Source organism: Ruminococcus sp. (genome assembly GCF_016283395.1).
Map to the genome: position 1 here is coordinate 1 of NZ_JAEEMU010000033.1, position 57,671 is coordinate 57,671.

The 57,671-nt window shown below is 43.6% G+C and carries 50 protein-coding genes, 3 tRNA genes and 1 pseudogene (1 of these 54 running past the window's edge); 14 read left to right on the top strand and 40 right to left on the bottom strand.

Annotated features, from left to right (window positions below; all coding sequences use genetic code 11):
- The 21 genes and pseudogenes from QZZ41_RS01990 to QZZ41_RS02090 form a co-directional block, all read right to left on the bottom strand.
- A pseudogene (locus tag QZZ41_RS01990) lies at positions 1-99 on the bottom strand (30S ribosomal protein S17); the annotation flags it as partial.
- A 19-nt stretch (positions 100-118) separates the two neighbouring features.
- Positions 119-319, bottom strand: a complete 201-nt coding sequence (gene rpmC / locus QZZ41_RS01995) for a 50S ribosomal protein L29 (protein ID WP_028517930.1) — start codon at positions 317-319, stop codon at positions 119-121.
- The gene (gene rplP / locus QZZ41_RS02000) at positions 319-744 is read right to left on the bottom strand and encodes a 50S ribosomal protein L16 (protein ID WP_009984988.1); all 426 of its coding nucleotides are present in this window, start codon (positions 742-744) and stop codon (positions 319-321) included. The genes rpmC and rplP overlap by 1 nt, the downstream gene beginning before the upstream one ends.
- Positions 744-1,541, bottom strand: coding sequence for a 30S ribosomal protein S3 (gene rpsC, locus QZZ41_RS02005; RefSeq protein WP_295067398.1), 798 nt, complete (start codon positions 1,539-1,541; stop codon positions 744-746). The genes rplP and rpsC overlap by 1 nt, the downstream gene beginning before the upstream one ends.
- A 19-nt stretch (positions 1,542-1,560) precedes the next feature.
- The gene (rplV, locus tag QZZ41_RS02010) at positions 1,561-1,896 is read right to left on the bottom strand and encodes a 50S ribosomal protein L22 (protein ID WP_019680104.1); all 336 of its coding nucleotides are present in this window, start codon (positions 1,894-1,896) and stop codon (positions 1,561-1,563) included.
- Positions 1,897-1,916: 20 nt separating this feature from the next.
- Positions 1,917-2,201: a 30S ribosomal protein S19 gene (gene rpsS, locus QZZ41_RS02015; protein ID WP_009984992.1), complete on the bottom strand. Its 285-nt coding sequence runs from the start codon at positions 2,199-2,201 to the stop codon at positions 1,917-1,919.
- A gap of 21 nt (positions 2,202-2,222) precedes the next feature.
- Positions 2,223-3,056 (bottom strand): 50S ribosomal protein L2, encoded by an 834-nt coding sequence (gene rplB, locus QZZ41_RS02020; RefSeq protein WP_074715797.1) that lies wholly within the window; start codon positions 3,054-3,056, stop codon positions 2,223-2,225.
- 74 nt (positions 3,057-3,130) lie between these two features.
- Positions 3,131-3,424: a 50S ribosomal protein L23 gene (rplW, locus tag QZZ41_RS02025; RefSeq protein ID WP_295067405.1), complete on the bottom strand. Its 294-nt coding sequence runs from the start codon at positions 3,422-3,424 to the stop codon at positions 3,131-3,133.
- Positions 3,424-4,047 carry a 50S ribosomal protein L4 gene (gene rplD, locus QZZ41_RS02030; protein ID WP_028517925.1) on the bottom strand — a complete coding sequence of 208 codons (624 nt, stop codon included), beginning with the start codon at positions 4,045-4,047 and terminating at the stop codon, positions 3,424-3,426. Before rplD ends, rplW begins: the two co-directional genes overlap by 1 nt.
- Before the next feature lie 17 nt (positions 4,048-4,064).
- Positions 4,065-4,697: a 50S ribosomal protein L3 gene (gene rplC, locus QZZ41_RS02035; RefSeq protein WP_028517924.1), complete on the bottom strand. Its 633-nt coding sequence runs from the start codon at positions 4,695-4,697 to the stop codon at positions 4,065-4,067.
- Between the two features lie 110 nt (positions 4,698-4,807).
- The gene (gene rpsJ / locus QZZ41_RS02040; RefSeq protein WP_019680098.1) at positions 4,808-5,122 is read right to left on the bottom strand and encodes a 30S ribosomal protein S10; all 315 of its coding nucleotides are present in this window, start codon (positions 5,120-5,122) and stop codon (positions 4,808-4,810) included.
- 475 nt (positions 5,123-5,597) lie between these two features.
- A complete protein-coding gene (locus tag QZZ41_RS02045) occupies positions 5,598-6,884 on the bottom strand; it encodes an acyltransferase family protein (RefSeq protein ID WP_295067415.1) in 1,287 nt (428 codons plus the stop codon).
- Between the two features lie 132 nt (positions 6,885-7,016).
- A complete protein-coding gene (locus tag QZZ41_RS02050) occupies positions 7,017-8,828 on the bottom strand; it encodes a glycerophosphodiester phosphodiesterase family protein (RefSeq protein ID WP_295067418.1) in 1,812 nt (603 codons plus the stop codon).
- Between the two features lie 121 nt (positions 8,829-8,949).
- Positions 8,950-9,966, bottom strand: coding sequence for a carbohydrate ABC transporter permease (locus QZZ41_RS02055; RefSeq protein WP_295067422.1), 1,017 nt, complete (start codon positions 9,964-9,966; stop codon positions 8,950-8,952).
- Between the two features lie 12 nt (positions 9,967-9,978).
- Positions 9,979-10,911, bottom strand: a complete 933-nt coding sequence (locus QZZ41_RS02060; RefSeq protein ID WP_295067424.1) for a carbohydrate ABC transporter permease — start codon at positions 10,909-10,911, stop codon at positions 9,979-9,981.
- Positions 10,911-13,715, bottom strand: a complete 2,805-nt coding sequence (locus QZZ41_RS02065; RefSeq protein WP_295067427.1) for a DUF5696 domain-containing protein — start codon at positions 13,713-13,715, stop codon at positions 10,911-10,913. The genes QZZ41_RS02060 and QZZ41_RS02065 overlap by 1 nt, the downstream gene beginning before the upstream one ends.
- Positions 13,716-13,727: 12 nt before the next feature.
- A complete protein-coding gene (locus QZZ41_RS02070) occupies positions 13,728-14,357 on the bottom strand; it encodes a Yip1 family protein (RefSeq protein WP_295067430.1) in 630 nt (209 codons plus the stop codon).
- Positions 14,354-15,841, bottom strand: a complete 1,488-nt coding sequence (locus tag QZZ41_RS02075; RefSeq protein WP_295067434.1) for a hypothetical protein — start codon at positions 15,839-15,841, stop codon at positions 14,354-14,356. The genes QZZ41_RS02070 and QZZ41_RS02075 overlap by 4 nt, the downstream gene beginning before the upstream one ends.
- Before the next feature lie 341 nt (positions 15,842-16,182).
- Complete coding sequence (locus tag QZZ41_RS02080; protein ID WP_295067437.1) at positions 16,183-17,061, bottom strand: carbohydrate ABC transporter permease; 879 nt, start codon at positions 17,059-17,061, stop codon at positions 16,183-16,185.
- Positions 17,062-17,073: 12 nt separating this feature from the next.
- Positions 17,074-18,012: a carbohydrate ABC transporter permease gene (locus tag QZZ41_RS02085; RefSeq protein WP_081348161.1), complete on the bottom strand. Its 939-nt coding sequence runs from the start codon at positions 18,010-18,012 to the stop codon at positions 17,074-17,076.
- A gap of 254 nt (positions 18,013-18,266) precedes the next feature.
- Positions 18,267-21,203 (bottom strand): extracellular solute-binding protein, encoded by a 2,937-nt coding sequence (locus QZZ41_RS02090; protein WP_295067443.1) that lies wholly within the window; start codon positions 21,201-21,203, stop codon positions 18,267-18,269.
- Between the two features lie 449 nt (positions 21,204-21,652).
- Between QZZ41_RS02090 and QZZ41_RS02095 the strand changes: the two genes are divergently transcribed.
- Together QZZ41_RS02095 and QZZ41_RS02100 are read left to right on the top strand one after the other, a co-directional pair.
- A complete protein-coding gene (locus tag QZZ41_RS02095) occupies positions 21,653-22,393 on the top strand; it encodes an ABC transporter ATP-binding protein (protein ID WP_295066530.1) in 741 nt (246 codons plus the stop codon).
- The gene (locus QZZ41_RS02100) at positions 22,380-23,720 is read left to right on the top strand and encodes an ABC transporter permease (protein ID WP_295067446.1); all 1,341 of its coding nucleotides are present in this window, start codon (positions 22,380-22,382) and stop codon (positions 23,718-23,720) included. The genes QZZ41_RS02095 and QZZ41_RS02100 overlap by 14 nt, the downstream gene beginning before the upstream one ends.
- Before the next feature lie 229 nt (positions 23,721-23,949).
- Here the strand turns inward: QZZ41_RS02100 and deoD are convergent, their stop codons facing one another.
- From deoD to QZZ41_RS02140, 8 genes are all read right to left on the bottom strand, one after another.
- The gene (gene deoD, locus QZZ41_RS02105) at positions 23,950-24,660 is read right to left on the bottom strand and encodes a purine-nucleoside phosphorylase (RefSeq protein WP_074715824.1); all 711 of its coding nucleotides are present in this window, start codon (positions 24,658-24,660) and stop codon (positions 23,950-23,952) included.
- Positions 24,661-24,733: 73 nt separating this feature from the next.
- Positions 24,734-26,164 (bottom strand): polysaccharide biosynthesis C-terminal domain-containing protein, encoded by a 1,431-nt coding sequence (locus QZZ41_RS02110; RefSeq protein WP_295067451.1) that lies wholly within the window; start codon positions 26,162-26,164, stop codon positions 24,734-24,736.
- A gap of 111 nt (positions 26,165-26,275) precedes the next feature.
- Positions 26,276-26,593 carry a DUF2752 domain-containing protein gene (locus tag QZZ41_RS02115; protein WP_295067454.1) on the bottom strand — a complete coding sequence of 106 codons (318 nt, stop codon included), beginning with the start codon at positions 26,591-26,593 and terminating at the stop codon, positions 26,276-26,278.
- Between the two features lie 250 nt (positions 26,594-26,843).
- The gene (locus QZZ41_RS02120) at positions 26,844-29,231 is read right to left on the bottom strand and encodes an ABC transporter substrate-binding protein (protein ID WP_295067457.1); all 2,388 of its coding nucleotides are present in this window, start codon (positions 29,229-29,231) and stop codon (positions 26,844-26,846) included.
- A gap of 59 nt (positions 29,232-29,290) precedes the next feature.
- Entirely contained in the window at positions 29,291-30,430 is a 1,140-nt protein-coding gene (locus tag QZZ41_RS02125; protein WP_295067460.1) for an ABC transporter permease, read from the bottom strand.
- A gap of 13 nt (positions 30,431-30,443) precedes the next feature.
- On the bottom strand, positions 30,444-32,177 hold the full coding sequence (locus QZZ41_RS02130) for an HlyD family efflux transporter periplasmic adaptor subunit (RefSeq protein ID WP_295067462.1): 1,734 nt from the start codon (positions 32,175-32,177) through the stop codon (positions 30,444-30,446).
- Between the two features lie 78 nt (positions 32,178-32,255).
- The gene (locus QZZ41_RS02135; protein ID WP_295067465.1) at positions 32,256-33,167 is read right to left on the bottom strand and encodes a carbohydrate ABC transporter permease; all 912 of its coding nucleotides are present in this window, start codon (positions 33,165-33,167) and stop codon (positions 32,256-32,258) included.
- Positions 33,167-34,054: a carbohydrate ABC transporter permease gene (locus tag QZZ41_RS02140; protein WP_295067467.1), complete on the bottom strand. Its 888-nt coding sequence runs from the start codon at positions 34,052-34,054 to the stop codon at positions 33,167-33,169. The genes QZZ41_RS02135 and QZZ41_RS02140 overlap by 1 nt, the downstream gene beginning before the upstream one ends.
- Positions 34,055-34,836: 782 nt before the next feature.
- On the opposite strand from QZZ41_RS02140, the gene QZZ41_RS02145 reads away from it, so the two are divergent.
- From QZZ41_RS02145 to QZZ41_RS02155, 3 genes are all read left to right on the top strand, one after another.
- A tRNA-Gly gene (locus QZZ41_RS02145) sits at positions 34,837-34,910 on the top strand.
- 35 nt (positions 34,911-34,945) lie between these two features.
- A tRNA-Arg gene (locus QZZ41_RS02150) sits at positions 34,946-35,022 on the top strand.
- Positions 35,023-35,085: 63 nt separating this feature from the next.
- Positions 35,086-35,161 (top strand) — tRNA-His (locus QZZ41_RS02155).
- 96 nt (positions 35,162-35,257) lie between these two features.
- Here QZZ41_RS02155 and QZZ41_RS02160 read toward each other — a convergent pair.
- Both QZZ41_RS02160 and QZZ41_RS02165 read right to left on the bottom strand, forming a co-directional pair.
- Positions 35,258-36,637, bottom strand: a complete 1,380-nt coding sequence (locus QZZ41_RS02160) for a leucine-rich repeat protein (RefSeq protein WP_295067470.1) — start codon at positions 36,635-36,637, stop codon at positions 35,258-35,260.
- Positions 36,638-36,897: 260 nt separating this feature from the next.
- Complete coding sequence (locus QZZ41_RS02165; RefSeq protein WP_295067473.1) at positions 36,898-37,629, bottom strand: glycosyltransferase; 732 nt, start codon at positions 37,627-37,629, stop codon at positions 36,898-36,900.
- Positions 37,630-37,978: 349 nt separating this feature from the next.
- Here QZZ41_RS02165 and QZZ41_RS02170 point away from each other — a divergent pair, with 349 nt between their 5' ends.
- Entirely contained in the window at positions 37,979-38,902 is a 924-nt protein-coding gene (locus QZZ41_RS02170; RefSeq protein WP_295067477.1) for a CPBP family intramembrane glutamic endopeptidase, read from the top strand.
- A 3-nt stretch (positions 38,903-38,905) separates the two neighbouring features.
- The gene (locus QZZ41_RS02175; RefSeq protein ID WP_295067480.1) at positions 38,906-39,301 is read left to right on the top strand and encodes a helix-turn-helix transcriptional regulator; all 396 of its coding nucleotides are present in this window, start codon (positions 38,906-38,908) and stop codon (positions 39,299-39,301) included.
- A 375-nt stretch (positions 39,302-39,676) separates the two neighbouring features.
- Here QZZ41_RS02175 and QZZ41_RS02180 read toward each other — a convergent pair whose 3' ends face one another.
- Positions 39,677-40,471: an NUDIX domain-containing protein gene (locus QZZ41_RS02180; protein WP_295067483.1), complete on the bottom strand. Its 795-nt coding sequence runs from the start codon at positions 40,469-40,471 to the stop codon at positions 39,677-39,679.
- A 266-nt stretch (positions 40,472-40,737) separates the two neighbouring features.
- Here QZZ41_RS02180 and QZZ41_RS02185 point away from each other — a divergent pair, with 266 nt between their 5' ends.
- Genes QZZ41_RS02185 through QZZ41_RS02195 form a run of 3 tightly spaced genes read left to right on the top strand, consistent with a single transcriptional unit; the run spans position 40,738 to position 43,858 of the window.
- Positions 40,738-41,709, top strand: a complete 972-nt coding sequence (locus tag QZZ41_RS02185) for a J domain-containing protein (protein ID WP_295067486.1) — start codon at positions 40,738-40,740, stop codon at positions 41,707-41,709.
- A gap of 27 nt (positions 41,710-41,736) precedes the next feature.
- The gene (locus QZZ41_RS02190; protein WP_295067489.1) at positions 41,737-42,645 is read left to right on the top strand and encodes a hypothetical protein; all 909 of its coding nucleotides are present in this window, start codon (positions 41,737-41,739) and stop codon (positions 42,643-42,645) included.
- 10 nt (positions 42,646-42,655) lie between these two features.
- Complete coding sequence (locus QZZ41_RS02195) at positions 42,656-43,858, top strand: adenylosuccinate synthetase (RefSeq protein WP_295067492.1); 1,203 nt, start codon at positions 42,656-42,658, stop codon at positions 43,856-43,858.
- Between the two features lie 62 nt (positions 43,859-43,920).
- On the opposite strand, the gene QZZ41_RS02200 is transcribed toward QZZ41_RS02195, so the two are convergent.
- On the bottom strand, positions 43,921-44,589 hold the full coding sequence (locus QZZ41_RS02200) for a zinc ribbon domain-containing protein (RefSeq protein ID WP_295067495.1): 669 nt from the start codon (positions 44,587-44,589) through the stop codon (positions 43,921-43,923).
- A gap of 364 nt (positions 44,590-44,953) precedes the next feature.
- Here QZZ41_RS02200 and QZZ41_RS02205 point away from each other — a divergent pair, with 364 nt between their 5' ends.
- The 4 genes from QZZ41_RS02205 to QZZ41_RS02220 are packed head-to-tail and all read left to right on the top strand — an operon-like array spanning position 44,954 to position 49,999.
- On the top strand, positions 44,954-47,323 hold the full coding sequence (locus QZZ41_RS02205; protein WP_295067499.1) for an ABC transporter permease: 2,370 nt from the start codon (positions 44,954-44,956) through the stop codon (positions 47,321-47,323).
- A 16-nt stretch (positions 47,324-47,339) separates the two neighbouring features.
- Positions 47,340-48,101, top strand: a complete 762-nt coding sequence (locus QZZ41_RS02210) for an ABC transporter ATP-binding protein (protein WP_295067502.1) — start codon at positions 47,340-47,342, stop codon at positions 48,099-48,101.
- Between the two features lies 1 nt (position 48,102).
- Positions 48,103-48,768: a response regulator transcription factor gene (locus tag QZZ41_RS02215; RefSeq protein WP_295067505.1), complete on the top strand. Its 666-nt coding sequence runs from the start codon at positions 48,103-48,105 to the stop codon at positions 48,766-48,768.
- A 1-nt stretch (position 48,769) separates the two neighbouring features.
- Positions 48,770-49,999 carry a sensor histidine kinase KdpD gene (locus tag QZZ41_RS02220; protein WP_295067507.1) on the top strand — a complete coding sequence of 410 codons (1,230 nt, stop codon included), beginning with the start codon at positions 48,770-48,772 and terminating at the stop codon, positions 49,997-49,999.
- Between the two features lie 47 nt (positions 50,000-50,046).
- Here the strand turns inward: QZZ41_RS02220 and QZZ41_RS02225 are convergent, their stop codons facing one another.
- The 7 genes from QZZ41_RS02225 to QZZ41_RS02255 form a co-directional block, all read right to left on the bottom strand.
- Entirely contained in the window at positions 50,047-51,528 is a 1,482-nt protein-coding gene (locus QZZ41_RS02225; protein WP_295067510.1) for a hypothetical protein, read from the bottom strand.
- 13 nt (positions 51,529-51,541) lie between these two features.
- The gene (locus tag QZZ41_RS02230; protein ID WP_074715871.1) at positions 51,542-52,108 is read right to left on the bottom strand and encodes a sigma-70 family RNA polymerase sigma factor; all 567 of its coding nucleotides are present in this window, start codon (positions 52,106-52,108) and stop codon (positions 51,542-51,544) included.
- A 216-nt stretch (positions 52,109-52,324) separates the two neighbouring features.
- The gene (locus QZZ41_RS02235) at positions 52,325-53,458 is read right to left on the bottom strand and encodes a CAP domain-containing protein (RefSeq protein WP_295067514.1); all 1,134 of its coding nucleotides are present in this window, start codon (positions 53,456-53,458) and stop codon (positions 52,325-52,327) included.
- Positions 53,459-53,673: 215 nt separating this feature from the next.
- On the bottom strand, positions 53,674-54,123 hold the full coding sequence (locus QZZ41_RS02240; protein ID WP_295067517.1) for a YbjN domain-containing protein: 450 nt from the start codon (positions 54,121-54,123) through the stop codon (positions 53,674-53,676).
- A 336-nt stretch (positions 54,124-54,459) separates the two neighbouring features.
- A complete protein-coding gene (locus QZZ41_RS02245) occupies positions 54,460-55,191 on the bottom strand; it encodes a hypothetical protein (protein WP_295067519.1) in 732 nt (243 codons plus the stop codon).
- Positions 55,192-55,330: 139 nt separating this feature from the next.
- Positions 55,331-57,223, bottom strand: coding sequence for an ABC transporter ATP-binding protein (locus QZZ41_RS02250; protein WP_295067522.1), 1,893 nt, complete (start codon positions 57,221-57,223; stop codon positions 55,331-55,333).
- Positions 57,223-57,671: the 3' portion of an ABC transporter ATP-binding protein gene (locus tag QZZ41_RS02255; RefSeq protein WP_295067525.1), read on the bottom strand. It continues 1,279 nt past the right edge of the window; 449 of the gene's 1,728 nt are visible here — the last part of the coding sequence; its start codon lies off the right edge, out of view — the gene reads right to left on this strand; its stop codon occupies positions 57,223-57,225. Before QZZ41_RS02255 ends, QZZ41_RS02250 begins: the two co-directional genes overlap by 1 nt.

The window sequence follows — 57,671 nt, forward strand, 5'->3', positions numbered from 1 at the left end:
TTTAACGTTATCAACGATAGCAACTACGACGGTTTTATCCATCTTATCGCTTACAACCTTACCTACTCTTGTTTTTCTAAGGTTTCTCTCAGTAGACATTAGCTAAATCCTCCCTTTCTTACTGCTGCGCAGCAAGCTCTGCCTCACGCAGAGATGTCTTGATGCGTGCAATATCCTTTTTTACAGCCTTGAGTCTTGCTGTATTATCCAGCTGATTGATAGCGTGCTGGAAACGAAGAGCAAAAAGCTCTTCCTTAAGGCTTGTGAGCTTTTCGTTGAGCTCATCAACTGACATTTCTCTGATTTCTGATGCCTTCATTACTGCTCAACCTCCTGCTCTGCTTTAGTTACGAACTTACACTTGATAGGAAGCTTGTGCATAGCAAGACGCATAGCTTCTCTTGCAGTTTCCTCAGCAACGCCCTTGATCTCAAAAAGAACACGGCCTGGCTTAACTACTGCTACCCAGTACTCCGGTGAACCCTTACCTGAACCCATTCGTGTTTCAGCTGGCTTTTCTGTGATTGGCTTGTCAGGGAATATCTTGATCCAAACCTGACCGCCTCTCTTGATGTAACGAGTCATAGCGATACGGGCAGACTCGATCTGGTTGGATGTGATCCAAGCAGGCTCAAGTGCCTGAAGACCGAAATCACCGTAAGTTACCTTATTTCCTCTGTATGCCTTACCCTTAAGACGTCCTCTGTGGACTCTGCGGTACTTAACTCTCTTTGGAAGAAGCATTACTGATTACCTCCTTCTCTTTTAGCGTCACGATTGAAATTTCTGTTTCCGCCGCGTCTGTTGTTGTTGTTTCCGTCACGCTTATCGTCACGGCGACGGCGGTCATTATTTCTTGTATCGTTCTTTCTCTCAAGCTTTTCTCTCTGAGCAGCAGCCTTAGCAGCATCGCCCTTGAGAACTTCGCCCTTATAGATCCAAACCTTAACGCCAAGCTTACCGTATGTTGTATCAGCCTCAGCGAAACCGTAGTCGATATCAGCACGGATAGTCTGGAGCGGGATTGTACCCTCGTGGTAGCTCTCGCTTCTTGCGATTTCAGCACCGGCAAGTCTGCCTGATACCTTAACCTTGATACCCTTTGCGCCAAGACGCATTGTTCTGCCGATTGACTGCTTCATAGCTCTTCTGAAAGATACTCTATTCTCAAGGTCAAGAGCGATCTTTTCAGCAACGAGCTGGCTGTCCATATCTGGCTGCTTAACTTCAATGATGTTGATGAAAACCTGCTTGTTCATCATCTTCTCGAGCTGTGCTCTGAGCTTCTCGATCTCTGCGCCGCCTCTGCCGATTACGATACCTGGCTTAGCGCAGTGGATGTGGATTCTGACCTTATCAGCAAAACGCTCGATCTCGATTCTTGGAACACCTGCTGCATACAGGCTCTTCTTGATGTAGTTACGAACGTTGTAATCCTCTACGAGGGCATTGCCGAAATCAGACTTGTTTGCATACCAACGAGAATCCCAATCCTTTATAACGCCGACACGAAGACCGTGTGGATTAACTTTCTGGCCCATTATTCAAACCTCCTTGGGATTATTCTTTTTCCTTAAGAACTACTGTGATGTGTGAAGTTCTCTTTAAAATTCTATATGCTCTGCCCTGTGCTCTCGGCATGATTCTCTTCATGATAGGTCCTGGAGTAACGAAGCACTCTGAAACCACGAGATTATCCTTGTCCATGCTGAAGTTGTTTTCAGCGTTTGCCTGAGCGGACTTAACAAGCTTTGCAACGATAGGACTTGCAGCCTTAGGAGTAAGATCTAAAGTAGCTAAAGCGAGATCAACAGGCTTGTTTCTGATAAGATCCAGTACGATCTGCACCTTTCTGGGTGATATACGAGCATTTCTTAAATAAGCTCTTGCTTCCATCTCTGAGCTCCTCCTTCCGCTTATTTCTTACCGTTGTTAGATGTCTTTGAGCCTGCGTGGCCCTTGTAAGTTCTTGTAGGAGCAAACTCACCGAGCTTGTGACCTACCATATCCTCTGTAACGTATACCGGAACGTGCTTACGACCATCGTGTACAGCGAATGTGTGACCTACGAAATCAGGGAATATTGTTGAAGAACGGCTCCATGTCTTGAGAACCTTCTTTTCACCTGCTTCGTTCATTGCAACGACCCTCTTCAGGAGAACTTCCTGGACATAAGGACCCTTCTTGATACTTCTGCTCATTTAATAGTTCCTCCTTTCAGATTATTTGCCGTTGCGGCGTTTTACGATGAACTTATCAGTTCTGTGATGCTTCTTACGTGTCTTATAGCCGAGTGCTGGCTTACCCCATGGGGTTACAGGGCCCGGACGTCCGACAGGTGATTTACCTTCACCACCACCGTGTGGGTGATCGCATGGGTTCATGACAGAACCACGTACAGTAGGTCTCCAGCCCATGTTGCGGACTCTACCAGCCTTACCGTAGTTAACGTTCTCGTGATCAATGTTTGAAACCTGACCGATAGCAGCCTTGCAGTCGATCGGAACTTTTCTCATTTCGCCTGAAGGAAGTCTAACAAGTGCATACTTGTCTTCTTTACCCATGAGCTGTGCCTGGTTACCAGCACTTCTTACGAGCTGTGCGCCTTTACCTGGGTAAAGCTCGATAGCGTGGATAAATGTACCAACAGGGATATCAGCAAGCTTGAGTGCGTTGCCTGGCTTGATATCAGCCTCAGCACCTGACTCGATCTTATCGCCTACCTTGAGTCCGTTAGGAGCAAGAATGTATCTCTTCTCGCCGTCCTCATACTCAACGAGTGCGATGAATGCGCTTCTGTTTGGATCATACTCAAGAGTCTTAACAACTGCGATTACATCGTCCTTGTCTCTCTTGAAATCTATTACACGGTACTTTCTTCTGTTACCGCCGCCTCTGTGGCGAACTGTTATACGGCCGTAGCTGTTTCTTCCCGACTTCTTCTTCATTGGTTCGAGAAGGCTCTTCTCCGGCTCAACCTTTGACAGAACCGAGTAGTCAGTTACAGTCATCTGACGTCTCGAAGGTGTCGTAGGCTTATAAGTCTTTATAGCCATTTTAACTTTTCTCCTTTAATGCATTTTTTGCGGGAGCATTACTCCCATAACTCTCTTACTTATTTATAATAAGATCAAACCATGCCCTCGAAGAACTCGATTGCCTTTGATTCTGCTGTAAGAGTGATGATAGCCTTCTTCCAATCAGGAGTCTTGCCAAAGAATCTTCCGACTCTCTTAGCGCGACCGTTGCAGTTCATTGTGTTTACCTTAGCAACCTTAACGTCGAAGAGCTCTTCAACAGCCTTCTTGATCTCGGACTTGTTAGCGTCCTTAGCTACCTTAAAGGTGTACTTTCCTGTCTGAAGATCGTCCATTGACTTCTCAGTGATTACAGGCTTAAGAATGATATCCTGAGCTGTTTTCATTATGCGTACACCTCCTCGATCTTTCCTACTGCATTCTTAACAACGATGAACTTGTCATAGTTGAGAATGTCATAAACATTAAGTGTATTTACAGCAGCAGTCTTAACACCTGGGATGTTAGCTGCGCTCTTGATAACCTTTGCATCAGCCTCTGCTGTTACGATAAGAGCCTTGCCCTCAACGCCGAGAGCCTTGAGCATTTCAACAACTGTCTTTGTCTTGTAGCTGTCAAGTGTGAGAGCATCAAGAACGATCATGTTGTTATCGATAACCTTAGTAGAAAGCGCAGACTTCATAGCGAGTCTCTTTACCTTCTTGTTAAGCTCGTATCTGTAATCTCTTGGCTTAGGTCCAAGTGCGATTCCACCGTGTACCCACTGAGGAGCACGAGTTGAACCCTGTCTTGCGTGACCTGTACCCTTCTGTCTCCAAGGCTTTCTGCCGCCACCGCTTACTTCTGTTCTTGTAAGTGTTGACTGTGTGCCCTGTCTCTGGTTTGCGAGGTAATTAACAACTGCAGCGTGCATAACACCTTCGTTGGGAGTGATTCCGAATACTGAATCATTAAGCTCTGTCTCGGAAACCTGCTTACCTGTCATATCAAAAACTGAAATTGTAGACATTTACGCTTCCTCCTTCCTTAAGCCTTTACGCTGTCAACGATATAAACGATACCGCCCTTAGGTCCTGGAACAGCACCCTTGATAGCGATAAGATTGTTTTCAACGTCTATTTTAACGATTTCGAGATTCTGAACAGTTACCTGCTCTGCACCCATGTGACCTGCCATGCCCTTGCCCTTATAAATTCTTGAAGGAGATGAACAAGCACCCATTGATCCAGCCTGTCTGTGTACAGGACCTGTACCGTGAGTTTCCTTGAGTCTGTGCTGGTTGTGTCTCTTGATTGCACCAGCGAATCCCTTACCTTTGCTTGTACCAACAACGTCGATTGCGTCGCCTACAGCAAATGTATCAGCCTTGATGATGTCGCCTACGTTAAGTGAATCACAGTCTGCAAGTCTGAACTCCTTGAGTGTCTTCTTGCAAGCAACGTCTGCCTTATCGAAGTGACCCTTCATTGGCTTGTTTACTCTCTGTACCTTTACGTCGCCATAGCCCAGCTGAAGAGCTGCATAACCGTCGTTCTCTACAGTTTTCTTCTGTACAACGACACATGGGCCGGCTTCAATTACTGTTACAGGAACAACTTTTCCTGCTTCGTCGAAGATCTGAGTCATACCGATCTTCTTGCCGATAATGCCTTTCTGCATTTTCTTTTCCTCCTGTTAGGTTATTGGTTGATGATTTACGCATCAACTTGACCGACGGATCACCGTCATTCCGCTTCCCGAGCGGTAGTTTCAAGCGAGATATCGGTTAATTACTTAACCTCCATTACTACGTCTACGCCTGCGGGGATCTCAAGCTTGTCAAGAGCAGCTGTTGTCTTCTCTGTAGGACGGATAACGTCTACGAGTCTCTTGTGAGTTCTCATCTCGAACTGCTCACGGCTGTCCTTGTACTTGTGTACAGCACGAAGGATAGTAACAACTTCCTTATCTGTAGGGAGCGGGATTGGTCCTGAAACTCTTGCACCGCTTCTCTTAGCTGCCTCTACGATCTTAGCTGCTGCAATATCAACTGTAGCGTGATCGTAACCCTTGATCTTGAATCTGATCTTTTCGTTGACTGCCATTATTTTCGCCTCCTTGAAATTGATTACGGGGACGCAGATATGAGATATTCACACGTTTCCGTGTGTTTCATGCTTTATCTGACAAAAAAACTCGAAAAACTGGTGTTTTCCGAGCGGTCTTAGCAATATTTGAGCACAAAAAGAGCATAGTTCACGCATACGCAAGCTGCGTGAAGAATAACCACAAACTGTGTTCGATATCCCAATCGCCCGGTTTAAAATCGGACATACTCCACGGAAATTACCTGCCATACCGGCAGCAACCTTCCGCTTCAACGCATATCTTCTGCAGTCAGTGCGCATACCAGCGCACTCAACGTAATCAATTATATCACATATATAGGGAGAAATCAAGGTTTTACAGAAATTGTATTTGTAAATTTTTAATGAACGATAATTTTGTTTTAACTATTATTATCTCCCTGAAAAATTGCAAAAGTTCCCGAAGGTTTTATAGCCCACGGGAACTGATAAATTATTCTTCTCTTGCAGCCTTTTCTGCCTTTATAGCTTCAATTCCCTGCTTTACGAGGTATGCTGCACCGTCATAAAGCTTATGGATAATGATAGCGCATATGAGCGAGCAGAAGAATACTTTAGGTATTATCTCATACCAGTGAGCAAGTCTGTCGCCGACCTCTAAATACTTCTCACAGAAGCCCTGATGACGGACGCTTGTTTCGTTCATCTGCCAGCCGCCGTAGAACATATTATCAAAGATATAGGAGATCATGTAAAGCGAAAGAGTTACGCCTGAGAGCTGTCTCAGAACGAACTTGACACCCTTGTTTGTGGTGGTTATGTCAAAGAGGAGCATAAACACGCAAGTTGCCATTATGTATACGGGATATGTGCCGTAGTCGTTGAAGTGCCATGAAAGGAAGTGCTGATCGTTTATTTCATCAGCGACTGACTGCTTATAGGTGCTGTATGTGATGAACCATGTAGCAAGGCAAAGTACAGCGAAGATTATAAGCTTGTTGCGTACACATCTCTTTGGAGGGCAGTCACGTAAGAATGCACCTGTGAAGTAATATGCAAGCGGCCATGCACCGCTGAGGTAATCAGGAAGTGCTCTTATCTGGTCATCTCTCTCAAATCCGAGGAAGAAGCTTCTTGCAACTATGGTCAGCATAGTTACCGTTAAAACGAGTGCGAATTTCTGCTTATTGTTCTTACAGCCGTTGAAAGCAAGATTAAGGAAAGGAACAGCAAGGAAGATAGCAATATAATAATTTATGTACCATCCGTACTGTGCATTGTTATAAAGGTCGATATATCCTTTGAGAGTCTTCCATGCAGTGAATTCCTCATGGAAGTGGTGTTCCTTGAACTTGATACATATTATGCTTATAAAAATATAAATAACGATTATTTTTATGAGTCCCGTATAGAACTTTGCGCTGAAGGTCTTGTTCTTCATCAGGTACCCCGTTGCTATCATAAACAGCGGAACGCATATATAAGCCAGCCAGCGGAAGGCTATCGGTCCTAAAGCCGAGGAATTGGTAAGAGGTTCATAATAGAAACCGTTATAAAGGAAGAAGTGTACACTTACTACAAGAAATACAGCAAGTATCTTTACAATGTCTATTCCTGCAAAATACGGTTTCACAGGTGCCGCAGCAGCTACTGCTGTATCCGCTGCCTTATCAGGCTTTTTAGCCTTTTCTTTACTGCTGCTCTTTTCATCAGCAGACTTGGTTGCCTTTACCGCCGTTTTTTCTTTTTCGGTGGTTTCGGGACTCTTTTTACTGCCCATTTCGTCGGACCTCCTTGTTTTTTCTGAATAATGCAATAATACATTCACTGTTACATTATATCCTATATTGCTTATTATGTCAATGAAAAATCGACATTTCTATTTATTAGACGAACCAGCTTTCCAAAACTCTCAGCTTCCGAAAATGTATTTCAGCACTGTGAGCACAGTGTCGCCGACTTTCTTTGAATCAACCACTTCAAGAACCTTATCTGGACGGTTGGTAATTATATTGTCTACGCCGAGAGCCATCATACGCTGCACTTCGCTCTGTCTGTCAACTGTCCAGACGAATATACGCTTTCCGTTGTGGTGAGCGGAATTGACCACGCTCTGATTTACAAAGAGGTAATTCATGCTTACTGCGTCTATATACGGCAGACGCGAGTAAGATGTAGCCGTAGACAGGTTTGCTATATACCCTGTCTTTATTTTGGGATCGAGCTGTTTTACCTTTTTGAGTGCGTCATAGGAAAAAGAAGTGATATAGCAGGAATTGGCTATGCCGTACTCCTTTACGAGCTCAACGACACGTTCAGCGGTCTTTTTGGGCTCTCCCGAACGCTTTATCTCTATATTCAGCATGATATCATTGCCTACAAGATCAAGCACCTCTGTGAACAGCGGTATCTTCACATCATCAAACTCTCCGTCCTTGCCGAACCATGAACCGGCAGAGAGCTGCTGAATCTGCTCATAGGTAAAGTTTTTCAGCATTCCGTGTCCGTTTGTAGTACGGTCTAAAAGTTCATCATGGAATACCACAAGCTGATCGTCTGCTGTGAGCTGCACATCAAGCTCGATATAGTCGGCACCGCTGTCAATAGCCGCCTGAAAAGCAGGCAGTGTATTTTCGGGTGCAACGTGAGAAAATCCTCTGTGTGCAGTTACCTGTGTACGTGTAAGAACGCCCACATTAATGTCCACGTTGCCCTGATAAAGTGCTTTGAGGTAAGAAAGGTTCATAACAAGTGCAGAAGCAATAAGTATAACAACTATAACAGCACTGTGTCTGAGACGCATTTTATGTTCTCTCTTGTTTGGTAGTTCAAATGTCTCGCCCTCGTTATCCTTCATGAATTTATGGGTGAGCCAGCTCATTACCACAGGTGCGGAAACAAATGCTGATATTGCTGTAAATACGTTCCAAGCATAGCGCAGTATCCTAAGCGACATACCAAAAGCTGCATTTGCTTTCAAACCTTTGATAACATAAACGATAATGAAGCTTATACCAAATGTAGCGATAGCAATAAATACCATTACCATAAGGCTGAAGCCAAGGAGCTTGAATATCATGCTGAAACGCTGACCTTCCATCTTCTCCTTGCTCTTTTTCAAGCACTCACTGAACGAAGAACGTGTAAGTATAAGGTAATGGATACTGTAACAGCCGCTTATGATAAGCATTATAAAAAGAAGCTGTATCAATATGTATGCAACTACACCCAGAGCACCGTTCATGGAAGAGAATATCCTTTTCAGAACAGGCATGAGCGGTGCCATGAACATACCTGACGACAATGAGAACTGTGCCAGCGGCATGACAGCCATATATCCGAGGAAAGCAAATATCCCCGAGCCCTTGAACGCTTTTACAAATGAACGTATGCCCGTGCGGAACATTCCGCCTGTAAAGATACGCTGTTTTTTCTCGAAACATGAGAAGCAGGCCGCAAGAGCAGACAGCTCCACAAAAGAGAAAAAGGCATAGAAGAAAAGCATGACGATTATAACGATAATCGTCGCAGGATGCTTTAAATAGATAAGTAGATTTTCATCATTAAGGTAGTGTATTCCCGAAAGCTTCATCGTAAGCTTGAGAAGAAGAGCAAGCACAGGCGTTCCTATGGCAAGGAGCATGAGCTTGAATATCAGTTCAAATACAAGAAAATGAGGAACAGCTCTCAGAAAAACACCCGCAGGTCTGATTATTTTTTTCATAGGTTTGCTCCGAACAAATAATATATTTCAATTATACGCTGTTTTTCGCCCGATGTCAATAAAAAAATCCGTCTTTCATGACCTTATTTTCACATTAAAGGCCACGAAAGACGGAGCTTGTTCAGCCAACTATGCCCGAACGCTCTATGCCCTCGGTAAAATGCTTTTGCAGGAACACATACATAAGCAGAACAGGTGCTATTGAAAGCAGGCAGCCTGCTTCCTTCCATACTATCTGCTCACGCAGACTTATCTGCACCGACGGATCGTTGAACAGCTTGATCTTTAGCTGGCTGTCAAGATTTGTAAGCATAAGCGCAACGGTCTTTGGAGCTGTAAAGAATGTGTTGCTGACATAATAATCGTTCCAGTACCATACAACGGAGAACAGGAACACTGTCAGGAAAGCTGGTGCCGCATTGGGAGCCATGACTCTCACGAAAGTCATAAAAGGTCCGCAGCCGTCTATATAAGCCGCGTCCTCAAGCTCACGGGGAAGCCCCTTGAAGAACTGTCTGAAAATAAGTATCATAAGTCCTGCACGTATGCCGTTTGCAGTCATGGCAGGCAGATACATGGTAAGTCTGCTGTCAATGAGATTTACCGAAAACAGTCCTTTGATACCGAAGTATCTGAACTGAGTATACAGCGGCAGAGCTATTACCTGCGTCGGCACAAGTATCATAAGGATAACTATGCCGAAAAGCAGCTTCTTGCCCTTGAACTTAAACCTTGCAAAGCCGTATCCCGTGATGGCGCAGGAAATCACCTGCACCAGCGAACAGCCAACATTCAGCAGCACTGTATTTTTCAGCGTTTCCCAAAAGTCCATTGCATCTATGGTCTCTCTGATGATATCGAGAGTATAATGCCGAGGAATCCACATTACAGTAGGATCGCTCATGTCTCCCCTTTCTCTGAAAGCACAGCTTATCATATAAATAAGGGGATACAGTATAACAAAGCTGAGTCCAACCAGTATCACGAACCTGAAAAACGGCCATACCTTATCCTTTACGGACTTTCGGCGAAGATAGGCTCTTTCCTCCGCTGACATATTCTCAATGTGCTTTTTGCGCATTTCCTTTCGGCTCATTCCTTTGGAGCCTGCTGCCTTTGGAGCAGTTACATCGTCCATTTATCCCCCTCCTCAGTCGTTCTCATAATAGATAAACCGTCCGACTACAGCTGCGATAACAGATATCACCGCAAGAACTATGACGAAATATATCCACGCCATTGCCGAAGCCGCACCGAATTCCCACTGATTTTTCATTGATACGATACGGTTCATAACGCTGTTCATAGGATTAGTGAACGAATCTATTACGGTAAAGATAAGATTTGCGAGTATGAACGGGCTCACATAAGGAAAGGTTATCTTCCAGAAATACTCCCATGCAGTAGCTCCCTCAAGCTGCGCTGCTTCTCTTGCAGATGAAGGTATATTCTGCAAAGCCGCAAGGAACAGCAGTATCTGTATTCCCGCGCTCCAGACGATACCGAAGATATTATCAGCTACAGCCGAAATGATATTGCTCATTCTGTCGCTGATGCCGTATATGCCGAGAAACTGCATAAGCTCTCCCACAAGATCGGTGGAAAACATAGTCGAGAACTGCTGTGCGCCCGAATTGCCCGTAGAGCTCATATCACCGCTGATTATTTTGTAAACAGGACCTGTAGCGATTATTACGGGCAGGAAGAAAACAGCTCTTGCAAGAGTCCTGCCCCTGAACTTCTGATTGAGTATCACCGCGATAAACAGCGAGAAAATAAGTATCAGCGGCGTTTTCCATAATGCCTCAAGGAGAGTATCACCGAGGTATTCTGTATAATATGGATCTTCCGAAATTACGGAAAAGTAGTTCCCGAGACCTGTGAATTTTGTTTTCAGTGAACCCGGATCTACCGTAACATCGCAGAATGAGTACCATAGGGACTTGCCCAGAGGGATAAGGAAGAAAATAACAGTTCCTACCAGCCACAGACCGATAAATCCATAGCCGTACAGCGACTTTTTACGCTCATATGACATTCTGCGGCGTTTTTTCTCCGCAGAAGCTTCTGTTTTTCCGCTCATCAGTTACCGTCTCCCCCTTCCTCCGAAAGCTCTATATGCACGGTTCCGCAGTCGATAGTGCGATTTTTCATATCCACCTTTATGACCGTACCGTTTTCGTATTCGCTTGTTATTATATCTCCGTCAACGCTGTAATCCTCGATGAAGCTGTCCGACACCTTTCTCAGCACAGGCTCGATAAGGGTATGATACTTTGCGGCAGTATCCGTCCAGTATCTGTGATCGGCATAATAAAGCCAGTCAAACTCAGTATCTTTAAGGCTGCTGGTCTCCTCGTATATCATATCAAAGCTGAGACTGCTTCCCGTAGCCGCAGCCATGAGCATGAGCTTTTCGGGATCAGGATCGCCGTTCACAGCTTTTGTAGAATATGGTATGAGTCCGTGGAGCACAAGCTGATAGAACGGTATATCCTCATCGAACATATCAAATCTGCTCGAACTGTCGGGAACATCGGTTATACAGCTCACATAGGGCAGTGCATAGGCATTTGCTCCCTCTGCAAGTATGCCGCCGCTGAGTTTATCATCTATCTTGCTGTAGCTGTCTGCCAGTATTTTCTCGGCTTTGGCGCGGGAGATGTTCTTCTTGCCGTAGTCTCCGTAAAGCGAAGTCGTAAGACTTGCAAGTGATACGCCGTCAAGTCCTGATTTTGAATAGCTGTCTGCCATATCTCCGAAAACCTTGCCGTAATAGCCGGGTGAAAGCAGGGACATATTCTTTCGGAAGCCGTCAGGTATGCCGTAAGCCTTGTCATAGCTGACTATCTGTGAATACGCTCCAGAAACTCTCACAGCCGTATCGGTAAATGAATAATAGCCGTTGCCCGAAAGGAAATCCCTGTTGTCCGAAACAGGATAAAGAGCATATCCGTTTTTGTCTATAAGGTCGGTTAGCTTCTTGAAATCGCTTTTGCCGCCCAGCTTTCCCGACGGGTCTGCATCGGTGTCCACCTTGTTCTTCATGCCGTCATTGGTCCAGTTGCTGTAGGATATGACCATATCATCAACGCCCTTGTTACTGAGCTCGCCGATGATATCAGCTGCCTGAGAATAATCGGTGACGGAAGTTTTCATATTCACGGGTATGCCGAGGATATTCTTCTTTTTCATAGTACCGCCGTAAAGTCCAAGATACAGGGTGGAGCTGTCAGCAGTACATTTTTTTGTGACTCCCTGCTCCTCCATAAGGTACTGTCTGTAACGGGCAGCTACATCTGTAAAATCCGCACCTTTTTTTGAGATAGGATAGTAAAGCATCTCTATATCGTCCGACTTTATATCGCCCTTTTCAAATACGGTATATCGCTCATTGCTGTTGCCCGACATATAGAAGCTGTCCATTGCACGGAGAATAAAGGTAAATCTGCATATGTTATAGCTGCTGTTGGACTGCTTTGACACATTCGCGGTGATATAAGCGTTGGAGTCGCCTTTAGCCGCAACCGCAAGCAGAGCGTTATCCTCCTTGACTACGCCGTAAACAGGCAGATATATCTGCTCCGTAACAGCTCCCTTAGTCTGAGGGACAGCCGTAACATCGTTTCCGTAGACTCTCTGCTGATAGGTGTTCGTCTGGAATGAGCGGTTGTTGTTGAACCTTACCAGCGCACCGCTTCCGTCAGGAATAACGAAATAGCCCTCCTCCTTATCGGAAGCTGCTCCGAAACAGCCGAGCACCGTCATTTCCGTAGCGATATTGGCGTTTTTGCTCTCCTCTATCTCAGACACCTTGACGCTTGCCTTTAAATGGTCGTCCTCAAGGGTATACTCCACAGGGTACTTAAAGCCTGCCTTTTCGTAGTTATAGACCACACGTATGCCGTCTTTGATATCGCTTACCTCAAATTTGCAGTCGCCCTCGCTGCCCGACCTGAGCATATTATTTCCCGAGCGGCTAAGCGGTACACCGTATCTCAGCATATTCGATGACCTGAGTTCGTCCGCAAGAAGCGATGTGGCAGTCTTGTCCTGCGCTGCTTCAAGAGGCGACGACCACCAAATATAGCCTGTTTCCTTATTTTCAATGCCGAATACGGCACTTCTATCGTCAACTATCATGCGGAACTTGTCATTTTCCGCACCGTATCTGAAAACGCCGAGGAAGTGGCTGCCGTCAGCATTGAGCCACGCAAATTCGCCGCTTTCAGCCTTATACACCTTTTTGCCGTCCTCTTTTCCGCTGTATGAAAGAGAGATATCGGGCTTTTTCAGGTCTTTTTGCAGAAGCTCCAGCGTTTTTCCGTCAGCAGAAAGAAATGCGTATTTGCTGTCAAGGGAAGATATTATCTGTCTCACTCTTATAACCTTTTCTGCCTCTTCATCGGTGATAACGAAAAATCTGCCTGCATCGCTTAACCAGAGCTTTCCGTCATCGCACTTGCTGCCGCTTTTGAATGAAGCTGCCGCTTTGCCCGTTTTTGTGTCAATGGCAACAAGCTCCCCGAGCTTTTTCAGCTCGTCTATCTTATCAGCGACCAGCTGCTGCTCATCGGTATAGTCCTTTTTGCTTTTGGGCTTTCCGCCGACTGACTCCCACAGCTTATCATCGAAGTCCTTATCCTTGCGGTAGATGTCATAGCCGTCGGAAGAACCTATCTTTTTCAGATACTTCTCAGCGTCCTCTGCGGAAAGCTCTGCTTTCTCCACTGTTTCCGAGCGTTTAGCCTTTTCGGCTTCTTCACCGTCAGCTTCGGAAGTCTCGGCAGATAACTCAATATCATCTTCCGCAGCTAAAGTCCTGCCTGAGATAGTCACAGAGGACACAGCAAGAAGGCACAGCAAAAGCTTTTTTATTTTCACCATTGCACCGCCTCCTCAGACTCTTGTCCTGTAGGACAGCTCTGTGTAGATAGTGGATATGAATATGTATACCTGCTGTATCAGCGACATAAAGAGAACCAGCAGGAATAACATTATGAGCATTGCGGCAATGGTAAGAACTACCGCAAATACGGTCTTGCCGAGAGAATACTGATGCACCGACTTCACAGCCGAAAACAGCAGCAGCACCGTCCAGCCCGTCCCTATTATCTCTATTACCTGCATGAAGATATATTCATCGCGTATGAGTATGTGCGAAAGTCCCACATTTATATAAAGCTGCACCACATAGGGTATAAGCGCGTAGGCACTGTATATACAGATGTTTTTCAGAGTGCCCTCACCGTCAAGGAGAGTACACACCGCCCAGTTCCCTATCACCCATGCGCCGAAAAGCACGAAGCTCCGCACAATATACGGGATAATATTGAAGGTCTTGTCATTGCTTATGAAAAACTGTGCGCCGTAAAGTCTGCCGTAGGCTATCTGTCCGAAAAAGAGCAGGACTATGATGCACATGGCTATTTTCAGCGAGCCTGACTTTTTCCAGCGCATATCCTCAAAGCCTTCAAAAGGGTGAGTTACTGCATACTTTACCCACTGCTTCTGAGTAAGGTCCATCATATCTGCTCCTCCTTCCGCTTTTTATTTCCGCGTTTTTTTCTGAGCTTACTGTAAGTTACAGCTCCTGCTATAAGTATAACAAGTCCTGCGGCTATAGCCGTGAAATGCTCTCTCAGGAACTCCCTGCGGTAGCCCTCGAAAGCCTTATTGTATATGTCTCCTGCATCGGAGAGCTTTGCGTACTTCATCGCGCCCTTGTAATCGCCCTTTCGGAGAAGTGCGGAGGCTATACCGACATAGGCTCTGTGATAATTACCGTCGCGTTTGAGAACGTCCTGCCACGGTTCAAGAGCTTCCTCGTAATATCCTGCATTATATAGTGCAGCCGCCTTGTGGACTGCCTTTCCGAAAGAAGTCTCTCTGAAAATAGTAACTGTATCCTTTGAGGAGTCAAGAACATAGAGGTCGTTGTCAAGTGACTCGATAGCTGATACATGGTCAAAGCCGCCTGTCTGCTTTGCGATAGCACCTGTAATAAAAAGCAGGTTGCAGTCCTCATCATACTGAAAAACTCTGCCCGTAGTGAGATCAAGGCAGTTTATACAGCCGTCCTCAGCCACATCTATATCCACAATAGCAGGCGAAAGCACCTTGTTCTGCGAAGTATCGTATACAGGCTTGTAGTCGCCGAATGAAAGCTCAAGATCCGCAAAAATGTTCTTTCCTGCGGCATTTAGCTTCTTGACCGTATCCGTAGTCTGTGTAGATGACGAAGTACAGGTAAAAATGAAGTCTCCGTCAATATCAAAGCTGGTAATACCAGTGGGAACAGTCCTTGTCCTGCGAGCTTTTTTCTCATCTGACATGAATATGCTTCTTATGTAGTTGCTGACTATTTCGGCAGTAGGCTCAACACGGTTAGCTCCGTAAAAGCCCATAAAGCTGCCGTCAGGAGCGAACATTGCCGCACCTGTGGTTATATTGCCGAGGACTACATAGACATTACCTGCCTTGTCCGCAATGACTCTCTGAGGCAGAAATGTCCTTTTCTGGTCGTACACCTCGGAAGTCGGCTTCGTTATGGTTCCCTGCACATTTCCGTCCTTATCGGAGATGAGTACACGGGCATTGTCGCTGTCAGCAATGTATATAAGGTCATTTTCAGCGGAAACATACACTCCCATAGGCTTATTGAGAGTAGTCTCCGAGCCGTCGGGCATAGTGAAGCTGTCGTACACCTTTACAGTGTCGGCAAAATCCGTATCAACAGCCACTATGCGGTTGTTTCCCGTATCTGCGATATAAAAGATGTGTTCATGGTCGCAGAATATATCGCTTGGACTGTCAAAAGCTCCAACGCCCAAGTCGTAGCCCGACACCGAGCGTTCAGCCGAAAAGCCTGCCTGCGAGGGCACAGCCTCGCCCCAGCGGTCATAGTTATAGGAGTCATAGGGCTCGCCTGCGGCTGCTGAGAAAGCTCCGAAAGAAGCAAGTGCAGCAAATGCAGCCATTGCTGTGATACATCTTTTCAGTTTTGACTTCATTTGCTTCACTTCCTTTCTCCACCCTATATAGGGTGAGTTTAGAGTTTAGAGTTGAGAATCGAGAGTTAATGTGTTCGCTGCGCTCGCTCTGTTTAAATAATGTTGCCATAGGCGACTCCATAACTCACAACTCTCCACTTTCAACTCTCAACTTTGTAGGCGCACACTGTGCGCCCCTACATACTGCTGTTTGTTATTTGCGGGCGAGCGGAACTCGCCCCTACAGCGCAGCATCTGCAAATCTTATAATCATTACGGACTGCCAAATAAACAGTGCCCCAAATCTGTGATTTGGCTGGCAATGCTATATGCAGAGCTGGCAGCCCCTACAAGCTAAGGGCTTACTCCTTAATGCCCGAATGAGCCATAGTTTCAATGACCTGTCTCTGTGCAAGCATAAATATGACGATAGGCGGTATCAGCAGGAACACGGCTGCTGCCATAGCAACTCCTGCCCTTGCAAGTCCCGAAGCCGCAGCCTGACTTACAACCGTAGGCAAGGTCTTGTACTCTTCCCTGAACACAACCGAGCCTGTCTGGATATTCCATGCGCCCTGAAATGCGAATATGATAAGGGTCATGAGCGCAGGCTTCTGGTTTGGCATTACCACCTGCCAGCATATGCGGAAAAGTCCTGCTCCATCCACCTTTGCCGCTTCTATCATGGAATCGGGCACCTGACTTATAGACTGGCGCATGAGGAACAGTCCCATAGGCGAGGCTATAGCAGGGAAAATAAGTGCCATATAGGTATCTATCATGTGCATTTTCGCCATAACTATATACTGCATGATGTAGATAACGTTGCTCTGATAGAGAAGTGCAACTACGATTATGCCGTTTATTATCTTTCCGCCGGGGAACTTGCACTTTGCCAGTACAAATGCAGCCATAGAAGAGAAAAAACATTGCAATACCGTAACTGTTGCCGTTACAAAAACGCTGTTGAACACATAACGTGAAAAAGGTACACGGTTCTGATGCAGTACTCTGAACATATCCCTGAAATTGTCAAGGGTAGGACGAGCCGCATAAAGCTTCGGAGGGAACACGAAAAGCTCCTCTACGGGCTTTATGGACATAACGATAGTAAGATATATAGGCAGAGCCATAAAAAGTCCGAGTATAGCCAGAAGCAGGAATATAGCCACACTTCCGCCTATCTTTCTGCCTGCCTGTCTGTTGGAAGCGTGAAGCTTCGCAGTATTTACCTGTGCCACAGCTTCGCCTCCTCAGTCCATATACTTGCCCAGCACTTTGTTTATGAGCTTGTTGCAGGCGAACATGGCAACAAAAAGCACCATGCATATTGCCGAGGCATAGCCCATTTCAAAACGCTGCCAGCCGTAATCAAATGCGTGTGTCATAATTGTATGAGCCTTATAGTCCGTACTCGGGAAGCCAACAAGGTTCTGTGCAACTGTACCTGCGGTAAACGAGCTTACTATCTGCATTACAGCCGCAAACATGAGCTGAGGTCCCATTGAGGGTATGACTATGTATATGAGCTCCTGCCAGCGTGTGCGTATACCCTCGATAGCACCTGCCTCGTACATAGAGCGGTCTATATTCTGAAAGCCTGCACGGAGCGCAAGGAAGCCTGCTCCGAGAGATATCCACAGCTGTACAACTATGGTAACTCCGAGAACGTATCTTCCGTCCGTGAGCCACTGCACAGGCGAATTGATAATGCCGAGATTTATGAGGAAAGAGTTCACATATCCGTTCATATCGCCGCTGAATATGAGCTGCCACACAGTATAGACATTAGCCATAGACGGAGCATAGAATATGAGCGTGAAAACTGTTTTCAGCTTCGGGTGCATCTCGTTTATGAGCCATGCCAGCAAAAAGCACAGTACATAGCTTATCGGACCTGTAAACAGTGCGAAAACCAGCGTAACTCTTATGGACTTCATGAAAATCTTGTCTGAAAGGAAGAGTGTGGTGAAATTTGAAAGTCCTACAAATTTTGGCGGCTGCACCATATTGAAATCGGTAAAGCCCATAGGCAGCGACATAACTACGGGGATTATAGTAAATATGATAAAGAATATCATAAACGGAGCTATCATGCCATAGCAGGCTTTGTTTTTCTTAACATCGCGCCAGAGCATACTGCGCTTTTCTTTTTTGGTACGTTTTCCGATATTTTCTGCTGAAACAGCCATTTTTCACACTCCTTTCTGTTTAGCCTTTAGCTTATTTTGTAGGGGCGGCGTTTCGTCGCCCATTAAGGGAACGCCTTCACTTGCAAGGCGTTCCCTCTTCAAAAACAGTCCACCGGACTGTTTTTGAATTCACCCTTTGCGAAGCGCCTGTCGTATTCAGGGCTCTGCCCCGAACCCTGCAAGGGCTGTCAGCCCTTGACCTGACCAAAGGAACAAAGTCCCTTTGGAATCCCATTCATGTATTCAGCAAACGTTTAATCCAAACCGAGATTTTTGCGTTTTCGGGTTATTTCCTCGTTGATATCCCTGTTGTACCATATAAGCGTATCACGGGGATTCGCCTTTTCATTGATAGTTTCTCTGAAAGCGTTCATTATATTTCTCGTAACAGCATAGGACGCAGGTATTATCGGTATCTCCTCAAGCTCCTGCTGCTGTGCGCGAAGCCTTGCAAGCTCGTCCTCAGACCATGAGAGCTGTCCTAATGCTTCAACGTTTGCAGTATCGAAACGTCCCATAGTACCGAGAAGTCCCTCTATCTGCGATGCATACTGCACCTGTGTATCCGTATCTGTGAACCACTTGATGAACTTCCATGCATTTTCCTTATTCTTTACCTTTTTAAATATAACAGCTCCTGCACCGTTGGAATTAGCCGCATGAGAGACCGTTCCGTCCGCTCTTACAGTTGCAGGTACGGGACAGAAGTCCCACAGACCGCTTATTTCGGGAGATGCTGCCGTAAGCTGATTGAAAAAGGTGTAATTGGCAATAACTAAGGGATACTCACCTGTTCTGAACCTGCTGAAAGCATCATAGGTCTGCTCGAAGCTGTATTTCGTATAGAAGTCTGTCCACTCCTCAAAGGACTGGACTGCTTCGGTGAAATTGAAGGTAGAAGCTGTCTGCTCCTCATTATAATAGTTAATGCCCTTTTGCAGCATCAGCATTGCAAAGGTATGTCCCGTTTCCGTTGCAGGGGAAATATTATTCGGCGGCAGGACAAGTCCCACCGACATATAATTCCTTTGCAGCGCAGGCAGCATATCTATTAACTTGTCCCATGTCTCAGGCGGAGAGGTATATCCAAGCTCCGTGAGCACATCTTTTCGGTAAAACATCATAGGGAAGCTCTGACTTATGGGCAGTCCGTAGCAGCCGCCGTTGAAGCTGTACTGCGTCATGGCATTTTTCTGGAAACGCTGCTTTACATCCTCATAGTCGTCAAACTGCGTTATATCCACCAGCATATCACGCGCGGCAAGGTTTACGGGGAACTCTCCCCCGAGGAAAAGTGCCACATCAGGACCTTTTCCTGCAAGCGAAGCCTCGACCACGCCGCCTGTCACAAGATTTACCGAGACAGGTATGCCTGTTTCCTGCGTGAACTGATTTTCTGTCATTTCCTTGACTACCTGAGCCTGATCTCGTCCAAGTGATACCCACACCTCTATTGTGTCCTCTCCCGTAACATCGGAAAGAGTGGTGTAGTCCTCAAAGAAAGAGCCGATAAAGGCATCAAAGCCGAATTTCAGTGACTTGCCAAGCTTTTCTTCACAGCTTGTAAAACTGCGGTCAGCGGTTGCGAATTCGATATAGTCCACTTCAAGGGGCTGGTCGCGGTTATCCCTCATCCACGCCGACAGTGAAGTTACGCTGTCCTTTATCTGTGAAAGATATGACGGTATCTTCAGCGGCTTATCAACGCATTTATCCAGTATTACCGCCATATTTTCCAGTGCAGCCGCCTCAGAGCCGCTTGACTCAGAAAGCTTTTCTATACCTTTCTGCACGTCTTTGAGTTCCGCGGAAATGCTCCTGAATTTATCCACTAATTCGGGTATCTTCTCGTGTACGTAATAGTCCGTGTACTTATCGGGAGTCGGACCTGTTATCATCAATACCTTTCTGTAATAGGTATTGAGCTCGTTCACATCGGCTTCAAGCCTGCGCAGATACTCGCTGATATCGCTGGGCACAGCTTCAAGGGTGATAGTATGGTCTTTACCGCCCTCAAGCCATACAAAGATATTGTCTCCCTCACTTTTTGGGCTTACCACCGACCAGTCCGTATCGTAGCGGAACTTCACGCTGTCAAGCTCGCTGCAAGGTACTTCGCCGTCAATGTAAATTCGTCTTGCCGAGCAGAAGCCGCGAATCTGATCCTGCCGAGCCTTTATGCCTATCTTATACCAGCCGCCGCTGCAGACCTTGTCGGCAGGTATATCCCATGCAGCCGACTGCAATGCCTTTCGCCAGCTGCCGCTGCCTATGGTATTGTATACTACCTTGCACGGGTCTGAAGGCGAAGCAAGATAGCTTGTATTGTCATATGTGGGATAGAGAGTCGGGTCTGACTTGTATACAGCCTTTTCTCCCTCTATCTTAAAGCTTGTGGACGGAGTACTCTCGGGAGTTACGTTCGCTCCCACAGAGGCTTTATACTCACTGTAGGACGGCAGCTTTTCGGGATTTCTGAAACAAAGGCTCTCGATAGCAAGCTTTGCGCGTTCCGAACTCAGTTTAAGAGTATGCTCACCTTTTTCAAGTGCGAAGAACAGCGGTTCGCTGAAAAGTCCGTTCCTGTCGCCGAAAAAGCACTTCTGCCACATCTCTGTCTGCACCTGTGTCGGTCTTACCTGATTTCCGCGGCTGTCGGTGTAAATATCCTTTTCGTTTACCCAGACCTGACTGAGATAAAGGCTTGAAGCCGTATCGTAGGGTATCTCGCCGTCTATCTCCACTTTCAGCTCTATCGAGGAGCTGCTTGATATCATGGGGCAGTAGCTTGCTTCAAGGCAGTACACTCCGCTTTCAGCCACCTCGAAATCATAGGTCACCTCGCCCGACAGGCTGTTCCATAATAATGTATCTTTACGGGTATCGCCACTGCTGTCGGTGAAGCTGCCTGCGGAGATATCTCCGTTCTCAGCGGAAACAAAGCTGCTTCCTTTTATAAATATCTCATCATCGGGACGGACATCAGCGGAGTGAAGATCGTAGTATTCGCTGAATGTGGTCATATTCATGTCCTTATCATCTATGTGATAATAGTCCTCAGCCATTGCCGCAGCCGTAGCCGCTGACGGCTCATTTGCCTCCGCAGCCGCTTTCAGTACACCCACAGAGCTTCCCGCAGCAAAAATACAAGTCAGAAAAGCCGCTGCCGCAGCTCTGAAAGCTCTCTTCATCCGCTATTCACCGCCTTTCACTCAAAAACTGACAAATAAAAAAGCGCAAGCTCCCCGCGTCGGGAATTATGCGCACGGACAACACTTACCAAGTCTGACAAAATTGCATATATCTATCAAAATCAGTATAACAAATTTATCGTATAATGTCAAGAAACCCCTTCCGCCCGTATAAATAATAATATTTTTTACCATGAGTATTTTAGCTAAATTATCGAAATCTATAATGATATTGCATAAACGGCACGTATAGAAACTGTAAGCTGTTACAATAAACTTTGCCTCATTGTTTTAATTTAATGCCTAAATTTTACTATTATTAAAAAACTGTAAAATCTTATCGACATTCTACTTTTTGTATTGACATTTGAGGCTATTTATGGTATGATACAAGTGTAGAAGAAGTAACAGTTTCACTACTTGACTCCATTTAATAAGGAGAGATATTCTTGGCAAATGTTCTTGAAGTAAAAGGACTGTCAAAGCAGTACACCAAAGTCCTTGCTGTTGACAAGATATCCTTTGAAATAGGCGAAGGTGAGATATTTGCTCTCATCGGACCTAACGGCGCAGGCAAGACTACTACTATAAGAATGATTTCAACACTGCTGAAGCCTACCGACGGTGACGCTGTCGTAGCAGGACACAGCATTATAAAAGCTCCTGAAAAGGTCAGGGAATGTATCACTTACCTCCCCGACGAAGCAGGTGCATATAAACAGATGACAGGTATTAAGTACCTGATATTTATGGCAGGTCTTTTCACGAGCGATATCGACGGGATAAATTCCTGTGTTGAACGTGCAAAGAATATCTGCGGACTCGGCGACAGGCTCAACGATAAGATCGGAAGCTACAGCCGAGGAATGATACGCAAGCTTCTACTGGCAAGGGCTGTAATGACAAAGCCCAAGCTTGCCATACTTGACGAGCCTACAAGCGGTCTTGACGTACTAAACGCTATCGAGATACGCAAGATGATAAAAAAGCTCGCCGAGGAAGAAGGAATGTCCTTCCTTCTCTCATCACACAATATGCTCGAGATCGAATTTGTTTCCGACCGCGTGGGTATAGTCTCAAAGGGACATCTCATGGTAACAGGCCGTACAGACGAACTCAAGGAACGCTATAACGCTCCTAACCTCGAGGAAGTATTTGAAAGGGTGGTGAATGAGAATGAAGTTCATTAACCTCCTGAAAAAAGAGCTTTCAGAGCTCATAAACGCTCAGATGATATTCTCTTTGATATTCTCGCTGGCAATATTCATGATAATGGGTAACGTCATGCAGTCGGTAACACAAGAGATAGCTGAGGACGCGGTCAATCCAAAGATCAATATCTGTGACCTTGATGATACGAACTACACAAAGTCTATGATAGAGTCTTTCAAAGAGAAAGGTTCAAATGTCACTATCGTATCAGTCACAAATGATGATTATGCAGCTGCATTGAAAGGCAGCGATATAAAAAGCTTTGTAGTTATCCCGAAAGGCTTTACCGATGAACTAAAAAACGGCAAAAAGCCCTCGGTGATATCTGTAAATAAAATAAAGTCTGCTTCAACATTCAGCAGCTTTACAGGCGGCACAGATGGTACGACTTCTCTTATAAATTCGTATATCTCCTATGAGCTTGCAGATCAGCAGGGCGTTTCGGAAGAAAACCTCAAGATCATCGAAGCACCGCTCAGTGTTGAAGATCACACAGTTGTAGCCGACAAATCGGCAAAGGTATCAAGCAGCACTATACTCGGTAAGATATCAACACAGAATATGATACTTCCTATCATCGTTCTCGTGCTCCTGATGCTTACTTCACAGTCGCTCATCGCTTCGATATCAAATGAAAAGATAGACAAGACCCTCGAAACTCTCCTTTCCACCCCTGTAACACGAGGATCTGTTATAACAGCCAAAATGCTTGCAGCAGCAATAGTTGCTCTCATAAACGCAGGCGTAATGATGTTTGGCTTCTCAACATACACCAAAGGAATGACAAGTGCTGTAACAAGCGATCTGGGAATAACGCAGGCAGTTACCAAGACCTTATCCGCAGATGAAGCTTTCAGACAGCTGGGACTCAACCTTTCCGCTATGGATTATGCAATGGTAGGAGTTCAGCTCTTCCTTACAATTATGATATGCCTTGCAATATCAATTATCCTCGGCGCACTTGTCAACGACTCAAAGTCGGCACAGACAATGCTCCTGCCGATAATGATGATGGTAATGATACCGTGGCTCATATCTGTATTCACAGATGTGAACGCACTTCCATTAGCCGCAAAGCTTATCGTGTATGCGATACCTTTTACTCACACATTTACCTCGATACCAAACCTTATGTTCGGAAACACAACAGAGTTCTGGCTTGGTTTAGGCTATCAGTTCGTAATATTCCTTATCGTGATGTTCTTTGCATTAAAGCTTTTCAAATCAGACAAGATACTCACGATATCTCTGAACTTCGGTCAGAAGTCCAGATTTAAAAAATCAAGAAAAACCACCGAGGATTGAGCCTCTTCCCTTTCCCCATGAAAAGACGCAGCTGTTTCGTTAGCACCGAAACCGCTGCGTTTTTTTACGTATTTTTCCGTATAAAGTAAAAAGCTATGCACGAAGCATAGCCAAGAAAAATGAAATGAATAAATATAGAAGGGGAATTGGGGGATTACTTAATCCACTAATAATATACCAATCCAACCTTAAAATAATCTTAAAGTTATCTTAAATTTACCTAAATTTTTTATTTAAGGGAATAAGCTGTTTCAAGAGCTATCTCCATCATGTCACGGAAGGTGGTCTGTCTCTCCTCAGCAGTTGTGGAAAGTCCTTTCAGCGGACAATCAGACACCGTAAGTATACACAGTGCGTTCTTCCCTGCTCTTGCAGCGTTCATATAAAGTGCAGCTGCTTCCATTTCTATGGCAAGCACATTCATTTTCTGCCAGTCGGCAAGGCTGTCTGCATCATCGTAGAATGTATCGCTTGAAAGTATATTTCCCACATGGAAGCTGCTTCCCTTAGCCTCAGCTGCCTTTACAGCCGCTGAAAGCAGGCTCCATGAAGCTGTTGGTGCATAAGTGCCCGGAAGTCTGTACTGTGAAGCATAAGCGGAATTGGTGCTTGCACTCATTCCTATAACTACGTCACGAAGCTGAACACTGTCTGCAACAGCTCCTGCTGTACCTACTCTGATTATATTCTCAACGCCGTACTCGTTGAAAAGCTCCCATGAATAGATACCTATAGACGGCATACCCATGCCGCTGCCCTGTACGGATACGGGAACGCCCTTGTAAGTACCCGTATATCCAAGCATACCTCTTACCTCGTTATAGCAGACGGGGTTCTCAAGGTAATTCTCGGCGATGAATTTTGCTCTCAGAGGATCTCCGGGCATGAGAACAGTTTTAGCGATATCGCCTTTCTTTGCATTATTGTGTGGTGTCGGCATATTTATAGCCCTCCTTCATTTTAATACATTCTTATATAAACAAGGAACGCCTGAGACAGCGTTCCTTGTTTTTTCAGCTTCTCTTGAGAAGCTTGTTTACTGTGATAAGCAGCGACTTGTAATTCATAGCTGCCACAGCTGCGGCAAAAACAAGCGCACCGAATATATAGTACTTGACCTCTGTCATCATTACAGCACACATGAGAAGAAGCAATGCTGTATTTGCAAGATTCTTGACTCCGTTAAAACGGAACGGTACATAATATCTTGCATCTATTATACGTGCCCAGAAGCAGATAAGATAGCTGAGCAGAGTTGCTATAGCCGCACCGTTTATGCCCCATATGGGTATGAGGAAGTAGTTCATTGGGATATTTACGATGCAGGCTGCAAGAGCCGTATAACATGAGTTTTTCGGGTGCTTCGTAGCTGAGTATATACTGCCGAGGAACTGATTAAGGCTCATAAACAGTACTGCTACGATCAGAATAGGCGTATAGAGGTATACCGTTGAATACTCCGAATATGTGCTCGATACCATAAATATGGACGTTACAGGCTTTATAAGGAGGAGAAGTCCTGCGGACGCAATGAAAAGCATTGCCTCATATGCGGAATATACCTTTTCGTAGAACTTGTTTCTGTCTGCGGAGGAATTCTCGTTTATGGCAGACATACTCCATGCCTGATAGAAAATAGTCGATACCATTGAGATGAGATTAGGTATTACGTTTGCGCAGTCGTAGATACCAACAGCTGATTTTCCCAGTTCATGGTAATCGCTGTGCATCTTATTGATGAAAAGTCTGTCTGAAAGGCTTGTTATAGTCCACATTACTATTGTCGGGATAAACGGACCTGCAAACCTTAGCATCTCTCCTGCAAGCTCCTTATTGAAGTAGCGTATGCCTGTGTATTTCTTCAGATTTGCGGCAGAATAGAGGAATACTACCGAGCAAAGGTCTGAGAGTATAGTTGCAAGCATAAAGCCCTTTACGCCCCAGTGCAGTATAGAAATGAATATAACATTGAATATAAGCAGCGTAAGCACCGCAAAGATACCGTCTATGGAAAAAAGCTTTACCTTATCAAGTGCGCGGACGAACTGCTGACACAGCATACGGAAAGACGATGTTATAACGTATACTATAAGCAGCAGCGAATACCCCTTAACAAAGTCCAGCGCAGGAACTGCGGCAAGCAGCGGCATTGCTATCGCCATAAGCAGCATTCCTGCCGTAGTCATTCCAGCAGATGTATTGAACACCTGACGTTTGTCATATTCCTTGTCAAGTCCGAAACGGATAAGATACTCCTGCAAAGCAAAAGTGAAGATTGGCTGCAAAAACAGAGCCATTGTGACGAGGAGTCCCTTTATTCCGAGGTTGTGAGAGCTTAAATTGGCTGTATAAAGACGATTAAGCAGTAAAACAAGTATTTTTGAGCCAAAAGTACCTATAGCAAAAATACCCGTATTAAAGACCAGTTTTTTATATTTGTTCATTTCTAACACTCCGAAAAAATAGTATGTTATTATTATATCATACATATTTTAATAAATCAACGTCCGTACAAAAAAGATTTTCCTGACTATCTGGCTAAAAATTCCTTTTTATTAAAGAGGCGGTGCAAGTACATCAAAGAAATTCCTTATAATATAGAAAACAAGGAACACCGCCAATACCGTCCACCATATCCACTTATTCCGCGGAAGCAGCTTTACCCTTTTGTTCCATATGCCTATGACGTTCTCTGCATAGAGCAGCAACACCGTCAAAGCAAGAAAGGGTATGGCAGGGTTGCATCTTACTGCGCGCCACAGCTGACCGTGCAGAAGCGCAGTAACGCTCCTTGTATTGCCGCAGCCCGTACACCATAGCCCCGTATACTTATGTATTTTACATTCAGGCAGTAAATGTGCTGAATGTATCAACTGATCTCTGAAAAAATATATCAATACAACAGCGCACGGAAATAAAAACGCTGTAATTACTCTGAAACGCTTGCTCATATTGCTCCCTTACCATTTTATTTTGTAAAAACAAGTATAGCATTTTTGTTTTTTATTGTCAACACAAAGGAAAAGGCTCTGCCGCATAAAGCAGCAGAGCCAAAAATTAAGGAGGTTGTATTTATATACGAAAATATCTGAATATCATTTTTACGCGCCGATAATAATCCTATCAGCTCTGCTCACTTACAAGAAGTGATATACGGTTCTGAAGGAGATCGATTATCTCATCAGCCTTCTTTTCGCCATTGATATAAGCCATTATTTCTTCATAAATGATCATTGAAACATCAGGATCCACAGAACCGTTTATCTTTGTTGTGTTAAGGATATAATCAACAATGAAATCCTTTTCCTTCTCATTAAGAGGATCTATCTTTGTTTGCTTGCCATTTGAATAGATCGTAAGATCCTGTTCAACCATCTTGCCGTTCTCGTCCTTGTAAGTAGGCTTCTTCATGCTCTTTTCTGCTGCTTTATCAAATGCAGACTTGAGTGATGAGAAACCGCCCATACCGTACGACTCATCATCTTCATCAGGTTCTTCAAAGAATGTCTTGAAGAATTCCCAGCACTCGTCCTTATTCTCGGATTTTACAGAAATACCTATGCTCTGATTGATTGATAATACACCGCCTCTTCCGTCTGAGGAAGGAAATCCGACAAATGAGATATTGTTTTCAAAATTGCCCCTGAGCTCCTGTGTATAGCTTTCAAAATCATATATATACATCATTTCAAGAAGTGCCTTATTATTCTTGACATCTTCACCACCGTAATAATTTTCTTCATCTTCATCTTCAAGATCCTTTGATGCCGGGAACTTATCTATGAATGAAAGAAGCTTTCTGAACTCAGGAGTATCAAAGCTGCAGGTACCCTTATCGTAATCAATAGCATCTGCGATCATAGCAGTTGTCATATCGAGCATAGATTCCTTAGTATCAGATCCAATAAGTTTCATACCATCAGGAAGCTTATCGTATGCTTCTATCATTTCGTCTATAGTCCAGTTTTCCTTATCACAGTTTGACTTCTTTGCAGCTAACGTGTTTACCGTGAAAGATGGTGAGAGATAATAGAGCTTTCCATTTTTCTCACAAGCCTGAAGAACATTAGGCAGGATCTTGTCCTTGCTAAGATCAGGATCCTTATCCATATACTCATAAAGGTCTACAAAGAGTCCCTTATTGTAAAGGCTGTCGAAAAGTCCTGTATCATATGAAACTATAATGTCAGGTGCATTTCCGGCTCCGATATCCTTTTTGAGCTGTGTAATGCCCATATTGTTTACGCTAACCTGTCCGTTTTCTCCTATATCATAATCATCATACTTGCTGTAGTCTTGAACCTTAAATCTTACACCGTCATGTGACTTGTTGAAAGCAGTTACCTTAGAATTTACCTGCCAGTCGTCATAAAGTGTGGCAATTGTAATGACTTTGACATTTTCAAGCTCTGAAGCGTCACGCTTTGTAAGCTTGTAAAAACCGTTTCCTGAATCTGACATATATTCGCTGTAATAAATGACATACTCGTCGTTTCCTACAGGGATAAATGAACTTACATATCCTGAACCCATGTCAGAATCCACCCAGTTGATGATCTCTGTAGCCTTGCCGTCTTTATCAATGCCTGAGATTCCCTTATCTGTCGACATAAAATACTTATACTCATCATTTCCAACGAATAATCCGTTTATGTCTTCATAGCCAAGATCAGTAAAATCCATTCCAGAGTCTACTTTTTCAAAGCTGTCTGCATTGAGGAACAGAGCATTGCTTCCCTTGCTTGTACCGCCCATAACTGCAATCGTATCTTTGTCTACATTCATAAATCTGCTGATCCAGTTAAAGTCGTCTAACTTGATCTCCTGATCGAAGCTTCCGTCAGAGTTCAGCGCAACATATGACTGATCCATATCACCGTATATTGTAAGTATTGCCTTTCCGCCGTTGCACGGACAGAATTCTCCTATGCTAAGTCCGCCTTCCTCTCTGGTGTAATCCTCAAGTCCCTTGATATCATTTTCAGCGAGTACCTTTCCTTCAAGGTCAACAGTATATAGCTTGTATGTATACTTAATATTTTTACGAAGTGCATCAAAGTCAAATTTGTCAGGATCAAAGTTAGGATCATCATAGTTTGGCTTTTCCATGTCACCGTAATCAGTGAATGTAGCCATTACAACAATGTTTCCGTCAGGAGCAAGATCTGCAATAGTGCTTACATCTTCATCTTCCTTTATTCCGAGATCAATTTTGACCTCCTCAAAAGTAGTCATTGCAGCATCTGCAATATAGAATGATGGTGTAGTGCTTTCATAGTTCTTTGTGTTTATGAAAACACGTCCGTCATCAAGCTTTGCCATACTGCTGACATTATCACACTCAATTCCTGTGTCGAGCATTTCAGCGCGGTAAGAAGCAGCCATTAACTGCTGAGATGTCTTTTTCTCGTCTTTAGCTTCTGCCTTCTTACCGCATGAAACTGCTGAACCTGCTATTATTGCAAGTGCTGCGGATAATGCTGTGATGCGTTTAGAAAAATTCTTTTCCATAATATTTCCTCATTTCAGATTTTTATAAAACTTTCTTTTGTTTGCCTCTGCTTTACGCTTCAGCTTTCTTTTTCTGTGGTCTGAGCCGCTTTTTTGGAGAACTTCTTTTTAAATTCGCTCCACTTTACTGACATATTATCAGCCAAAGCTTTTTTCAGACCTGCTTTTTTTCTATTATATAACATGACAGCCTTTATAAGAAGTACTGCCAATGTTATAATCGGTATTATAAGGAGGAGTCTGCGCGCTCCGTAAATGAATGACAGTTTGAGGTCGGTTATTCTCGAAGCATTCTCCCAGTAAGGGTAAATAATGTCTTCCCTGACCACAACATTGTCCTCTATTTTTTTCAGTGCTTTGATCCTTTTACTTGGTTCAAAGCGATCTGCATTATTAACTATTTTTATCTTGCCCTTATATAATTGTGCACATTTATCATTTACGACATTGTATGTAAAATTATCAACAGGCTCGGGAGATATACACTCATAGCAGGTAACTCTGTTAAGTTCCTGGCTGATTCCCTGTCCGAAAAAATCATCTCCGCCGCCGAAAACCATTTTAGCCGCATCATATGAGATATAAGCTTTGGGAGTTTCGCCTGCACAGTTTTTCTCCGCTTTTGTTTTGGGGAAGTCGATAACTCCCGAAATGAACAGTCTAACATTATTTATGTATAGGTTCTTGCCTGCGATATCATCAGAACCGTACAACGAAAATGCTACCTGACGATCTACAACAACTCCTGTTTTCATAAGGTCATCATCTTCAAAGAATGCTCCTGTGAGAAGATCGAAATCTCTGAAAAAGAAGAACTTTCCGCCAACAGCCGTTATATCCGCTTCCGTAGTTCCGAGGTCATCACCGCTTATTATAGCTTTGCCCACGGGATTGCTGTAAGCATACGGGACAAGTGTCTTTCCTTCCTCAGGTTCTATCGAAGCCTCTTTAAGCTTTGAATAAAACTCAGCTTTCATGCTTTCGACACTCTTCAGATCAAAGCCTGACTCCTTGCCAAAGAAACAGCTTACCTGTCCGAAATCTTTCTTGCTCTCGTTTTTCCAGCGTTCAGCCGCATAATTGTATTTCTGAGCCTTCGCCGCGGAGCTTCCGACTGCTGTGAGTATTATCATACCCACTACGGCAGCGGCATTTACCGCAGCTATTATCTTATGTCTCAGTTTGAACTTTGATTTCATAAGGTCCACCACCTTATTTATCCTTCATGCGTATCTGATCGCCTGCCCTGATAGGCTTGCTGGCTGCGGTTATTACATAGTCATCTCTGCTTACACCGCCTGAAACAGCACATGAAGTAGCGTCCTTAGCCTCTACATTTACATTGACCTTCTCAACGTAGTAGCGATTTCCGAGAGGTGTATTCTTTGTACGAACTTTATATAAATACGCGTCTGCGCCGTTATCGGATTTAACTGCACTTCTCGGAACTATCGCATCATATGTTCCTGTACCCAGCGGTATTGAAAGTGTCAGCTCTTCGCCTGCTTCAACATCACCTGTTACAGCAAATACGAGCTCCTTGTTCTTTGAATTTGTTGAATCGTTCTTTATATCGGTAAGAACAGCCTCTATATCATCACCGTAGTTATTGAGTATATCAGCTGACATTCCCTTCTTGATCTTCTTGAGATTTTGATTTTCAACGGATATCTTTACTGTAAAGCCGTCCTCAACAAGGTCGATAACTGCAAGCGGGTCGCCTTCTGTAGTTGTTGCATCAGGCTGAACGTTTATGGAATTAACAACGCCCGAGTACTTAGACTTGACCTCGGAAGCCTTGCTTTCCTTCTTCATCTTGTCAACTTTTTCCTGAAGCTTTTCAATATTCTTTTTCTTTGCAGCAAAATCAAGATCGTTCTTCTTGTCTGTTATAGAATCTTTTTTCTTTTCAGCATCAAGTGCAATGATAAGCTTTTCAAGTGAATTCTGCTTTTCAATTACAGCATCTGCCAGCGTCTCATATGATGAAGTTCCCTTTTCGCCGTATTCAGCTTCATAATCAGCTGTCTTTCTTTTAAGATCAGCTATAGGCTCTTCCATATCATTAATGCGTGCATTAAGATCGCTGCGTACTGAGTTCTTCTTGTCATTGTAAGCGCGTTCTGCTTCTTCTCTTGCAGCCTGCTTTGCATCACGCTCAGCCTTTGCGATATCAAGATTTGCACCCTCACTTCCGAGAAGTGTCTGATATGTTTCTGCTGCTTCCTTGTATTCAGAATCAGCAAACTCAAAATCACTGTACAGTAAAGGGAGCTCGCCGACATACTCATAAGGTGCTTCATCATAAGAATTCATGCTTATATACTTGACTGCTGTCATAAGCTTTTCCTGCTCGGCTGTGAGCTTTTCAAGCTCCGCCTTGTTTGAGCTGTATTCTGATTTTGCATAGGAAGCATTTGCTTCGTTTGCTCTTGCAGCATCGCGCTTTGCTATAGCTGCATTAAGTTCCTCACGGGCAGCCTTGATCTCCTGATTTTTATCGGAATAATCCACAGGGTCTACAAGAAGAGCTGTTTCATATTCAAGCTTTGCCTTGTCGAGTTCAGCTTCTGCTTCTTCAAGCTTATCATTAGAAACAGTATTTATAGTAAAGAGGACATCGCCTTTCTGGACTTCCTGTCCCTTTTTAATATGTATCTTCTCAACGACTCTGTTTCCCTCAACGGTAACGTTATAAGACTGATTAGCTTCTACCGTGCCGCTTTTTTCTATACGCTCGGTAAGCTTTCCCGAGGTAACACTCTCTGTTGATATCTCAGCCAGAGACTTGTTCATTATCGTATTTGAGAAGAAAGTAAGAACAAGCATTATCGCAAGAAAAATGATAATGATCGTCTTTATGATATCTCTTCTTTTTTCGGGCGACATTTTTTCTTTTTCATCGCCCAAAAGCTTTATATCCTTAACTTCTTTTGTCTCATTCATATTATTACTCCTTCTGAGAGAATAGCTTTGACAACTGTTCTTAATATATTATTGTGTACTTTTCAACTTTTTCTCAACTCAGCCCTTTATTCCTCCCGAATAGGTTATACCCTCAACAAGGTAATCCTCTCCGTAAAGGAACATCAGTATGGTAGGTATCATGTACACTGTTCCTACAGCAAAGGCAAGTCCAATATCTCCTGTATTTATCTGTGACAGGAATACCGAAAGCGGATGATAGGTGCTTTCCTTCATAAGTACAAGAGGCTGTTCCACCATGTTCCAGTAATCAATGAATACAAGCATTGCTATGGAAGCTATCGCGCCCTTGCAAAGCGGTACATATATCTTTGTGAGTATCTTGAACTCGCCTGCACCGTCAAGCTTTGCAGCCTCAACATACGAAATAGGTATACGTCTCATTACCTTTGTCAGCAGGAATATGCTGAACGGCGAGAATATAGCAGGAAGTATGATAGCCTTTCTCGTTTCCAGCATACCGAACTTATCCGCTACGAGGAAATTAGGTACAAGAGTTACCTGATACGGCATTATCATAAGGATTATGTATGCAAAAAAGATAATGCCCTTGAACTTGTTCGGATATCTTGAAAATCCATATGAAGTAAGTATGGCAACAATCATCTGAAATACTGTTATCGGTACTGTAAGTATAACGGAATTCCAGAACTTGATAAGATAATCCGAATTCTGTATCAATACTGCTTTATACTGATCAAAAGTAACTTTATCAGGTATGAGTTTCAGATTAACATTACTTGATATGAATGTTTTTTGCTTGTCAGTCATATTTGAGAACATCGCGCCGTAATTCGCCGTTATCTCATTTGAAGTCATAAATGAATTTGCGATAGTCACCACTGTCGGGAAAAGGAACAATACTGCAACCAACAGTATAAAGAGGAAAACTATTATATCGAACATCTTTCCCCGCTTTTTCTTATCGGGTATCGGTAATCTGAGCCCCATCAGTTCTCCACATCCTTTCCGAAGATATTCTCCGCGATGAGGAGTATAGCCATGACGACTATCATAACGATCGCAAAAAGTACTGCCGCTGCTGAAAGCTTCTGATAATCCAGACTGTTGAAGGTATTATTCATAAAGTGCTGGAGCATATAAAGCTTATCCTGCGGATAATTGCCTGTAAGCAGGTATACCTCTCTGAAAATCTTGAATGAATTTATCATTGAAAGGATAAGTACGAAAAGTATTGTCGGCGAAAGATATCTCAGCTTGATATGTACTAATTTGTAGAGACTGCTTGCACCTTCAAGGTCAGCGACCTCTATTATATCACGAGGTATAGCGCAAAGTGCTGACATGAACAGTATCATATTATATCCAAGGTTTTTCCAAAGGAACATACATATGATGATGACCTGTCCGTACGGAGACTTTATCCAGTCTATACCGTGTCCGCCAAATTTCTCTATTATCTGATTGATAGTACCGTGATTATGGAAAAGCACCTGCCATACAAGAACTACCGATGCCGTTGGTACCATGAGCGGACTCAGGAAAAATGTTCTGAATATACTTTTTCCCGGGATCTTTCTCTCAAGAAGCATCGCAAGCCCAAGAGAAAGTATCACCGAAAGCGGAACTGCAACAAGTGAAAAGAACGCTGTATTCTTTACCGCCTTTGTGAAAGCAACATTGTGGAAAAGCTTGGTGTAATTTTCAAGCCCTACAAACTCTTTCAGTACCGGGTTGTTGATTAGAGAATAGTATATTACTATGCAGAACGGAACAATGAAGAATACCAATACTCCGAGAAGGCTCGGCATAATACAGACGTTGCTGAAAATGCGCTCGCCCCTTCTTCCGCACTGATTTTTTGTTTTATTTTTCATTTGAATACAACCTCACAAAAAATCTTTTGTTCTGAATCATCTTTTGCCGTCATTTTCCAGACCTCTGTATAATTAGTGTATCCAAAGACCGAAAAAGACGATGAAAAGATATATTTTTTTGTTTTAACATAATTAAAACGATATTATATTTATGTTACCCCTCCGTTTCTAAAAATACTCCCCAAGCATGATCCCTATATCATACTCCGCATTTTCAGTCCTGTTGTCTGAAAAAATACTCTTGCATATAATAAACAAATGAAATAGCAAATTTTGTGCATTGATACAAAAATTTTTTCAATCCCGACAAAAACAAAACCGAAACAATATCTCTCAATTATCTATAATATAACATTGACAAAGGTTTGTCAAGTTTATAGTAAGACTTTTTTCTCTTTCATAGACAAAATCTTAATCTTTTTCAAGACATTGCTGTTTCTGCCCAAAAATTTTGTAACATTATTATAACACATTTTTTCTGTTTTCTTGAGTATGTTACCATTGTACAACATCTGCATGACATTAACGTGACTTTTAAATTACAAAATCGTCACTTTTCTGTTTTTTCCGATCTGTACTCAAACTCCCTATTATATAAGACGCATATTATGCCCGTTTTGTGACAAATTTCTTCTTATTTTTAAAGCGCAGGACATTTAATCAGCATTTTGTCACCTGAACATCTTAACGAATAAAAAAAATTAGTCAATATGACTTTTTTTTGATTATGCTATTGACATTACGCTTATAATGTGGTAGAATATTTTCTGTTGAAACGCCGTGCGGGTGTAGTTCAATGGTAGAATGTCAGCCTTCCAAGCTGAACACGTGGGTTCGATTCCCATCACCCGCTCCATTTATTTAGCAGCTATGGCTGCTAATCTTTTCTATGCGCCTTTAACTCAGCTGGATAGAGTAACTGCCTTCTAAGCAGTAAGCCGCTGGTTCGAATCCAGCAAGGCGCGCCAAACCGAAACTCTCCGTTACTTGACTCCATCTAATGGAGAGCTTCGTTTTTATTTATTGAATATGGTGGGTGTAGCTTAGCTGGTTAAAGCGTCGGATTGTGGTCCCGAAGACCGTGGGTTCGAATCCCATCTCCCACCCTCATGAAATAGGCACTTTCGAGAAATCGGAAGTGCTTTTTTCGTTGTTTTCCTAATACTTTCCTAATAAAAAAGCCCCTTTAAAAGGGGCTTTTGATTATTTTCTTCTCTTCTTGAATGATACGAATGCAAGTGCTGATGCAACTAAACCTGCTGAAACAAGTCCTGCGCTGCCTTTATCTCCTGTCTGAGGAGAATTGCTTTTTGCAGTAGCAGCTTTTGTTGTTGTCGTAGCTTTTGCAGTAGTTTTAGTGGCTTGCTGAGTAGTTTCCGCATCAAGCGCAACAAATTTGATATTATTATCTTTAGCGTGTTTTTCAGCTTCTGAACCCTTATATCCATAGATAGTCAGGTTAGTACAGCCCGAAAATGCACTTTCATGGATATATGATACGTTTTTGGGAATGACTACTTTAGTTAGATCAGTGCAGTCCTTAAAAGCATTATCCAAAATATCAGTAACATTATCAGGAACGGTTATTGAGGTCAGACCTGTACAGCCTTCAAAAGTTTCCAGACCAACTGCGAGCAGACTGCTTGGAAGGGTTACTGAAGTCAAGCCTGTACAGCCTTTTAAAGTTCCATAAGCAAAATATTTGATACCTTCGGGAAGTTTTACAGAGGTAAGCCCTGTACAGTCCTCGAAGATATAATGTCCCATTTCCAAAACAGTGTCAGGGATAGTTACCTCGGTCAAACCGCTGCAGCCTGAAAAAGCATCATTTTCAATTAAATCAACACTGTCGGGGATAGCTACAGATGTCATACCTGTACAACCTGCAAAAGCTTTGCCGCTGATACACTTGATACCATCAGGGATAACGATTGCTGTGTTTTCAGGCATTGTTCCCTTATATTTAAATAAGGTCTTTCCGAGGATTATCATTCCGTCAGGCTGATCGTCGTACCACTTTGTATTTTCAAATGCATTATGCATAACATACTCCAGTCCGTCAGGAATATTTATCGACTCTAATGCAGTACAGTTTTTAAATGCTTCATAATCAATGTACTTAATACTTTCAGGCAGAGTAACTGATTTTAAGTTGGTGCAATCCATGAAAAGGCTGTGTGATATCTCTTCAACGCCCTCGGGAATGGTTATGGACGTTAAACCCGTACATTTCTCAAAAGCTGACATTGCAATTGATTTGATACCGTCGGGGATAGTGACCGAAGTTACATCAGCACGATTATAGAATGCATTGCCTGATATTCCTGTAACTTTTTTGCCGTTGATCTCAGAAGGGATAACAACTTCTGTGGCAGTACCTGTATACCTGCCGATATAGGTATCACCATGTTCTGTTACTTTATACTCAAATGATGTGTTTTCGTCAACTTCATAGGTGCCTCGTTCAACGATGTTAACTGCTGTAATTGCTGAGCATCGGTCTTTAACGGTGTTATTTAACATACAACATGAACCAACGATCGCAAGTGACATAATAAATGGTATTGCTTTTTTCATTTTCATAACTTTGCTCCTTATCGTTTTATTTGGTTTCATTCCTTAATACTTCTATGAATTCTGCATCAGGATCAAAAGAGGGATATTTGATACAGTACAGTTATCCATATATTTATTAGACGATATAAATAGAGAAAACTACGCGCTATCCATATTATATACTGCACTATCACCCGAAGTCAAGCAGGAATATGTTAACAATTTCCCAAGATAACGGGGAATTGCCGTATCATTCTATTAATATAAATACTGAGCCAAATCGGTATTCAGCGCACATCATAATAAAAGCTATCCGCAGCCTGACGGTCTTTTCCGCTAAAAATACGTTTCGTCAGTTTACGGTTCTTTATAAGATACCAGTCACCGAATTCATCAAATTTTCGCGAAGAAGTCATGATATATGATCGTTTCAGTGTTCCGTATTTCTTGCCTCTCTGTTTGCCCAGTTTCTTTAAGCGAACAGCGAAATCCATATCCTCAAGACTTACCAGACTCTCGTCAAATCCGTTTACAGCTTCAAAGTCATGCTTGTAGAACCAGAACATAGCACCGCTTAAAAATCCGCCGTTTTTTATCATAACAGGCAGAAGCTTCAAAAGGACATACATTGACGAAACAGCTATACCCCAGGACATTCTCTCAAATTTCGGATTAGTGCCGCCGCCGATATATTTTCCGCTTTCAAGTCGTTCTCTTATTTCAACAAAGGAATATTTTGTCATAAGACTGTCTGCGTCGATCGTTACCACTATCTCCCCTTTTGTAGCCTTAACACCTGTATTCCTGATAGCAGCGATACATTTGTCATCATTTATAATCACTTTCGCACCGTAGTGTTTTGCAATCGCACAGGTCCTATCGGTACATCTGTTTGCCACCACAATTATTTCAACTCTTTCAGGTTTAACATATTTAGATGCACTGATAACAGCACGAAGACATCTGCCAATATACTTTTCTTCATTATGAGCAGGAATAACAACAGAAAATTTTATCATATCCAAGGCACCCCCCTAATCTCCGATTTGTCATATTAACATTTTTGACATTAACATTATACAATGCTCGGCTGCCAAAAGTCAAGTAAAAATATATGAACAAGCCCGCACAGCATGGACTTTCTGTATTGTTTTTTCGCAGCAGACATGATATAATGTATTTAGAAACACTTTAAGAGCACATTTTAGAATTTGGCTATTTATAGCCAATGCAACGGCAGTTAACACGATTGTTAATCCCCGTTGACGGATTTCCAAGGGCAGTTGGTAGACTTCTCCGAGCTGAAATGATACTATGGATTCATCAGGAAAACACTATCGCCAAGCGATAGAACAGGAGGAATCTATTATGAAAAGTATCATCAAAAAAATCAGTCCGTTCAACAACAGAACGGATATGCCGACTGCAATGCTCGTAATAAAAATAATGTTGTCGTTCATTTTGTGCTATTGGGCAGGCTTGCTTCTTGCTGAGGGACTTATTATAGGCGTGATGTTCGCCTGCGGAAAAAACTTCATGCAGGGCGAAATGTTCAGCGACACTATCATGGATCTGCTCAAATACTATGGCATGATAGTTATTATAGGAGTAAGCGTCCTCTACTGGAAGCTTATAGGAAAAAGAAAACTCTCAGAAATGGGAGTGACAAAACATATCAGCGGCTGGTTTATGGGTGCTCTGATCGGCGCAGGACTGCTGACTGTCTGCGTTGCTTCGGTCACTCTCACTGGCAGTATCAGATTTGAGGGTGTGTTCAGTAACCCCGACATCTCCATGATATTGCTTATGCTTTGCGGATTTGTCATTCAGGGAGCTGCCGAAGAGTTCCTTTGCCGAGGGCTCGTTCTCTGCTCGCTCAAGGACAAAGTGCCGCTTCCCGTCGCTGTTGCAGTCAGCACACTGACATTCATTTATCCGCATTGGAGTACGCTTAGTGTATTTGAGCCGCAGTACGTTTTCTCGGGACTGCTGTGCTTAGTCGTTATCTCATGCGTATTTTCATTCATTACGCTCCGCACCAAGAGCATATGGTCAGCCTGCGGACTTCATTCTGTGTGGAATTTTTGTCTGAGCTGTGTTCTCGGACTCAACCTCAGCGGCAGCGAGGGAGCTTCAACTGCACTCATAAACATGAAAAGCATTGGCAGCAATCTCCTCAACGGCGGCAAATACGGCATAGAAGCAAGCATTATAGCCGATATAGTGATATCTGCGGCAGCTGTACTGCTGTGGCTCATGTATAAAAAGAATAATACAGAAAGGCAGGCGTGAAATATGGAGTTCAATAATAAACTTTATGAACTGCGCAAGCAGAAAGGCTTATCTCAGGAGGAGCTTGCTAACCGTCTTAACGTATCAAGACAGACTGTTTCAAAGTGGGAGGTCGGCGACTCCACCCCCGATATGGAAAAGCTTATCGCCATGAGCGACCTGTTCGGCATATCACTGGACGAACTGATACTTAACAAAACTCCAGAACCTGCGCAAACTGTTCAAGCTCCTGCTCAGTCTGAGCTTTACAAAGATATCAAAGAAAAAGTACTGACCGATGAAAATAAGAAAAAAGCGAAAAAAGGCGCAAAAATAGCACTTATAATCTTAGGAGCTATCCTTGCAATTGATGTAATATCCTTTGCTGTCTATGTCGCTATCAACGGATTTCCCAAATAAAAACACCTGCTCAACTGTGATACTCATTATAGAAGTTTATAAAATTATAAGGGACGCCTTCTCTTGCAAGGCACCCTAATCGGGTCCGTCCTCTCTGTCGCGTTGCGACATCTCCCCACCCTGTGGGGAGTCACCCTCTTCCGAAAACAATTCACTGAATTGTTTTCGGAATTCACCCTTGCGATGCGCCTTCGTATTATTTCGCTGTTCTATGAAAACTTTGAACAGCGACCAAAGGCTTTGCCTCTGGACTCCACCAAAGGAACACAGTCCCTTTGGAATCCCGTTCATACTCTCAACAAGTTTTTTTGTGAATCATAACTTAAATAATCAATTAGCCCCGAAGCAGTTCAAATGCATCGGGGCTTGTTCATTTTATTCATTTTCGATAAGCTTCTTTGTGAACAGTTTGGACGGACGATGACCTGCTCCGCCCTCAATATCTCCTGTCTCCTCGACATAGGGAGCTATTTTTCGTCTGAAATTCGCCATTAACAGCTTTTTGTCAAGTATAGCTTCATATATCTGCTGCAAATCAGTGAGCGTGAATTTCTCGGGCAGCAGTCTGAAAGCCGCATAGGGCTTCTCAAGGCTGCTTCTCAGCTTTAACAGCGCATTTACGATTATCTCGGCATGGTCGAACGCAAGGCTGTTCTTAGGTATTTCAGCTTCTGCGGACTGATTATACAGCTCATTTGTATTATTTATCCTTACCTCAGAAACGTATTCCCTGCCGTCATCGCCTGTAAGAACAAGAGTATGTCTGCCCTCAGACTCTTTCAGCGATACCTCATACCACTCCGCATTCTTTTCTATTGCAGTCTTTGTGTAGTCTATGACAGTCCAGTAGCAGCATGAGATTATCCAGCCTCTCGGGTCTCTGCCATATCTCGAAAGATTGCAAAGCAGCGACAGCGGCGGACAGTCCACGCCTGTTTTCTCTTTGAGCTTGCGGAATGCAGTCTCCTCTATAGTCTCCTGACGGCAGCAAAATCCGCCCGGAAGTGAAAGCATTTTGTCAAAGGGCTCTTCCGTACGCTTTATAAGAAGTACCGAAAGCACAGGCTTTGAAAGGTGTCTGTAGCTTTCGCTGCTGCTCTTGCGGACGGTAAATACCACAATATCCGCAGCCACAGACGGTCTGTCATATTTTGTTATATCGTAATCCATAATAGCCTCCAGCGATAATATCTAATTAATAATAACACATATCATGCTCCCCTGTCAATATGCAGCTTCGCTTTGTACACTCTGCACATAGATAATATCGTTCTGATAATAACTGCTTGTTGTAAACAGAGAAACCGCATCATAATCATTGACAAATCAAGTTGTTAATGCTATTATGATAGTAACAAAAGGATATTAATTCAAACATCTTTTATTTTTAAGCTTTGATAATATCATTTTGATTATAACGTAAGGAGGGAGTAAATATGGATATATCCGATATTCTGAAATGCAAGTGCTGCTGCGACATATTCCCCGAGGATATAAACCTCGCTCAGCCGCTCTATATGGCACTGATGCTGAAATATCACCCTGACAAGTGCAGCGATCCGCGAGCGTCAGAAGCTTCGGCAGTAATAAATGAGCTGTACGGCAAGCTGAAAAGGTCGTACACCTGTAAGGAAAAGCTGTTCCGCTGCGGAAGTCAGGCTCTCGAGATAAAGTATCTCATGGAAATAAAACAGGAATACGGCGCGGAATACATCGGCGACAGAAATGTTTATCTTTTTATCAGCGATGAATTTACCGACTGCTTCATCAATTCGGAAGCACGGACAGACCTTTTCTTCAAGGAATATCTTCCCCAACAGATACTGGCACAGGCTGAGGTATTTCTGCCGCTGGTATCGCGGATATTCAACACCGATGACGGACTGCTCATAGAGACCTGCAAGCGTACAGGAGAGCTTCCCCTTTCAAGGATAGTGGATTTCTACGGAGGACGCCTCGATCATCGACATGCCGCATGGATGATATCCCGTCTGCTCGGAATATGCTGTTATGCAGAGGCAAAAGGGATAGTCTGGAACTGTCTCACCGAGGAAAATCTCCTTATTGATCCTGCCGAGCATACAGTGAGAGTCGGCGGAGGCTGGTGGTTCGCGGCAAATGAGGGGCACAAGATGACAGGAGTGCAGTCGAGGGTATACGAGTCTTTTTCATCACTTACAAAGACTGACGGTATCGCACGGCATATCAACGATCTTGAGAGCGTAAAGGCTATAGCGAGAAGGCTGCTGCCTGACGAAGCTCCGTCTGCCATAAGGGATTATGCCGAAAGCATATGCAGCAGCTCTGCTTTCGAGGAAATGGAAAAATGGGAAGAGGCAATAATCAAGGGGTACGGTGAAAGAAAATTCACACACATGAATGTCAGACTGCCTGATATTGCAGGCTGAAAATAAAAATACACAGGAGGTAAAAATATGGGACACGGTGCATGGAGCTCAGCAGACTGGAAAAGATATTCGTCTGCAAAGATCACAGGAAAAAAGGTAAATGACATCTACAGAGCGACAAAAATTGATCCGAAATATGATCCGCAAAGGATAAATGTGAGAGAAAGCTGCGATTCGGAGGATCACCCGATAACAACTCCTATTATAATAGGTCTTGATGTTACAGGTTCAATGAGCGACCTGCTCAATGTTACAGCTCAGAAGCTGGGTGAAATGGTAAAGGATATACTTGAACGTCAGCCCGTAGAAGGTCCGCAGATAATGTTCTGCGCCGTGGGCGACTCAAGATGCGACCGTTCACCTTTACAGGCTACGCAGTTCGAGTCTGATATACGTATAGCAAGCCAGCTCACAGACCTATGGTTCGAGAAAGGCGGCGGCGGAAACGGCTTCGAGAGCTATCCGCTGGTATGGTATTTCGCAGCAAACAAGACAAAGACGGACGCATGGGAAAAGCGTCAGAAAAAGGGCGTGATATTCACTCTCGGCGATGACGGCTACCCCGAAAAGCTTCTGAAACAGGAGATAGAGAGAGTATTCGGTGATAATGTAAGGGAGGACATAGATACAGCCGCGCTCCTTTCACAGGTGAGCAGACGTTACGATGTGTTCCACCTTATGGTAATGGACGGACGAAACGAACAGGTGGTAAAGCTGCCGAAATGGCGCAGACTCATGGGTGAAAGGGCAATATCCGTAACTAATGTGAATGCTATCCCCGAGATAATAGTTTCGCTTCTGGAAAGCGTTGCAGGAAGAGATACAGAGGATATCATCAATTCATGGGACGGTGATACACAGCTTGCTGTAAGGGACGCTCTCGGCGGACTACCTGCACGGAAAAGGGGGCTGCTGAGCAGCATAATAAGATTTTGAGGTGATAAATATGAAAAAAGCATATGCGGTCATAGGAGCTAATTTCGGCGATGAAGGAAAAGGACTTATGACAGATCTTTTCTGCCGACTCGGAGACAAGGTGATAAACATAAGAAGCAACGGCGGCGCACAGGCAGGACATACCGTATGCACAGCCGACGGCAAAAGACACGTCTTTTCACACATAGGTTCAGGCTGCTTTGCAGGTGCTGACACATATCTTTCCGAGTATTTTATCCTTAACCCTATGCTTTTTTCAAAAGAGGCAACTGCACTCGGATACTGCATGGGAAATAATTTCATCGACAGCCGATGCATGGTAACTCTCCCCTGCGATATGCTCCTTAATCAGTTCGCAGAGACAGTCCGCGGCAAAAGCCGTCACGGCAGCTGCGGTGTAGGCATATTCGAGACAATAGTCAGAAATCGTGACAGCAGATACGCAATACGGTACAAGGATATGCTCAAAGCCGACAGACAGGCACTGACAGCTATGATAAGCACAATAAATATGAAGTACTGCCCCGAAAGAGCAGCAAAGCTGGGCATCACAGGCAAAGCCAAAAAGGAGCTTATGAATATATTAGCCAATGAAATACTGACCGAAAACTATATCGACGACCTTTACGCTATGGCAAGGCTTAGCCGCGAAGCCGACGAGCAGATCATCGAGGAATATGATACAGCTGTATTTGAGGGCGCACAGGGACTTATGCTGGATCAGGACAGAGAGGATTATTTCCCTAATCTTACTCCCTCAAGCACAGGTATGAAGAATATCCGCGCCATACTTGACAGGCTGGAAAAGCGTGATACTGAGATATGCTACGTTACAAGGTCGTTCTTCACACGCCACGGCGCAGGCAGGTTCGACACGGAATCAACGGATATAGCAGCTTTATTCAGGCTTTTCGACAAGACCAACGCTCCCAATGAGTATCAGGGAAATTTCAGATACGGCTGGTTTGATCTTCCCGAATTCATGGCTTCACTGGCACTTGACAGGAAGTACATTGCAGAGGGTGAAAAAGTATCCATAGCCGTTACTCACCTCGATATGACAGATGATATGATAATTTGTCCCACAGGCAGGCTCATGCCCGAAGATATCTCTTATATGGCTGTCGCAGATAAGCTGTATAAAGTAAGCGGTGAAACTGCCGACGACGTTATATGTCAGGAAGTAATGGAGAAAGCCCTGTCACGCAGATGAACTGCTCTATCGCAAAACAAAAGCCACAGTACATGAAGTACTGTGGCTTTTTTACATATTATTTACAATGAAGAAGATTCGCCGCCGCTGCTTTCGCTTTTGTGTTCCAAAAAGCTTGCCGCAGCCGTAACGATAAACATCAGGATAGATAGTATCAATCCGAATTTGGCATCGATATCTACGTGTTTTGCCATTTCATCAGGAATATCATAGTAGCCTGCGAATGACATTCTGAAAATAAGCAATGCTACAACAGAAACACAGCTTATAATAGCTGCAAGCTTGTTATTCTTCTTTACAAAGAGGAATACAGCTGTTGCGATGCCGCCTGCAAATGCAATCATAAGGAATACATTTGGCTTAGGATCGCTTTCTGCGTTTTCTGCAACCTCGTCATCATCCTTATCAATGCTGAACATAAGGCGGAATCCAGAGTAGCTTTCTTCAACTTTTTCACCCTGATAACTACATGATACAGAAATGAAAGGCAGGAAAAATGCAACCAGTGCGATCAGAACGCATACCTTAGCGATAAGAGCACGGGGCAGTCCTGCTGTCTTTTCAAGAGCAGTATCTGCGAGTCCGCCTGCCATATCCTTTACGGAAGAAGCGTTGAAAGCAGGCTGTGATGATGCTGTCGGTGCAGGAGCAGCTGCTTTAAGGCTGCCGCCGCATGACGGGCAGGTCTCAGAACCGTCAGGTATCTGAGCTCCACAATGTTTACAAAACATACAAAATACCTCCTAAATAAATAATGATAATACATTTTACCATGTTTTTCACCTTCCTGTCAAGAAGTATACACAAAAAAATCTTATTTGCGCAAAAAATGATTGATAATAGTACAAAAAAGCAGTTGTTATTTAAGCATATCCTACAAAAGTATTCACTTCAGCTTTTTCGGCAGCCCAATTCGCAGCCCGATGTTTAAAGTACCCTCGCTGCGGACCTGTGCCTCTTGAATTTATTAAGCATTAATGGTACAATCAGTATATACAAGATGATTAAAACGCGGTTTTTCCGCTGAAATATGCATTTAAGGATTATTTAATATTTCCCGTGCTATGATATAGACACAGAAAGCGAGGGGTAAATATGTATCTGAGAATATTAAAAAAAGACCTTAAAAGAAAAAAGACCATGAACGTCATACTCCTGCTGTTCGTCATTCTTGCGACTATGTTCGCCGCAAGCAGTGTCAACAACATAATGTCAGTAATAAACGGTCTTGACAATTACTTTGAAAAAGCAAACCTGAGTGATCACTTCATCATCAACGTCAACAATAACGGTGACGAGATAGCTGATATGATAGCGCAGAAATCCACAGTCAAGGATTTCCGCAGAGAAGATCAGCTTTTCTTTGATGACAAGGGCGTGACACGAAACGGAAAGAAGCTTATAGAGCAGTCAGGCACTTTCCTTGCTCTTTCAATTGATAACGCGCAGATCAATTACTTCAACAGGGATAATGAGATCATTACAGAAGTAAAAGAGGGAACGGCTTACTTTACAAGCACTCTTGCAAGCAAATCAAACCTTGAGATCGGCGACAAATTCGATGTAAAAATAGGCAATACTCAGCTGACATTCTCATATGCAGGCATTGCAAAGGACGCTTTTCTCGGCTCGGAAATGATGGGAAATTCCCGTATACTCATGAACAGCGGTGATTACGAAAAGCTTGACGCAGACGAAAAGGCTTCCCAAAACAATCAGGCACAGATATTCTACATCAACGGCTATGATAAAAAGGCTCTTGCCTCTGACCTTTCAGACCTGCCAAATGTACAGTTCAACAAAGATCAGACTCTCGTCAGAACTTCATACATCATGAACAGTATCGTAGCAGGACTTCTTCTCATAGTAAGTATCTGCCTGCTGATAGTCTCATTCGTTACTCTGAGATTTACCATAAGCTTCACCATAAACGAGGATTTCCGTGAAATAGGTGTAATGAAGGCTCTCGGACTGAGAAACAATTCCGTCCGCGGTCTGTACCTTGTAAAATACTTTGGTATCGCAGTCATCGGCGCAGCTGTCGGTTTTGTGCTCAGTATACCTTTCGGAAATATGCTCCTTAAAAAGGTAAGCGAAAATATGGTCCTTGAAAACGGCAATTCTATACTTACAGGCATCATATGCAGCCTTTTAGTTATCGCAATAATCCTTCTCTTCTGCTGGAGCTGTACAAAAAGGATAAAGAAGCTCTCACCTATCGACGCAGTAAGAAGCGGTCAGACAGGGGAAAGATTCAAGAAAAAGGGAGTGCTCCGCCTTGAAAAGTCAAAGCTCGGCACTACAGGCTTCCTTGCTGTAAACGATGTATTCAGCAGCCCCAAGCAGTTCTGCATAATGACATCTATCTTCACGGTATGTCTGCTGCTGATAATGAGCCTTGCAAACACAGCAAATACTCTCGGAAGCAAAAAGCTTCTGCCTATGTTATGCGCTACTACAAGTGATGCATATATAACAGATACGGAAATGATATCACGGCTCATGACAGGTGAGACTACATACAGAGAAATGAACTCTGAGATCGAAGAAACGCTTGCCCAGAACGGTATGTCAGGCAAAGTACACTCAGAAGCTCTTATCTTCCCGCTGCTTGAAGCTAACGGCAAAAAAGCAACAGCTGCTTTCATGTACTGCAAGGAAACCAAGGCAGCAGATTACACATACTCCGAGGGATATGCTCCGAAATACGCAAACGAGATAGCTCTCACAAAACAGCTTGCCGACAAGGTCGATGCAGGTATCGGCGACAAGGTAAATATCACTCTTGAAGGTGAAACAAAGGAATATATCGTCTCGGCTTTTTTCCAGAGCATGGTACAGCTGGGCGAAACAGGAAGATTTAACGAAAATGCGGATATCCCCGAAAGTGCTGTAAAAAACGTAATGGGCTTCCAGATAGACTTTGACGACCACCCCGATAATGCAGAGACAGAAAACCGCATCGAAAAGATGAAGAGCGTATTCAACACGAAATATGTTGATGATACCGACGGATTTGTAAGTGCTTGTATCGGCAAAGATGTAACGGATACCTTAAACAGTGTAAAGCTTCTTGTCATCATAATAACTGCAATAATAATCATAATGATATCCGTACTTATGGAGCGTTCGCTCATCTCAAAGGAAAAGTCAGAGATAGCTCTTATGAAGGCTATGGGCTTCAATACACGCTCTTTGATAACTCAGCACACCCTTAGATTTGTCATTGTAGCCGTTGCTGCTTCTGTGATTTCCGCAGCACTGAGCCTGCCTGTGACAAAGCTCTGCATCGACCCTGTGTTCAGTATAATGGGCGCATTGAACGGTGTGGATTACAACCTCAAGCCTGTGGAGATATACGCTGTATATCCGATGATAGTTATTATTTCCACAATAGCAGGAGCTTTCATAACAGCTCTTTACATGAAAACAATTAAAGCTTCGGATACTTCCGATATTGAATAAAAAGGAGATATGAGTTATGAATACAACTATTCTTGATGTAAAGGACCTTTGCAAAACATACATCATAAACAAAAGGCAGAACAATGTTCTGAGAAATGTCAGCTTCCACATTGATAAAGGGGAAATGGTAGCTGTCATGGGACCATCGGGTTCAGGCAAGTCCACCCTGCTCTACACTGTGTCGGGCATGGATAAAATGACCGCAGGAAGCGTAAATTTCTGCGGCAAGGACCTTGCCGAAATGAGCGAGAACGACCTTGCGGAAATGCGCCTTGATGATATGGGATTTATCTTCCAGCAGATGTATATGATGAAAAATCTTTCTATCATCGACAATATTATCCTGCCTGCCGTAAAGTCCAAAAAGAACAAGGAAAACCGCAGAGACATCACAAAGCGCGGCAAGGAGCTCATGCACAAGCTTGGCATAAGCGAGATCGGCGATAACGATATCAACGAGGTATCAGGCGGTCAGCTCCAGAGAGCCTGCATATGCCGCAGCATGATAAACGATCCCGATATGATATTCGCAGACGAGCCCACAGGTGCTCTCAACCGCACCGCCTCAGATGAGGTAATGAACGAGCTCACAAAACTCAACGATAACGGCACTACCGTAATGCTGGTAACTCACGATGCCAAGGTGGCTGCAAAGTGTTCAAGGGTACTTTTCATAGTTGACGGCAACATCAAGGGAGAGTATAATATAAACAGAGCACTCTCGCTTCACGACCGTGAACGCGGTCTCAATAACTGGCTTCAGGAAATGGGTTGGTAAAATGGTAGATATACTTATCGTCGAAGATAATGCAGAGCTTTGCGGTCTGCTGTGCGACTTTCTCCGCAGTGAGGATTATACAGTTAGCACAGCTCATTCCGCTGAAAAAGCCCTGTCCCTGTTTGAAAAATACGGGGCAAGGCTTGTCCTGCTGGATATAATGCTCCCCGGAATGGACGGCTTTGCAGTATGCGAACGTATAAGAGAAAAGGATAATACTCCGATAATCATACTTACTGCAAGGACAGACAAGGAGGACAAGCTCAACGGCATACTCCTCGGGGCTGACGATTATATCGAAAAGCCTTATGATATAGATATCCTTATCGCCAAGATAAAGGGCATTTTCAGGCGCAGGCTCGCTATCGACAAGCTCACTGACGGCGATATCACACTTGACCTTGCGGAAGGCACTGCGGAAAAGGGCGGAGTTCCCATAAATATGACTGCAAAGGAGTTCGAGCTGCTTCATCTGCTCATTGCAAACAAGGGACAGACTCTGCACAAGGACTTCATCTTCAACAGGATATGGGGCGCGGACAGCGAATCCGAACCTCAGACACTGACAGTACACATCAAATGGCTGAGACAAAAGATCGAAGAAGACCCGAAAGAGCCTAAAAAGCTCCTGACCGTATGGGGCAAGGGCTACCGCTGGGAGGGCTGACATGAAAAGCTTCGACAAGATAATAGCTGCTTTTATCCTGCTTATGGCTGCGTTTTTCCTGACAGTGAATATGATACTGCTGAAACAGAATACATCTTCCGTGCCGCTTTATAAAGTCGAAGCCAACCGCATCGAACAGGAGCTTCTCAGCGGAAATCAGGTAAGTGCAGACGACTATCCAAATATAATCGGGATATATGAATTCAGCGGCGACAACAGCTTTTACGTCTCGGATAATGAGTACTTCATCAAGGAGATAAACAACAAGCTGTACCGTATCGAATACATCGACAAGCCCGAAAAAAACAACAGTATGCTCATTGCTGTTGATATAGTTCTGGCAGTTTTCACTCTGCTTATCCTTGCACTGTTTATTTATCTGAGAAGAAAGATAGTAAAGCCCTTCAACGCCATAAGCAGTCTGCCCGAACAGCTTTCAAAGCGAAATCTCGTTATGCCGCTGAAAGAACACAAAAGCAGATTTTTCGGAAAATTCATATGGGGACTTGATATGCTTCGTGAGGAGCTTGAACACTCCCGAAAGAAAAGCCTTGAATACGCCAAGAATGAAAAGACATTCCTGCTCTCGCTGTCACATGATATAAAGACTCCCCTTGCAGCAATAAAGCTATATTCAAAGGCTCTTTCAAAGGGAATATACTCCTCACCCGAAAAACAGCTCGATGCGGCTGAAAGCATCAACGAAAAAGCCAACGAGATCGAAAAGATAGTGACCGAGCTTTCGGCAAATCTCAGCGGCGACTTCATGGACTTTGACGTTCACTGCTCCGAATTCTATCTGGCAGATGTAATAAACAAGATAGACAAGTACTACACCGATAAGCTTTCAGTCATGGGGACTTCTTTCAGCATAGACGAATACAGCAACTGTATACTTCGCGGCGATGCTGACAGGCTTGAAGAGGTATTGCAGAATATTATCGAAAACGCTGTGAAATACGGCGACGGCAGCAGCATCTCTGTCAGCTTCTCAGATGAAGAGGACTGCCGCCTTATTACAATTACAAATACGGGCTGTACTCTTCCCGATAAAGAACTGCCGCATATTTTCGACAGCTTCTGGCGCGGCTCGAATACAGGCTCACAGCAGGGCAGCGGCCTTGGATTGTACATATGCCGCAGACTCATGGAGATCATGGGCGGCAGCATATACGCCGAAATATCCTCAGGCTGTATGAACATAACAGCCGTATGCCCAAAGCAAACATGATATAGTTATATAGGAAAAGCCCCGACTTTAAGTCGGGGCTTTTGATATCAGTTATTGTAATCAGAAAGGTTTTCGCCGTATACAGAATAATTATCTGGTTGAAGATTATTTATTCTCCAGCCATTAACTGAAGGCTCGAACACAAAATCAACTATATCGCAGGCCATATTATTCTCACCCCAAATACCGGGTGCATATGCTCTGAAAGATGTTGATGTAATATCTTTGATGATTATAGGCTTATCAGCGGCTGTATATCCAAGCCAGCCTGCCTGTACAGAAGATGTATTCACATACATATTGCCCTTATAGATAATAAAGTTCTTAAACACAAGTAGATCTTCAAGTGCAACGCCTGTCTCCTCTATATGATCGCCATTTTTGTATGTGTCGCTTATTACTGCGTAGTCATCGTTAAGATATTCCAGCTGTTTTGCTGCCAAACTATCAGAGTAAGTTCTTCTTGCATAGTTTTCAACATCAGCTTTTGAATTGAGTTCAAGACCTTTTCCTGTTATACGTGCATATGTTACATCTCTTACACCGTCCTGAATATTCGGATCTTTAAGATTGAAAGTAATGGTATCATTCATGTTTCTGTACTGTGGGAATCTGAACATGATCTGATAATGTGTATCATAATACTTTTCAATAAGGTCCTTTGCTGTATTCTGGTATGAGATATATTCAGCGTCCTTTGAAGTATCAGCCTTTGAACCGCGTACAAGACGTGATACACCGCCGTTTCCGAGAGATATCCACTCGTTGTCCCGATAATATCCGCCGAAGCTGTAGCTTGAACCATTATAGAAGCTGACAGTCTTGAGGCTTGAGCCGCCGAATTCCTCAACGCCGATCTTCACTGTACCTGTTTCATTTGTACCGTTGTAGCTGTATGTTCCGTCCTCGTTTATAACTACAGTACCCTTTTCGGTTATACTGCCGGGGATAAAATTATACTGCGACTCCTGATACTTCCACTGACCTGCTAAGCCCTTTACCAATTCATCTACAGTACCGCTGCCGTCAGTAACAACAACAGTATCACCGCCCTTGTCGGTAGTTTCAGATGATGAAGCAGTTGTTACAGTAGTTGTGATAGTTGAACCGTTTTTGTCTGTGGATATATTAGTTGTGCCTGATACCTGTGATGTTGTAGCTGTAACAGCAGGTTCAATAACACCTGTATCAATTTTGCCGTTTTTGTCCTTGCGGAACATAGTCATGCTTCCGAGCACGATGCCTGCCACAAGGATAAGTGATGCTGCTGAACAAAGCGGTGCGAGCCATACAGGTCTGCGAACGCGCTCAACGCCTTCAACGACATCGTTTTCGGTCATTTTTATATTATTATCTTTCTCTGTTCTGTCTTTTAATATTTCTTTCTTTTTCACCTTATATTTCTTTTCGCTCAAAGAAAGGATCTTGTTAAGCTGTTCCTCTGTGATCTCGGGACATTTATCAGTAAGTCTTTCCATAGAATCGTCCTCTGCATTTCCGAGTATATCGAATATATTTTTCTCTTTCATTGCTGCTCCTCCTTTACCTTGTAATACCTGCTTCGACCAGCTTGACTTTCAGCTTTGCTATTGCACGGCTGCATCTTGTTCTGACAGAAGCATCTGACATGGATATGGACTCTGCTATCTCTGCCGATTTACGGTTATAGTAGAATTTCTGTATAAGTATAGTTGAATCAGGCTCGCCGAGTTCATCTATCTTATCGAGAAGCACTCTGCGGAGTTCAGAGCGGTCAACGCGCTCGTCAACGCTGAAGTCCGAGACAAGCTCCTGCATATCGTCTTCATCAGCATATACGGTATGATTTATTCTCGATGTAAGGCTTCTGAAACGGTCTATTGCGCTTCTCTTTGCGACTGTACCGATATAACCCTTTATATCACGGTCACAGTCCTCATCAAATTCATATTTAATAAATATAGCTGCAAACACATCGCTCACACACTCTTCTATATCTTCCTTTGTACCGCAGTTTCTGAGTTTATTGAAAACGATCGCATAAACGTATCTTCCGTATTCCTTTACGAGTGCTTTGTGGCACTCTGCGGGAGATCGCTCAAGCATTTGTTTAAGCTCATTGCTTGTCATACTCATTCCTCCTTGATTATTTGTAAGATCGACCTTTCATAATGAACATTCGGACCACCCTGACGAAATGTTACAGTATATAAAAAATTTTTTTCGTACATATGATAATATACCATTTTTTGCAGTTTTGAGCAAGTTCCCGTATAAAATAAAAGCAGCCGATCTCTCAGCTGCTTTTATCATGAACACACTTTTCTATTTTTCCCTCTTCTTTATCTATCCATTTAAAAACATTTCCAGAGTGACAGGTATCGTGTGATACTGACCAAGGATATACTTCCTGAGAACTGCCGCATCAAACACGGTTATCATACCGTCCTGAAGAAGATCGGCACTCTGCATCTGCGCTTCGTTAAACTCGATCTCCTTTGCGATATACTTATTAATAGTAATAAGATCAAAGGAATTTATCTCGCTGTCACCATTGACATCTCCTGAACCTACAGGGACTGTCTCTTGACTTTCGGGTATATACTGACCGTCAAGTGTCTTATCGGTAGCTATGAATATCTGATCCCAGTAATATTTGAATGTACTGTCTTTCTCATAAGCACAGCCAACGCCGATATGTGTATAATCGGGATTCATAATTGCGTGCCAGTGAACAGGTGAACCCTTCCACTGATTGAATGTTTTTTGTGCAGTATCAGAACCGCCTGCTGTATTCTCGCCTGCTCTTGAATAAGGAACAAGCCCTGCATCAATTATAGTGATGAACAGGTCGCCCATGCTGAACTTTATTCCCTCTTCCTTGAGAAACTTAGTAACAGCTTCTTCGTATTTCTTATCAACACTGAATGATTTATTGTCCTCGCTCCATGTCTCAAAGAACTTCTTTTCTGTTAGCTTCTCTGCAAGACCTGTCATAGTCTCAACGCTTGTAAAGCCTGCGCCCTCACAGATAAGGATGCCCTCAACATCGTCCCTTTTCTTGGCATCGACTCTGAAAGACTTTTTATCCTCGCTCCATGTGGGGAAGCACCATTTCTCGTCAAGCTTCTTAGCGATAGCTTCGATCTTCTCTTCGCTGACATCATCAAGAGTGAATTCACATTCGTTTGTCAGGTAGAAAATTCTTCTTCCTGGACGATAGTGGCTGAAATCAAATATCAGCTCTCTTGCACGTTCACGAGCCTTATCATTAAGGTAAGGAACAGCTCTGAGAGGCTTTAAGCCCTCAGCTTGTCTTGCCTCATTAACAAGGATAACTATCTCATCTGCCATTGTATTAAGGTCTTTGTCCTCTACGGCATGAGTTACCCGAGGACGATAAGACATAAAACTAAAGGTCATTAAGACAGACAAAAAAGCGGCGATCGCTTTCAGCGAGATATTTCTGATCTTTCTCATACCAACACCTCCATAAACATATTTTTTCATGCTCATAAACTATAACTATTTCTTTATTATAGTTTAGCACAAGTAAATATAATTTTAAAGAGGTTTTGGTGCAAATTGTCGAATTTCACAACAAAATTCTACGTTTTGTACAATAAAAATAATACAAAACGTAATATCACATTTTGTTTATCCGAAAAATAATTCGTATATTTTCCTATATATCGTTAATTATTTTCGCTATTCTTAATTATTTCAAGAATTTTTCCCATATGCTTGTCTATAGCAAGGATAGAAATGTTGAGATAGTCCTCTATCTGCTTGCGAGGAGACTCTCCTTTAACGATAGCATTTACAAGAACGATAAGCTCTCCGCGCTCGTCAATGAACATCTTGCAGCCGAAGCTCTCAGAGTCTAAATTGAACTCATTCATAGCCTTGTACAGTTCAATACCGGGCTCATTGAAGCGTACCATCTGGCTCAGTGCAAGTGAGAGAGCACTGTTTGCGTCATTTACATGAATGAATACCAATGGTGTTACGCTCTCGTTATTAGGGAGCTTGGTACGAAATCTCATCATATTAGGATCCTGTTCGTTTACCTCAAAAGGAACATTTCTCTCCTTGAGAAGGTCACGGAAATCTTCTGTTATTTTAGAAATTGTATTATTAGCCATTGTTTTTTCCTCCATTTATGGTTGTTTTCGGTGATTTTGCTGTAATTTCATTATACCACACTATATATAATTTGTCAATATTGCTTTACAGAAAAAGCACCCGTCTCCGAGTGCTTTCCCTTTAGGGTGGTTTATATGAAAAATAGAAGCTTTCTTAATGATGTTTTCAGCTCCTTAAAGCTGAACATTTACGGGCTGTCACTGCTCTGTGCAGTGCTCCCTGTTGTCTTTCCATGATGTTATTATATAACCCGGATATGTTTATTCTGTGACAGAAAACTGAATGAAAGGAAAAATCCTCACGGGTAAATCGTGAGGATTTCGGGAAATTATGTGTTATTTGTCGAGTCCTGAGATACTGAATTCCACTTCAACTTTAGTCCATTCATCAAATGCACCTGTATCCACAAGCTGAGCAGAATAGCTTCCGTCGTTGATATCGGAAGGTGAAGTGTTGTCATAATTATTGAAAAGCGCACCCTTATCGCACCTTGAATCGTCAGGAAGTCCGTCATCGCTTATCCATTCATTGAATATATTTGAGCGAAGCTTGCCTGCATCTGTATAAGTGAAGCTCTTCTTTTTGAGTTCAACATCTTTTCCGTCGACTTTTACCTTTTTGATAGTTATTACAGCATCGGGAACTGCTGTCTCGCCGTCCTCTATTATAACAGCGGCATATTCCATTCCCTTTGGCTTATACTCTTTATCGGGATCGCCTGTAGCTCTGTATCTGAAGCCCTTTGTATCCGCATTTACGCTTACCTTATAGTCTCCGTTGCCGTCGATATGGACTACTCCTGCATCAAAGGTGAGCTGATTGTTCTCATCGCTTCCGCCGAGATACTGCATTCTGAACTCCTTATCGGCAATGGCAAGGTATGCATCGCCTGTACCTGCTGTAACTGTATCCTCAAACTGAACGTCTGAAAGGTCATCAGCGACAGCATTTTTATTCTCGGTACTCTCTATATTCTTGCTGGTCTTGACTTTCTCATTACATGAAACAGCTGCTCCGCAAATAATGACCGCAGCGGCACAAACTGCGAATATTCTTCTGATATCCATATCCTGTCCTCTTTCCGAAATCATACTTTTTATGCATAAAATACACTACTATATATAATACACAATAAATGCCGCAGGTTCAAGCTGCTTAATAAACAAACTTTTTTCTGCGGCAAAAAAATGAATTGTGTAAAATAACTTACGACAGCTCAAACATTCCCGTATAGAGCTGGTAATACTTTCCGTGCTGAGCAATAAGCTCGTTGTGGTTTCCTCGCTCGATTATCTTACCGTGTTCGAGAACCATTATAGCATGGGAATTGCGTACTGTGGACAGTCTGTGAGCGATAACGAATACCGTTCTGCCGTCCATAAGAGAGTCCATACCCTTTTCGATAAGAGCCTCTGTACGTGTGTCGATAGAGCTTGTAGCCTCATCGAGGATAAGTACAGGCGGGTCTGCAACTGCGGCACGGGCGATCGCAAGGAGCTGCCTCTGTCCCTGTGAAAGATTTGCACCGTCAGCTGTGAGCATGGTATCATAGCCGTTTTCAAGATGATTTATGAAGCTGTCGGCATTTGCCAGCTTAGCAGCAGCATATACTTCCTCATCGGTGGCATCAAGCTTTCCGTAGCGGATATTCTCCATGACCGTACCTGTGAAAAGGTGTGTATCCTGCAAAACTATTGACTGTGAACGGCGCAGGTCGTCCTTCTTTATCTTGTTGATGTTTATGCCGTCATAGCGTATCTTGCCCTCGGGCACATCGTAAAAGCGGTTGATAAGGTTGATTATGGTAGTCTTTCCTGCTCCCGTAGAACCAACAAAGGCTATCTTCTGTCCCGGCTTTGCATAGAGCGAAATGCCGTTGAGCACCGTCTTATTCGGCTCATAGCCGAACACTACATCATCGAACTCCACGTTACCGCGAACTTCCGTATATGTAATAGTACCGTCAGCCTTGTGAGGGTGTTTCCAAGCCCACCTGCCTGTACGCTTGTCAGTCTCGGTTATATTGCCGTCCTTGGCGATATCGGCATTTACAAGAGTTACATAGCCGTCATCGACCTCGGGCTCTTCGTCTATAACGCGGAAGATACGCTCTGCACCTGCAAGTGCTGTTAGCACGGAGTTGAGCTGCTGAGACACCTGTGTTATAGGCTGTGAGAATGAACGTGTGAACTGCAAATAGGATACTACCGTACCAACAGTCATGCCGCCTATGCCCTTTACAGCCATGATACCGCCTGCAATAGCGGTCATAGCATAGTGTATGTAGGAAAGGTTGTTCATTATCGGCATAATGACATTGGCAAATGTATTTGCATGAGTAGCTGCTTTGCAAAGCTCCTCATTCAGTGCATCGAACTCCTCGGCTGCCTTGTCCTCGTGGCAGAATACCTTTACCACCTTCTGACCGTCTATCATTTCCTCAATATATCCGTTTACTTTTCCAAGTGCTTTCTGCTGTGCAGCAAAGCCCTTGCCGCTTCGTGAGCCCACAAAGCCTATGACCTTGAATATAACGAACAGCACAGCTACTACAAGTATGGTAAGTCTCCAGCTGTATATGAGCATTGCGGTAAACACGCCCACGATAGTTATAGCAGAGCTTATGAACTGAGCGATACTGTTGCTGAGCATCTCGCGGATAGCGTCCGTATCGTTGGTGTAAAGGCTCATGAGCTCGCCGTGAGTATGCTTGTCAAAGAAGCGTATTGGCAGCATCTCCATTTTGCAGAAAAGGTCATTTCTTATTCGCATGAGAGTAGTTGTTGATATCTTCATCATCACACGCTGATAAAACAGCGACGATAACGCGCCCACAGCATATATCACTGCCATGACTGTAAGTAAGCCGATGAATTTTCCGTACTTCCAGTCTCCTGTTTTGAATGCGTCCTCAAGGTTATCAATGATGGGCTTTAACAGGTAGTTTCCTGCTATTCCCGCAAAGGCACTGAAAAATATACCGATGACCACAAATATGAACTGTACTCGGAAGCCGTGCATATAACTGAAAATACGCTTCAATGCAGCAAATGTGTTTTCAGGCTTAGCCATTGGCTTCATTTCTTTCATAGGAGGCATTATTCATCAGCTCCTTTCTGCTGTGAGTCATATACCTCACGGTATATCTCACTTGACTGCATAAGCTCATCATGTGTGCCTATATCGGTTATCCTTCCGCCGTCCATAACGATGATACGGTCAGCATCCATAACTGAGGAAATACGCTGAGCAATTATGATAGTCGTAGTGTCTGCAAGCTTTTCACTGAAAGCCTTGCGGATACTGCTGTCGGTAGCTGTATCAACAGCACTTGTTGAGTCATCAAGAATGATTATCTTAGGCTTTTTCAGAAGCGCACGTGCAATACATAGTCTCTGCTTCTGTCCGCCCGAAACGTTTACGCCGCCCTGTCCGAGGTTGGTGTCGTAGCCGTCGGGGAATCCCATTATGAAATCATGAGCGCAGGCTGATTTGCAGGCCTCGATTATCTCCTCATCAGTTGCATTCTCATTTCCCCAGCGGAGAT

Bases quoted from the DNA above. Each gene is read 5' to 3' on its own strand.
- QZZ41_RS02210 (WP_295067502.1), top strand. From the start codon at position 47,340: ATGAATACAACTATTCTTGATGTAAAGGACCTTTGCAAAACATACATC.
- rpmC (WP_028517930.1), bottom strand. From the start codon at position 319: ATGAAGGCATCAGAAATCAGAGAAATGTCAGTTGATGAGCTCAACGAA.
- rplP (WP_009984988.1), bottom strand. From the start codon at position 744: ATGCTTCTTCCAAAGAGAGTTAAGTACCGCAGAGTCCACAGAGGACGT.
- QZZ41_RS02120 (WP_295067457.1), bottom strand. From the start codon at position 29,231: ATGGAAAAGAATTTTTCTAAACGCATCACAGCATTATCCGCAGCACTT.
- QZZ41_RS02225 (WP_295067510.1), bottom strand. From the start codon at position 51,528: ATGAAAGAGAAAAATATATTCGATATACTCGGAAATGCAGAGGACGAT.
- QZZ41_RS02085 (WP_081348161.1), bottom strand. From the start codon at position 18,012: ATGGCTGTTTCAGCAGAAAATATCGGAAAACGTACCAAAAAAGAAAAG.
- QZZ41_RS02135 (WP_295067465.1), bottom strand. From the start codon at position 33,167: ATGGGGCTCAGATTACCGATACCCGATAAGAAAAAGCGGGGAAAGATG.
- QZZ41_RS02190 (WP_295067489.1), top strand. From the start codon at position 41,737: ATGGGACACGGTGCATGGAGCTCAGCAGACTGGAAAAGATATTCGTCT.
- QZZ41_RS02125 (WP_295067460.1), bottom strand. From the start codon at position 30,430: ATGAAATCAAAGTTCAAACTGAGACATAAGATAATAGCTGCGGTAAAT.
- QZZ41_RS02170 (WP_295067477.1), top strand. From the start codon at position 37,979: ATGAAAAGTATCATCAAAAAAATCAGTCCGTTCAACAACAGAACGGAT.
- rplW (WP_295067405.1), bottom strand. From the start codon at position 3,424: ATGAAAACAGCTCAGGATATCATTCTTAAGCCTGTAATCACTGAGAAG.
- rplB (WP_074715797.1), bottom strand. From the start codon at position 3,056: ATGGCTATAAAGACTTATAAGCCTACGACACCTTCGAGACGTCAGATG.
- QZZ41_RS02050 (WP_295067418.1), bottom strand. From the start codon at position 8,828: ATGAAAAAAATAATCAGACCTGCGGGTGTTTTTCTGAGAGCTGTTCCT.
- rpsS (WP_009984992.1), bottom strand. From the start codon at position 2,201: ATGAGCAGAAGTATCAAGAAGGGTCCTTATGTCCAGGAAGTTCTCCTG.
- QZZ41_RS02110 (WP_295067451.1), bottom strand. From the start codon at position 26,164: ATGAACAAATATAAAAAACTGGTCTTTAATACGGGTATTTTTGCTATA.
- rpsJ (WP_019680098.1), bottom strand. From the start codon at position 5,122: ATGGCAGTCAACGAAAAGATCAGATTCAAGATCAAGGGTTACGATCAC.
- QZZ41_RS02205 (WP_295067499.1), top strand. From the start codon at position 44,954: ATGTATCTGAGAATATTAAAAAAAGACCTTAAAAGAAAAAAGACCATG.
- QZZ41_RS02055 (WP_295067422.1), bottom strand. From the start codon at position 9,966: ATGGACGATGTAACTGCTCCAAAGGCAGCAGGCTCCAAAGGAATGAGC.
- QZZ41_RS02220 (WP_295067507.1), top strand. From the start codon at position 48,770: ATGAAAAGCTTCGACAAGATAATAGCTGCTTTTATCCTGCTTATGGCT.
- QZZ41_RS02060 (WP_295067424.1), bottom strand. From the start codon at position 10,911: ATGAGCGGAAAAACAGAAGCTTCTGCGGAGAAAAAACGCCGCAGAATG.
- rplV (WP_019680104.1), bottom strand. From the start codon at position 1,896: ATGGAAGCAAGAGCTTATTTAAGAAATGCTCGTATATCACCCAGAAAG.
- QZZ41_RS02230 (WP_074715871.1), bottom strand. From the start codon at position 52,108: ATGACAAGCAATGAGCTTAAACAAATGCTTGAGCGATCTCCCGCAGAG.
- QZZ41_RS02070 (WP_295067430.1), bottom strand. From the start codon at position 14,357: ATGATGGACCTTACTCAGAAGCAGTGGGTAAAGTATGCAGTAACTCAC.
- QZZ41_RS02140 (WP_295067467.1), bottom strand. From the start codon at position 34,054: ATGAAAAATAAAACAAAAAATCAGTGCGGAAGAAGGGGCGAGCGCATT.
- QZZ41_RS02100 (WP_295067446.1), top strand. From the start codon at position 22,380: ATGAAGTTCATTAACCTCCTGAAAAAAGAGCTTTCAGAGCTCATAAAC.
- QZZ41_RS02065 (WP_295067427.1), bottom strand. From the start codon at position 13,715: ATGGTGAAAATAAAAAAGCTTTTGCTGTGCCTTCTTGCTGTGTCCTCT.
- QZZ41_RS02215 (WP_295067505.1), top strand. From the start codon at position 48,103: ATGGTAGATATACTTATCGTCGAAGATAATGCAGAGCTTTGCGGTCTG.
- QZZ41_RS02160 (WP_295067470.1), bottom strand. From the start codon at position 36,637: ATGAAAATGAAAAAAGCAATACCATTTATTATGTCACTTGCGATCGTT.
- rplC (WP_028517924.1), bottom strand. From the start codon at position 4,697: ATGCAGAAAGGCATTATCGGCAAGAAGATCGGTATGACTCAGATCTTC.
- QZZ41_RS02090 (WP_295067443.1), bottom strand. From the start codon at position 21,203: ATGAAGAGAGCTTTCAGAGCTGCGGCAGCGGCTTTTCTGACTTGTATT.
- QZZ41_RS02165 (WP_295067473.1), bottom strand. From the start codon at position 37,629: ATGATAAAATTTTCTGTTGTTATTCCTGCTCATAATGAAGAAAAGTAT.
- QZZ41_RS02240 (WP_295067517.1), bottom strand. From the start codon at position 54,123: ATGGCTAATAATACAATTTCTAAAATAACAGAAGATTTCCGTGACCTT.
- QZZ41_RS02075 (WP_295067434.1), bottom strand. From the start codon at position 15,841: ATGAAGTCAAAACTGAAAAGATGTATCACAGCAATGGCTGCATTTGCT.
- QZZ41_RS02200 (WP_295067495.1), bottom strand. From the start codon at position 44,589: ATGTTTTGTAAACATTGTGGAGCTCAGATACCTGACGGTTCTGAGACC.
- QZZ41_RS02185 (WP_295067486.1), top strand. From the start codon at position 40,738: ATGGATATATCCGATATTCTGAAATGCAAGTGCTGCTGCGACATATTC.
- QZZ41_RS02250 (WP_295067522.1), bottom strand. From the start codon at position 57,223: ATGCCTCCTATGAAAGAAATGAAGCCAATGGCTAAGCCTGAAAACACA.
- rplD (WP_028517925.1), bottom strand. From the start codon at position 4,047: ATGTCTACAATTTCAGTTTTTGATATGACAGGTAAGCAGGTTTCCGAG.
- rpsC (WP_295067398.1), bottom strand. From the start codon at position 1,541: ATGGGCCAGAAAGTTAATCCACACGGTCTTCGTGTCGGCGTTATAAAG.
- QZZ41_RS02045 (WP_295067415.1), bottom strand. From the start codon at position 6,884: ATGGGCAGTAAAAAGAGTCCCGAAACCACCGAAAAAGAAAAAACGGCG.
- QZZ41_RS02195 (WP_295067492.1), top strand. From the start codon at position 42,656: ATGAAAAAAGCATATGCGGTCATAGGAGCTAATTTCGGCGATGAAGGA.
- QZZ41_RS02175 (WP_295067480.1), top strand. From the start codon at position 38,906: ATGGAGTTCAATAATAAACTTTATGAACTGCGCAAGCAGAAAGGCTTA.
- QZZ41_RS02180 (WP_295067483.1), bottom strand. From the start codon at position 40,471: ATGGATTACGATATAACAAAATATGACAGACCGTCTGTGGCTGCGGAT.
- QZZ41_RS02130 (WP_295067462.1), bottom strand. From the start codon at position 32,177: ATGAATGAGACAAAAGAAGTTAAGGATATAAAGCTTTTGGGCGATGAA.
- QZZ41_RS02235 (WP_295067514.1), bottom strand. From the start codon at position 53,458: ATGAGAAAGATCAGAAATATCTCGCTGAAAGCGATCGCCGCTTTTTTG.
- QZZ41_RS02245 (WP_295067519.1), bottom strand. From the start codon at position 55,191: ATGGATATCAGAAGAATATTCGCAGTTTGTGCCGCTGCGGTCATTATT.
- deoD (WP_074715824.1), bottom strand. From the start codon at position 24,660: ATGCCGACACCACACAATAATGCAAAGAAAGGCGATATCGCTAAAACT.